This window comes from Hymenobacter sp. NBH84 (assembly GCF_014217645.1).
GTDB lineage: Bacteria > Bacteroidota > Bacteroidia > Cytophagales > Hymenobacteraceae > Hymenobacter > Hymenobacter profundi.
Genome location: NZ_CP043644.1, coordinates 2,350,276 through 2,407,946, shown reverse-complemented (window position 1 = coordinate 2,407,946; position 57,671 = coordinate 2,350,276). Strand labels below are relative to the sequence as shown.

Here is a 57,671-nt window from a genome sequence, read left to right as displayed (position 1 = left end):
AAATCCTGATCTTCAGGCTTATTTTATTTATCAGCGCCCCGATGGCGCCGTGGCTGATACGGCTACTGTAGGCTTTACCAAACTCCTGCTTCACCCATGACAACTGACTTCCTTCGCCGAGATTTTCTCAAGAAAACCGGGCTGCTCACCAGCGGCCTGCTGCTGCATAACCAAATGCTGAGCGCCTTTGCCGCACCCGCGGCGGCGGGCAAGCTCAAAGTGGGCGTAATTGGTTGCGGCGACCGGGGCACGGGCCTGCTCAAGATCATCAACGATCTGCCCGACAAGTACGAGGTAACGGCCGTGTGCGACGAGTTGCCCTTCCGCCTTACTAATGCCCTGAAGGTGAAATCGGCTGCAAAGGCCAAAACCTACCTCGACTACCGCGCTCTGCTGGACTCGCGCCAAGTGGAGGCCGTGATTATTGCCGTGCCGCTCTACTTGCATTTCGAGGTAGCCAAAGCGGCCCTGCTGGCTGGCAAGCAGGTGTACCTGGAGAAAACCATGACCTACGACATTCCGCAGGCGCTGGAGCTGGTGCAGCTGGCCCGGCAGCGGCCCAATCAGACGGTGCAGGTAGGGCACCAGTATCGCTACTCGCCGCTCTACTATAAGGTGAAGGAAATGATTGACAAGGGCTACCTGGGCAAGGTGACGCAGATTGACTGCCGCTGGGACCGGAACGGCAGCTGGCGCCGCCATGTGCCCGAGCCGGGGTTGGAGCGCAAAATCAACTGGCGTATGTACCGCGAGTATTCCGGCGGACTGGCCGCCGAGCTGCTTTCCCACCAGATCGACTTCATCAACTGGGCCTTCAACACCCACGCCGACGAACTGTTTGGCACCGGCGGCATCGACTACTACAAAGACGGCCGCGAAACCTACGACAACGTGCAGGTGATGGCCCGCTACGCCAAGGAGGGCATGGTTGGCAACTTCGGGGCCACCTGCGGCAACGCCTACGACGGCTACCTGTTCAAGCTGAAAGGCACCCGCGGCACCATCTCGCTACTCATTGATGAGGGCGTATACTACCCTGAAAAAGACACGCTGAAGGAGTACGGTACCGTAGATGGCGTGACCGGCGCCACGAAAATCACCTGGGACAAAAACGGCGGCATTCCCATCCAAACCGGCCCGCTGAAAGATGGCTCCTGGTACGCGCTCAACGATTTTCATCGCACCGTGCACGAAAAGAAGCTACCCGATTCCAACGTCTTCACCGGCGCCAAAGTGGCCTGCACGGTGCATATGGCCAATCAGGCCATCTACAACCGCACCATCGAGCGGTGGCAGCCTGAGTATAACGTGTAGGGTAGGGAGCGGTGTAGAGACGCATACTTGCGTCTCGTCGTTGCTGATGTTGTTCGCTATAACGATGCTGACACGTGTTGTTCGATGACAAGACGCAAATATGCGTCTCTACACTGTTCTAATGACTCTTTTAGTTAACGTAAACAGTTAATAGAGCATCATCATTTTAGCAGTTCTTGCATGACCGATTCATTTTCCCTGCGGGACAAAGTAATTGTAGTGACCGGCGGTACCGGCATTTTGGGTGAGGCCTTTATCAAAGGCATTGTGGCGGCGGGTGGCGCCGTGGGCATCTTGGGGCGCAACGCCGAGGTGGCCCAGACCCGCGCCGAAGCCATTCAGCAGCAAGGGGGTAGGGCCGTGGCCCTGGTGGCCGATGTGTTGGAAGAAACCGAGCTGCAAGCCGCCTGCCAGCAGGTGATGGATACGTTTGGACGAATTGATGGCTTGGTGAACGGCGCCGGCGGCAATGCCCCCGATGGTGTGCTGGACCCCGCCGAGGACGTATTCAAGATGAACCTGGCCGGCATGAAGCGCGTGATGGACCTGAACGTATGGGGCACCGTGCTGCCTACCCAGGTGTTTGGCCCGGCGCTGGCCGAGTCGGGCGCGGGCAGCATCGTCAACATTTCGTCCATGAACTCCAAGCGGGCCATCACTAAAGTGCTAGGCTACAACATGGGTAAAGCGGCCGTGGACTGCTACAACCAGTGGTTTGCGGTGGAAATGGCCAACCGCTACGGCGACCGGCTGCGCATGAACGCCTTGGCCCCCGGCTTCTTTCTTACCGAACAAAACCGCAGCCTGCTCACCAACCCCGACGGCAGCTTCACCGCCCGCGGCGAAAAAGTCATCCGCCAAACGCCATTCCAGCGCTTCGGCCACCCCGACGAGCTGCAAGGCGCGCTAGTGTGGCTGCTCAGCGACGCGTCCAAGTTCGTGACCGGCTCCATGATTTGCGTGGACGGCGGCTTCTCTATTTTTGGCGGCGTGTAGGGGCTGTTTGCACGGTGTAGAGACGCATAGTTGCGTCTCGTCGTCCGCGTCGATTGGCTGAAATCGTCCAACGACGAGACGCAACTATGCGTCTCTACACCGTGCAAACAGCTTCTTAGAAAAGAACTCGTCACTTCTCTTGCAGGGACGAATGACGGGCTTCACTTATAAAAATCCATACATTCAGTAATGCCCCAACAACCCTATTTCTTGGAGCAAACCATGCGCTGGTTTGGTCCTTCTGACCCCGTTTCTTTGGCTGATATCCGGCAGGCAGGCTGCACGGGCGTCGTCACGGCGCTGCATCACCTACCCAACGGCGTGGTGTGGCCGGTGGCTGAAATTCAGGAGCGGCAGGCCGAAATCGAGGCCGCCGGCCTGGTGTGGAGCGTGGTGGAAAGCGTGCCGGTACATGAAGCTATTAAAACCCAGGTCGCAGGATATCAGCAGTATATCGAAAATTACAAGGAGTCGCTGCGCAACCTGGGGGCGTGCGGGATTCGCACCGTCACCTACAACTTTATGCCGGTGCTGGACTGGACGCGCACCGACCTGAGCTACCCCATGCCCGACGGCTCGCGGGCGCTGCGCTTCGAGCGGGCCGCCTTTGTGGCATTCGACACGCTGCTGCTGAAGCGCCAAGGCGCCGAGCAGGACTATACGGCCGCGGAGCTGGAGGCTGCCCGCCAGCGCCTGGCAGGCATGAGCGAGGCCGAGCAACTGCAAGTACAGCGCAACATCATTGCGGGCCTACCTGGCAGCGAGGAAAGCTTCACCTTGGCGCAGTTTCAGGAGGCGCTAGACGCCTACCAGGGCATTGATGCGGCACGGCTGCGGCAGCACCTCATCCATTTTCTGAGCGAAGTAGCGCCGGTGGCCGAGGCAGCTGGCGTGCGCCTCGTCATTCACCCCGACGACCCGCCGTACGCCATCTTGGGCCTACCGCGGGTAGTAAGCACCGCTGCCGACGTAGCGGCACTATTCACCGCCGTGCCCTCGCCCAGCAACGGCCTGTGCTTCTGCACTGGTTCGTTTGGCGTCATCCCCGAAAACGACCTGCCTGCCATGGTGCGCCAGTTCGCCGACCGCATTCACTTCATCCACCTGCGCAGCACCCGCCGCAACGCCGCCGGCGACTTCTACGAGGACAACCACCTGGAAGGCGACGTGGATATGTATCAGGTAATGAAGGAGCTAGTAGAGGTGATGCAGCAGCGTGGGGTTACGCTCCCCATGCGCCCCGACCACGGCCACCAAATGCTCGACGACCTCGCCAAAAAAACCAACCCCGGCTACTCTGCCATCGGCCGCCTCCGCGGCCTAGCCGAGCTGCGCGGGTTGGAGCTGGGGGTACAGCGGGGAAGGATAGGGTAGGAGGGTAGGAGGGTGTGGGGGTAGCAGACAATAAGATGTCTGTCATCCTGAGTGCAGCGAAGGACCTTCTCACGTCTGAACGAGTCGTTGTTACACTTGTCGTTCTAGCGTGATAAGGTCCTTCGCTGCACTCAGGATGACATACTTCCTACCCTTACACTCTCTTGCCCTCCTATTCTTATTCCTCTCCCACCAGCCGCGTTTCCAGCGGCGCGAGCGTCACCAAGCCTTGCTTGTACAAGCTGCCTAAGGCCTTCTTGAATATCTTTTTGCTCATGCCCAGGCGGCGGTAAATGTCGTCTGGCTCGCTTTTGTCACCGAGGGGAATAGAGCCAGTTTTGCGGAGGGCGGCCAGCAGGTCGTCGGCGGCGGCTAGGGCTTCGTCGTAGCCGGGGCGCTGGATGGTGAGGTCGAGCTTGCCGTCGGGGCGCACTTGGCGCACGTAGCCGGTGTGCACGTCGCCGAGGCGCAGGGGCTTAAACACCTCGTTGTGGTAGAGCAGGCCCTGGTGGGTGCCATCCACAATGGCTTTGTAGCCCAGGTCGGTTTCGTCGGCAATGAGCAGCTCGGCGGTGTCGCCGGCTTTGCCGGGGTAGGGCTGGTCGCTGAGGAACCACTCCCACTTGGCCGAGGCCACAATGCGGTCGGTGGTTTCATCGAGGTAGACGAACACCGTGGTACGGTCGCCGGGACGCAGGGTGCGGCGCAGGTTGCTGTGCGGAATCAGCAGGTCCTTTTCGAGGCCCCAATCCAAGAAAGCGCCCACCGCCGACACGTCGCGCACGGTGAGGGTAGCAAACTGCCCGACCAGCGCGTAGGGTTCTAAGTTGGTGGCAATCAGGCGGTCCTCGGAGTCGCGGTACACAAATACGCGCACCGTGTCGCCTACCCTGGTGCCGGTTGGTATGTACTTGGCGGGTAGCAGAATATCGCCATCGTCGGAAATCAGGTACATGCCGAAGTCAACTTCGCGGGCTACTTCGAGTTCGTTATAATCACCTAAAAGCATGTAGTCAAGTAAGAATTAGAAATGAAGAATTAAAAAGGCAGAAGGCCTTTTCGAGGGTAGACTTACGCTGGTTGAACAGGTACAAGCGTGTGGTGTCCTACCGTGTTTTGAGCATCGGTGTCAGACTTTGGGAAGCAGGCCATCCTAGAGCGTTCTATTCCAAATAGCCCCGACGCTAGCAGACAAAGGTCAATTCTTAATTTTTAATTCTCAATTTTTAATTAAAAGCCTACTGATACGTAGTGATGCTAGGCTGGCCGATGCTGAAATCGTTGAAGCCGTAGTAGGAGCGCGAGGATTGGAAAATCCGGAATCCGTCGCCGCTGGCTTGGCCGCGGGGGTAGTAGCCTAGGAAGAACTGGAACGTGCGCAGGACCGTGTATTCGTTGCGGAAGCGCAGACCCAGGCCGAACCCCATGTAGGGTTTATCGGCAAACGGGATGGTCTGGCCCCCGCCGGAAAGCCAGGCGGCATCTGCAAAAGCCACCGCCGCTACTCGGAAGCCCAGGAATGAAAGGGGCGTAAACACGTTGGCTTCGTAGTTCAGAATAAAGCGACTTTGCCCACGCAGGGTTTGGTTGGAGTTGAAACCCCGCAGGCCCCGGCTACCATCAATAACCAAGGGGGCTTCTTCGGCTAACCGATTGAATCCTAAAGTGGAGCGGTTCCAGAAAAAGTGGCGCCACTGGAAGTTACCGGTGCGGTAGAGCGGCGTGAAATACAGCAACTCGGTGTTGAGCTGGCCTTGCTGCCAGTTGTTTTGGGGGCGGAGCAGGTAGCTGCTGAACTCGGCATTGAGGTAGAGGTAGCCCCGCAGCGGACTATAGCCCGCATATGCCGCCCGAATGCCGTAATAGTGCCGGTTTTGCTTGGCGTTCAGCTCATAGCCCGTCGTGAAGCTGTAGATAGAACCCGTGGGAATGTCCTCGGTGCGGCCGAAGCCAAACAGGTATTTGTCTTTGTAATAACGGCGCACGGTGTAGCCCAGTGTGCCGTAGAGCAGGGTGTTGGTGCGGTACTCGGGGTAGGGCGACTTGATAATGCGGGTGTTGATGGCCCGCGCCGCCACTACTAGGCGGCCGGGGTTGTCGTAGCCCAAATCGTAGCTGGGCAGGTGCAGGGAGCGGCCTACCCAGATATCCTGCCGGTAGAAGCGCAGCGCCCGGTACAGCGTATCGGGGTAGCGGGTGGCGTCTACGTTGTAGTGGTCGATGTTGAGGGCGTAGGCATAGCGCGTGTTCACGGAGTAGAAGCTCCGGTTTAGACTGAGGCTTTGTTCCTTGTTGCGGTACTCGTCGCGCACGCGCACCTGGCCGTACAGGAAGTCGCGGAACGGCACCAGGTAACTGCCCTTGTACGACCAGCTCTGGGGCGTGCTGCGGCCGTACTGGTAGGAGTTGCGAAACTGGTGGCCCATGCCCAGAAAGTTGATGTCGCGCAGGTCGACAACCGCCGCGTCCACGTCGCGCAGCTGAAAGCCCCCGCTGATGCTGAACACGTCTTTGGTAACGACCTCAATATCCACGCTGTCGGCCGAAGTGGTGGCCTCATTCACGAACACGCGAGCGTCTAGAATCTCCGAGGTCTGGCGCAGCAAGCGTTCCGATTCGGCCAGATCCAACGGGTCTAGCTCTTGGCCGGGCCGAAACAGCAGCACCTGCCGTACCCGCGAGCGGGCCGTTTTGATGTGGAAGCTGTTGCCGGCCTTCTCCAGAAAGTTGCGCGGCGTGCGGTTTACGTCGTTGATGTTATAGCCAAAGGCATCCAGCGACGTGATGTTGATGTTGCGCACAATCTTGAAGTTGTGCCTGGCAAACTGCCGGTCTACCAGTTGGGCATCGAGACCCGCCTTGTCTTCGCGGGGCGGTGTGAAGCGAAATAGCAGAGCCGCCGCCTTGCCGGCAATGGTTTTGCGCTTGGTATATGCCTTTAGGCCATTGAGCAGGCGCTCCTCATCAAAACCCCGCCGCAACGAGTCGGGCTGCGCTATTTCGGTGGTGTCGGGCGGGAGCACCCGCACCGGCTGTTGCGCCCGCGCGGGCATTGCCCACCACAGCCAGCATCCTACCACCAGCGCAAAGCGCCAGGGCAATGACAAGCTGAAAAAGGCAACGCAGAAACGCATAGAAGAAGAGAGCAGCCGGGTGGCAACTGGCAAGTTACGAGGATTGCGCACGGTGTGGATTAGCACAGCGGCCGCGTAACGGCAGTCCGCCCCCACTAATTGCGCGCTACGTGCAACGGCCCGCCCACATTTTAAATTCAGACCGTCATGCTTCGACCAGCGGACGCCAGATGGAGCACGACGGTCAACGACGCATGCGGATTCCTCTACCAGCTCGGAATGGCGGTCTACTTAGCACAAAATAGAAGTCTGTGTTACGAAACTATTTCTAAAAAAATTAGCTTAGCTATTATCTGGTTTATTGCAAATGAATCAATACTTTTGAGCCGAAAGGCAGACTTTTACATGAACGAGCGAATCCAGGAAAAACTAAGCATCTTGGCAGATGCGGCGAAGTACGATGTATCGTGCTCCAGCAGCGGTGGCAAGCGCAAAAACGTGGACAAAGGCCTGGGCAATGCCGAGGGCATGGGCATCTGCCACTCGTTCACGGAGGACGGCCGCTGTGTGTCGCTGCTCAAGATTCTACTTACCAACCACTGCATTTTCGATTGCGCCTACTGCGTGTCGCGCAAGAGCAACGACGTGAAGCGTGCCGCTTTTACGGTAGACGAGGTGGTAGACCTGACCATGAACTTCTACCGCCGCAACTACATCGAAGGCCTGTTTCTGAGTAGCGGCATTTTCTCCTCGCCCGACTATACCATGGAGCGCCTGGTGCGCATCATCAAGAAGCTGCGCACCGAGCACAAATTCAACGGCTACATCCACGTGAAGGCCATTCCGGGCGCTTCGGAGGAGCTGATTCAGGAGGCGGGCCTGTATGCCGACCGCCTCAGCGTGAACATTGAGCTGCCCTCGGAGATGAGCTTGCAGAACCTGGCGCCGGAGAAAAACTACCAAGAAATCCTGACGCCGATGGCCCAGATTCGGGACGGTATCGTGCAGAATAAGGAGGAAAAGGCGCTGTTCAAGAAAGTGCCGCAGTTTGCCTCGGCCGGCCAAAGCACCCAGCTCATTGTAGGCGCCTCGGCGGAAAACGACCACCAGATCATTCAGCTCACCGACTCGCTCTATAAAGGCTATGGACTGAAGCGCGTGTACTACTCCGGCTACATCCCCATCACCGATGATGCCCGCCTACCCCAGCTCACGCAGCCGCCCGTCATTCGGGAGCACCGCCTCTACCAAACCGACTGGCTGCTACGCTTCTACGGTTTCCAGGCCGACGAAATCCTGGACCCCGAACATCCCTACCTCGACCTTGAAATAGACCCCAAGCTGGCCTGGGCGCTGCGCAACCGCCATATGTTCCCGGTGGACGTGAATACGGCTGACTACCAACTGATTCTGCGTGTGCCCGGCATTGGGGCCAAGTCGGCCAAGCGCATTGTGGCGGCGCGGCGCTTCACCTCCCTTTCCCTCGACAACCTGCACAAGTTTGGGGTAGTGCTGAAGCGGGCCAAGTACTTCATCACCTGCAAAGGCATGGCCCTGGAAAAGCGTGAGTACGACGAGCAAAGCATCCGTCGGCAAATCCTGTTCGGCGCGGGCTCCGTCCGCTCGGCCCTTGTCACCCAGCAGCTCGACCTGTTCGCGCAGGCTGGTTAATGAGGTGATGTGCTGATAATTGAAAATCAACACATCAATTATCAGCACATCACCTTATTAGTCATCAGTACTTTACCTCATCAATAATCAGCACATCCATCACCAGCACATCAAAAACATGACCGTGTCACACCGTGCCCAAGTCCGACAGATGAAAGTAGCGCGCATGGCGTGCTGCTGCAAGTTGAGCGAGCTGCTGCCCCTGGTGCGCCAACTACACGAGCAAAGCCGGGCGGCATATTTGGCCAGTCAGACGCAGACTGGAAACCAGGAGCGTCCGGAGGCTGCGTAGGGTAGGGGCAGTGCAACCTGCCGCGGCCATTGCGGTATAGGGTCGTATGACCTACTTGCTGGAACACTACACCGTGCCTACCAACGGGCAACAGCTGCACGTGGTGCAGTGCGGACCAATGGAAGGGCCGCTCGTCGTGCTGCTGCACGGCTTCCCCGATTTCTGGTACGGCTGGCAGCAGCAACTACAGGCGCTGGCCGAGGCGGGCTACCGCGTGTGGGCACCCGATCAGCGTGGCTATAACCGCAGCAGTAAGCCGTCCCGCATTCGCGACTACCGCATAGAAGAACTGGCCGCCGATGTACTGGGTCTGCTGGCGGCAGCGGGTAAGGAGAAAGCCACCATCGTGGGCCACGACTGGGGCGCGGCCGTAGCCTGGTGGCTGGCTACCCACCGGCCTACCTTCGTGGAGCGAGTAGCGGTGCTGAATGTGCCCCACCCGGCCGTGCTGGCGCGGGCATTGCGGCACAACGGCCGGCAGCGCCGCAGAAGCTGGTATGTGTTTTTCTTTCAACTGCCCAGGCTGCCCGAGTGGTGGCTACGCCGTCGGCACTACAAAGCCTTGCGCCGGGCGCTGCAAGGCACCAGTCGGCCGGGCACTTTCGGGCACGACGATATGGCCGCGTATCAGGCTGCCTGGGCGCAGTCGCACGCGTTGCGCGGCATGGTGAACTGGTATCGGGCCGTGCGTTACCAGCGACACGGTGCAGCTTCCGCTACCCCGATTACGGTGCCGGTGCGCATTATTTGGGGTAGTAAAGATGCTTTTTTGCTACCCGAGCTTGCGCAGCAGAGCTTGGCGTATTGCGAGCAAGGTGAGCTGTTCTATTTGCCCGAGGCCAGCCACTGGGTGCAGCACGAAGAGCCCGCACGGGTGAACCAACTCCTACTAGAATTTTTAGAGCAGCCGAGCCGTACGTAAAGCTCGGTTAGGCATTGGGCGTACTAGCCACGGGTAACGTGTAATGAAAATGCGTTTGGAGTACGGTGTCTATCTTCTCGCGGGTCAGCGGCTTACTCAGGAAATCGGCTACGTGTAGCTGCTGGGCGCGGGCAATCTCCTGGGGCTGCAACGAGTTGGTGAGCATCACAATCACAAGGGCTTGCTGCTGGGCCGGTGGCAGTTGCCGGTATGCCTGCAAAAACTCCAAGCCGTTCATGACGGGCATGTTCACATCCAAGAGCACCAGGGCAGGGTAGGCCTCATGGTCTTCCGGCTGATGATGCTGTTGCAAAAGCGTAAAAGCTTCCTGTCCGTTCTGAGCGACCAGCAATTGGTCGGCTACTGCCAGATTTTCCAACAGATGCTGGTTCAGAAAGTTGTTTACCGGATCGTCGTCGACCAGTAGAATACACGGTAGTTTTTCCACAAATACAAAAGTAGCGTGCTGGAAGAAAATCTTTTGCTAAGCTGAACGGTAAAAGGAAGCCCGCCAGCCGTGCAGGATACGTAATAAAGTCGATAAGTAGCGCCTGTGAGTTTCTTATTCCTTCTGGTTCAGGCAGCTGAATAGTTGCTCATCAGATAGAATAGGGTGCTTTATGGTATTGTTATGAATGTTAAACAACGGATTATGAGCTTGGATTACGTGTATGACGGTTCATTTGACGGCCTGCTGACGGTGGTGCTGGAAATGTATGAGCGCCGGGCGGTGCCCAACAGCGTGCAGCCCACGGGGAGCGTGCAGGGTGGCCTGTTTACGTCTGCCATACCCATTGATACCAGTGAGGAAAAAGCCACGCGGGTGTGGAACGGTCTGCTAAAGTATATGAACGAAGAGGCCCGGCGCCGGCTCTACCACACGTTCTTGTCGGAGAGGCCCGACCGGGAGCTACTTATCTGCCGCTTCGTGCAGCAGGCCGTGGCGGCGCGGGGTAGGGTAGACGTGTCCGAGAACCTGGCCGACGATACCGTGCGCCTCATTGCCCACGTCAGTCAGCAATTGGGTAGGGAAAAGCACCGCATGGAAGCCTTCGTGCGCTTCGAGAAAACCCAAGACGAGCTGTTTCATGCCACCATTGAGCCGGATTTTGACGTGCTACCGCTTATTGCGCCCCACTTCACCAAGCGCTACGCCGACCAGCGCTGGCTAATCTTCGACCGGCGCCGCGGCTACGGCCTTTACTACGACCTGCACCGCACCGACATCGTGCAGTTTGAAGCGCCTACCCCCCAGCGCCGCACCGACGTGTCGGCCACGGTGCTGGATGAGCGGGAGCCGCTGTTTCGGCTGCTCTGGCAAACCTACTTCGACCACGCCAACATCCCGGAGCGCCGCAACCTGAAGCTGCACCGCCGCCACGTACCGCTGCGCTATTGGCGCTACCTCAGCGAAAAGCAACCCCGCGAAACCCGCTTCACGCCCATCGACAACAAGCGCCCCGTGCAGAAACCGTAGCTGCATCAGAACGATGGCGCGGGGCTGTGCCCCGTGTCTGTTATTCGCAGGCCTCTGGCCTGCAATTGTTCGCGCCTTTGGCATTGTTCGGGTGAAGGCAGGCCAGAGGCCTGCGAATAACAGACACGGGGCACAGCCCCGCGCCATTAATGTATCATCTATGTTGCCTCAAAACCTCTAATTTGCAGACCAACGGAGCTGCACTGGTGCAACTCTATTCGCTACGCTATTACTTCAGATGAGTACAACAGTAATTTTTGGTGCCTCCGGTCAGTTGGGGCAATGCTTGCAGCATGTAGCGCAGGAGCGCGGTCTTACCGGCATCGTTTTCTTACCCGAAGAACAAGCCGATATCCTGGATGTAGCTGGTTTGCAGGCTGTTTTTGCCGAGCATAAGCCGGCCTACTGCATCAACTGCGCCGCCTACACGGCCGTGGACAAGGCCGAGGATGAGGTAGACCTAGCCCGCCGCGTCAACCGCGACGGCGCCGAAAACCTGGCCCGCCTGTGCGCGCAGCACGGCACCACGCTGCTGCACGTTTCTACCGATTTTGTGTTTGCCGGCACCGGCAACGAGCCCCTAACCGAAACCGACCCAGCCGAGCCCATCAGCGTGTATGGCCTCACCAAGTTGGAAGGCGAGCAGGCCATTGCCGCCCACACCCAGCAATTTTTCATTCTGCGCACTAGCTGGTTGTATTCTGAATACGCCAACAACTTCGTGAAAACCATGCTGCGCCTGGGTCGCGAGCGGGACGAGTTGCGCGTGATTTGGGACCAGGCCGGCACTCCTACCTACGCCATCGATCTGGCCGGCTGCCTGCTCACCATCATCGAGCAGCAAAACCAGCAGTACGGCATCTACCACTACAGCAACGAGGGCCTCACCTCGTGGTACGATTTCGCCGTGGCTATCTTCGAGCTGGGCAAGGTAGACGTGCGCACGGTGCCCATCCGCACCGCCGAATATCCTACCAAAGCCACCCGCCCCGCCTACTCCGTGATGGACAAAAGCAGCGTAAAAAAGGCCTTGAACATCAGCATTCCGCACTGGCGCGAGAGCTTGCAAACGTGCATGGGGCGGTTGTAGGGTAGAGCCCCTTCTTTGCCGAGCAGCGCAGGTTTTCCGCGGCTGCAACTTCATTCTATAGATTACTTGCTGCGCAGTATAGCACGGAACAAATTTCCGCGCTATACTGCGCAGGTCGTTTCCTGTACCTCCAACTTCCCGCCCATGAAATTCCTTGTGCTCTTATCTTCTGCCGCTGCGTTACTGCTACCCTCTACTTCGTTTGACCAGCCGCAGAAAGGTTGGGAGCCGCTGCTCGATAAAAACCTGAGCAAGTGGCGCACCTACGAAAGCTACCGGCACCAAAACGGTTACAAAGGGCAGCAGCCCGTCGACGCGCAGGGAAAAGCCCTGACGCCCATTGGGTACGACAAGAACGAGGCGAACGTGTTTTCGGTGGTGATGGAGCAGGGGCAGCCGGTGCTGCGTATCAGCGGCGAAATTTATGGCTGCGTGTTCACCAAGCAGGATTTCAAGAATTACGACTTGAAGCTGAAAGTACGCTGGGGCAAGAAGAAGTGGGTGCCCCGCCTGAACGAGCCCCTCGATAGCGGCATCCTCTACAACAGCCAGGGTGAATGCGGGGTAGACTACTGGCGGAGTTGGATGCTGGCCCAGGAATTTCAGGTGTCGGAGTACCGGGATGGCAATGCCATGGGGGATTATTGGTGCATTGCCAACTCCTCGGCCGACATCCACGCGACTCACAATACCACCGAAAATACGCTGAAGTTCACGCCCGCTGCGCCGTTGCTCACCATGGGCAAAGAGGGACGCAACTTCTGCCAAGCCGCCGCCAACTACGAATCCCCCAACGGCGAGTGGACGGAGCTGGAACTGCTGAACGTGAACGGTCAGAGCGTACACCTCGTGAACGGGCATGTGGTACTGGCCGCCGAAAACTCCGGCTACCTCGCCAACGGCCAGCGCAACCCCTTGACGCACGGTAAAATACAGCTACAGAGCGAAGCTGCCGAGGTCTTCTATAAAGACATTATGATTAAGCCACTGGCTGCCATGCCGGCCGCTTATAGCAAGTATTTCAAGTAGGGTATTCGGCCGGGCCAAAAGCAGAAGCCCCTTCTCTAGTAAAGATCAAAGCACGTCCTTCCGACCAGCGAGATTTCTCCCGCTGGTCGGAAGGACGTGCTTGCGTTCTATTGTCTCAAAACCGGTCGTCGTTCACTTCCACCCAAAAGCCGTCGGGGTCTTTGAGGTAGACTTGCTTGATACCGTCGGGGCGGGGCGTGGTTTGGTTGGCCTCGCCGGTCCAGCTGCCGTAGGGGATGTGCAACTGCGTGAGACGAGCGGCAAACGCATCCAGGTCCTTCACATGGAAGGCCAGATGAGCATTTTTGTCGTGGTCGATGACGCTGGTGGCACCTTGTATCAGGTGCAGCTGTGCGTGCGGACCAAGGCGGAGCCACACGTGCTTGCCATCGTGAAACGGCTCTGGAATTTCGGGTAGTTGCAGCACGTCTTTGTAGAACGCCACGCTCTTGGAGAGGTCGTATACATAGACGGCGATGTGGTTGATAGTAGGCGTATTACGACTGGCGGTGCAGCCGCTGCCGAAGGCGGCTGCTACGAGGCTCAAGCCGCAACCGAGGCGCGTGAGGGTAGGGAGGGGCATACCAGAGAGAGGTAGGGTGGGAGAAAGAAATGAGTGCCGTGGATATGGTACGCAGTAAAGACACAAGATTTTGTGTCTCGTTGTCGAACGACTCACAATAGTCTCGTTCGGATAAATCATATCAGCAACAACAAGACACAAGATCTTGTGTCTCTACTACAAAACCTTTCTAAACATACGCATTTGCTGTTTGCCCGAGGCCGCATGAATACAAGGTCTGCGGTGCAACCATCAGCCCGGCCGGCGGTTCTTTAGCCGATCATTGGGCGGCGGCGCCCGAGTAACCCTGCGTGCGGTATGTGGATAGTTCGGTTGGCGCTGGCGCGCCCTTACACCTTTGTGGTCATGGCCCTGCTGATTTTGCTGGGCGGTATCATGACTATCCGCAGCATGGCGGTGGATATTTTCCCGGAGGTGAACATTCCGGTGGTGGGCGTGGTGTGGACCTACGCGGGCATGAGCCCCGAGGAAATGAACCGCCGCGTGGTGGTGATCAACCAGCGCGCCTACACTACCACCGTCAACAACATTGAGCACATGGAATCTCAATCCCTGAAGGGGGTAGGGATTATCAAGGTGTTTTTCCAGCCGGGCTCCGATCCGGCCGCCGGCGTGGCTCAGCTCACCGCCATTTGCCAAACGCTGCTGCGCATCATGCCGCCCGGCATCACGCCGCCCAACATCATCCGCTACTCGGCCTCCAACGTGCCCATTGCCCAGGCCAGCTTGTCGTCGGAAACGCTGGGCGAGTCGGACCTGTACGATGCCAACAACTCGTTTATCCGGCCGGGGCTGGCCATTGTGAAGGGTGCCTCGCTGCTCCTACCCAACGGCGGCAAGCCCAAGCAGGTGATGGTGGACCTCGACCCCGTGGCGCTGGCCGGTAAAGGACTGTCGGCCAACGATGTAGTGGCGGCCATTACCTCCCAGAATATCATCCTACCCGCCGGCACGGCCAAAATGGGCACCCGCGAGTACGACGTGCGCCTGAACAGCAGCCCCGAGGCCGTGGCCTCCCTCAACGACCTCCCCATCCGGCAGGTGAACGGTGCCACCGTATACGTGCGCGACGTGGCCTTCGTGCACGAGGGTGCGGCCGTGCAGCAAAACATTGTGCGCCAGAACGGCCGCCGTACGGCCTTCGTGCCCATCATGAAAAGCGGCGGGGCCAGCACTCTCGACGTAATCGAAGGCATCAAGGAAGCCCTACCCAAAGTGCTGGCTAACGCTCCCGAAGGCCTCGACCTGAAGCTGCTGTTCGACCAGTCGTTTTTCGTGCGTGCTAGCATCAAGGGCGTGGTGGTGGAGGCGTGCATTGCGGCGGCCCTCACCGGCCTGATGATTCTGCTATTCCTGGGTTCCTGGCGCTCTACCCTCATCATCGCGCTCAGCATTCCACTGTCGATTCTGGTCAGCATTATTGTGCTGAAGCTGCTGGGGCAAACGCTTAATATTATGACGTTGAGCGGCTTGTCGCTGGCCGTGGGGATGCTGGTGGACGACGCCACAGTGGAAATCGAGAACATTCACCGCAACATGGGCCTGCGCAAGGGGCTGAAACGCTCCATTCTCGATGGTGCCCAGCAGATTGCTACCCCCGCGCTGGTGGCTACCCTCTCGATCTGCATTGTGTTTGTGCCGGTGTTTTTCCTGGCGGGCGTGGCGTCCTACATCTTCACGCCGCTGGCGCTGGCCGTGATATTCGCCATGCTGGCTTCCTACCTGCTGTCGCGCACGCTGGTGCCTACTATGGTGCAGTTTCTGCTGCGCAAAGAACTCCCCATTTACCACGCCGAGGGCGGTGCCCACCTGCCCACCGAATCGGTGCGCAACCACCAGTCCGTGAGTGAAGCCGAGGTTCGCCTAGACCAGCTTCGCCGCGAGCAGGCCGAGCGCGAACATCCCAGCGGTACGGCCGAGGAAGAAGCCGAAGAGCCCATCACCGAAGCCGAGCGCAAGGCCGCTAAGAGCATAGAGGAAAGCTGGGTATGGCGCCTGCACAAAGCCTTCGACCACCGATTCGAGCAGTTTCGGGCACACTACCGCGACGCGCTGGACTGGTCGCTGGACAACCGGCGGGCGGTGGTGCTGTGCTTTGTGGTGCTGTTTGTGGGCTCGGGGTGCCTGTATCCGCTCATTGGCGAAAACTTCTTCCCGAAGGTAGATGCCGGCGAGCTGCGCCTGCACGTGCGCGCCCCCACTGGCACGCGCCTGGAGGAAACCGAGCGCCGCTTTGCGCAGGTGGAGCAGATCATCCGGTCGGTGATTCCGAAAGACGAGCTGGAGCTGATTCTGGATAATATCGGTCTACCCGTGGTGTCGCTGAATTTGCTGATGAGCGACAACCCCGTGATTGGGGCCGGCGACGGCGAAATTCTGGTATCGATGAAGGAGGAACACGGCCCCACGGCCGAGTATATCCGCGAAATCCGGCGCCGCATCAACAAAGAGCAGCCCGATCTAACGGTGTTTTTCCAGCCAGCCGACATCGTGAACCAGACACTCAACTTCGGCCTACCCGCGCCCATCGACATTCAGGTGACGGGCAAAAACGTGGAGGCCAACCAGAAGATTGCTGCCAAGATTAAGGCCGACATGAGCCGCGTGCCGGGTGTGGTGGATGCTTTCATCTACCAGGCCTTCGACCTACCCCAGATGCGCCTCGACGTGGACCGGGTGCGCGCCCAGCAGGCCGGCCTGGCTCAGCGCGATATTGCCAACAACGTATTGGTGAACCTGTCGTCGAGCACCCAAACCACGCCCAACCAGTGGCTGAACCCTCAAAATGGCGTGAACTACACGGTGGCCGTGCAAACGCCCCCGCGCGATCTGGCGTCGCTGGACGCGTTGAACACCATTGGGGTAACTGGCGCCGGGCAAGCGAATCCGCAGTTGCTGAGCAGCTTTACTACGAGCCGTCGCACCGCTACCTCGGCCCTCGCTTCGGATTACAACATCCAGCGGGTGGTAGACGTGTATGCCAGCGTGGAAGGCCGCGACCTGGGTAGTGTGAATACCGACATGACCAAAATCCTCGATAAATACCGCCAAGACCTACCCAAAGGCACCACCATCACGGTGCGCGGGCAGATCGACAGCATGCGCACCTCGTTTATCGGGCTGGGCATTGGGCTGATTGGCGCTATTCTGCTGGTGTACTTGCTGATGGTGGTAAACTTCCAATCGTGGCTCGACCCGTTCATCATCATTATGGCGCTGCCGGGGGCGTTGTCGGGCATTCTGTGGATGCTATTTGTGACGCAAACCACCTTCTCAGTGCCCTCGCTGATGGGCGCTATTATGTGCATCGGGGTAGCCACGGCCAACAGTATCCTGCTGGTGACGTTTGCCAACGAGCGGCGCGAGGAAGACCCCGACCTCTCGCCCCGCGACGCGGCCCTGGATGCCGGCTTTACGCGCCTGCGGCCGGTGCTGATGACGGCTCTGGCCATGATTATCGGCCTGCTACCCATGTCGCTAGGCATGGGCGAGGGCGGCGAGCAGAACGCTCCGCTGGGCCGCGCCGTGATTGGCGGCCTGCTGCTGGCCACGGTCACTACCCTGTTTTTCGTCCCGATTATGTTTAGCTACCTCAAGAAAAAAGAGCTGAATGCGGAGGCGGAAGCCGAAGTTGAACAGCAACAGGTAATCGCTTAATCTCGTCGTCCTTCCCAACTATTTCACCACGCGCCCTACCTTCTTGCGCTTCAGCCTACCCTATGGCTACTCCTCCCGAAGAACAAACGGATTTCATTACCGACGACGCCAACGCCCACCTCTCCAGCGAGGAGCGGGCGCGGCGTAAGCACGCGCACTTTGGCGAAAACCAGGTGGACCACCGTCCCGCCGCTACGCCACCAGCAGAGGCTGCCCCGGCCCGGCCGCGGAGCCGGCGCACGTTTTGGGTTGTGGTGCTGGTAGCCGTGGCCGTGTTTGCACTACTGCTGCTGATCGGGTGGCTACCCCGCCTCAAACAAAATAACGAGCGCAAAGAAGAAGCCCAAAGCGGAGCCAACGCCACGCCTACTGTGAGCGTGCTGCCCGCCGAGCAAGCCCCCGATACCATCCGCCTGGACCTGCCCGCCGACACCCGTTCCAACCGCGAAACCTACCTGTTTGCCCGCACCAACGGCTTCGTGCAGGCCTGGTACACCGATATTGGTACCAAGGTGAAGCGCGGCCAGTTGCTGGCCCTCATTGCCACGCCCGAACTGGACCAGCAGATTGCTCAGGCCCGCGCCAACCTCACGCTGGCCCAGAGCAACTACCGTCGCCTCACGGGCATCAGCATGCCCGGCGCCATTTCCAAGCAGGAGCTAGACCAGGCCAAGGCCCAGTTTTCGGCCGAACAGGCCGTGGTGAATGGCCTGCTGGCCCAGCAGGGTTTCCGGCGGGTGGTGGCGCCATTCAGCGGCATCGTCACGCAGCGCAATGTGGAGGTAGGGTCGTTGGTGTCGCCGAGCAATGCGGCGGGTAGCCAGCTGTTTAAGGTAGAGCAGACCGACACGCTACGCGCCTTCGTGAATGTGCCGCAGAACTACGCCACCGCCATCCGGCCGGGCCTTATCACCCAGCTCATCGTGCCCGAATTTCCCAACCGCACCTTTGCCGGCCGCGTCGCTCGCGACGCCGGTGCCCTGAGCGAGGGCACGCGCACGCTGGAAACCATCGTGAAAATCTCGAACCGTGAGCAGCAACTGCGGCCGGGCATCTTTGCCCAGGTGCGCTTCGAGCTGCCGCGCACCGCGCCCAGCGTCCTTATCTCCGCCAATACGCTGGTGCCGGGCGGCACCCAGCCCCGTGTGGTGGTCATTCAGGACGAGAAAGTGCACTACCAAGACATCACGCCCGGTCGCGACTTCGGCGCGCAGGTGGAGGTGATTGGTGGGTTGAAAGGCGGCGAACTGCTGGTGGTAAACCCCGCCGAAACGCTAACGGAGGGCGAAACCGTGACTGCCCGCCGTGCCAAGGTGGAGAAGAAAGCCGCTACGCCTACCCAGCCCGCCGCTCCCGAGCGGCTCTACGACCCCAATCGACCCATCGTGTCGTCGCCGGCTGGGAAGTAGGGGAGGAGGGAAGCGTCTGTCATCCTGAGCTTGCGAAGGACCTTCTCACGACAGAACAACTGGCGTAACAACGACTCGTTCTGGCGTGAGAAGGTCCTTCGCAAGCTCAGGATGACAGATGAAAAAAGACATACAGAGCAGCAGCTTCTGAAACAGCTCAGAGCTGACCGTCAACCAGTAGTATCCACCTGCATGAGTTTTTCGTTGCGATATTATTCTCTCTTGATACTGCTGCTGAGCACGCTGCTAACCAGTTGCGTGCGCGCACCGCGCTACCAGCCGCCCAGCGTAACGGCCCCCACAACCTGGAAAAACAGCACCGATACCACCTTTGCCGCGCCCCAAACCAACCCGGCACCCGCTAGTGCCGCCGCGGCCGAGCTACCCCGGCAGCCAACTGTGCCAGCGTGGTGGAGCATTTTTCAGGATGACGAGCTGGCACGGCTGGAGCAGCAAGTGCTGGCCGCCAACTACAGCCTGAAAGCTGCGGTGGCCCGCGTGGAGCAGGCCCGCGCCAACGTGACGGTGGTGAACTCCTACCGTTCGCCGGTGGTAGCGCTCAATCCGCAAGCCTACCGGCAGCGGCTGTCAGCCTACCGGCCGCTGCCCATTGCCAGCACCAATGGCCCGCAGGCTATCAACCAAACGCAATTTTACCTACCCTTGAATGTGAGCTACGAGGTGGACGTATGGGGCCGCTTGCGCCGCAACGTACAGGCTGCCGAGGCCGACGAGCAAGCCTCCGAGGAAGATCTGCGCACTGTGCAACTGTCGCTCACGGCCGATGCCGCCGGCTACTACTTCGACCTGCGCGGCCTCGATGCTGAGCTGCTGGTGCTGGACAGCGCCCGCCAGGCCCGGGTAGAAAGCCTGCAACTCACCCAAGCTCGCAACCAGGCCGGCGTCGACAACGAAATTGCCATGCGCCGCGCCGAAACGGAACTGGCCAACGTAGACGCGGGCATTGTGGAAGTGCGTCGCCAACGCGCCGGCTTAGAAGCAGCCCTGGCCACGCTCACGGGCCAGCCAGCCAGCCAGTTTGCCCTGGTGCCGCGTCCTGGCCCGCTGCTGATTCCGCGGGTACCGGCCGCCGTGCCCGCCTCCCTACTCGCCCGCCGCCCCGATTTGCGCCGCACCGAGCGCCAGCTAGCCGCCCTCAACGCCCGCGCCGATGCTGCCCGCCTAGCCCGCCTACCCACCGTGCAACTCAATGGTTTTGTAGGACCCTTGTCGAGTGCGTTGGGTGACCTGCCCAAGGTAGCCGACAGCTACGCCTACTACGTGGGCGGCGGCATCTCCATCCCGATTTTCAACGGCGGCCGCTTGCGGGCTAACCAGCAGATTGTAGAACGCCAGTACGACGAGCAAGCCGCGCAGTACCGCCAAACAGCGCTGGTGGCATTTCAGGAAGTGGAAACTTCGCTGGCGAATGTGCAGCAGAGTGCCGCCCAGCTCACGGTGCAGCAGCGCGCCCTGCGCTCGGCCCGGCTGGCCGGCCTGCTTACCAAGGAGCGCTACCGCGCCGGCCTCACCAGCTACTTTGAAGTAGTAGACGCCGACCGCCAAACGCTGGAAGCCGCCCGGCTGGTGGTGCAAAACCAGGCCAACGAGTTGAGCTACACCGTACAGCTGATTCGGGCGCTGGGCGGCGGTTGGGAGTAGGTAAGTAAAACGGATGGCGCGGGGATGTGCCCCGTGTCTATTACTTAGCAGGCCTCTGGCCTGCGCTGCCAGAACGAGCTTTGGCCTGAGCTACCTAAGCAACCTGCCGAAACTTCCCGAATGGCGCGAACGGTCGCAGGCCAGAGGCCTGCCAATACATGACACGGGGCACATCCCCGAGCCATCCGTATCTACTACATAACCCCAGGCCTGCGGAAACAGTAAGGGTAGGGCATCACCTATCCCTCCGCTCATGCCTACCCCCAAGCAGCCTACCCTTCCTAATTCTTCCGGTTTCGTGCGGGTGCGTGGGGCGCGGGAGCACAACCTGCGCCATGTAGACGTGGATATTCCGCGCGATGCGCTGGTGGTGTTTACGGGCGTGTCGGGGTCGGGGAAGTCGTCGCTGGCGTTTGGGACGCTGTACGCCGAGGCCCAGCGGCGCTACCTGGAATCGGTGTCGCCGTATGCGCGGCGGCTGTTTCACCAAATGGCCGTGCCCGCCGTTGATTCTATTGACGGGCTGCCGCCGGCAGTGGCCTTGCAGCAGCAGCGCGGCACGCCCACCACGCGTTCCTCGGTGGGCTCTGTTACTACGCTTTCCAACCTGGTGCGGATGCTCTACTCGCGGGCCGGCGACTACCCGGCGGGGCAGGGCATTGTGTACGCCGAAGGCTTCTCAGCCAATACGCCCGAGGGCGCGTGCCCTACCTGCCACGGCCTGGGCCGCATCTACGAGGCCACCGAAGAAACCATGGTGCCCGACCCCTCGCTCACCATTCGGGAGCGGGCCATTGCGGCCTGGCCCACGGCCTGGGGTGGCCAGAATCAGCGGGATATCTTGGTGTCGATGGGCTACGACGTGGACCGTCCCTGGCGCGAGCTACCCCAGCAAGACCGCGACTGGATTCTGTTTACCGACGAGCAGCCGGTGGTGCCCGTGTACCCCGGCTACACGCCCGAGCAAACCCAACGGGCCCTCAAGCGCAAGGAAGAGCCCAACTACATGGGCACCTTCACGAGCGCCCGACGGCACGTGTTTCACTCCTTCGCCAACACCCAGAGCGCCCAGATGAAGAAGCGGGCCTTGCAGTTTATGCGCGGCACCGAGTGCCCTACCTGCCACGGCAAGCGCCTGCGGCAAGAGGCCCTGGCCGTCACGTTTGCCGGGCTCGATATTGCCGATTTCTCGGCCCTACCTCTGCAACGGGTGGCCGCCCTGCTGCAACCCTACGCCGAGGGCACCGCTCCCGGCCGCGCTGCCCAAGACGCGGCCCACCCCGAGCAGGCAGTAGTGGCCCAGCGCATCACGCAGGATCTGGTGGCGCGCCTGCGCGTGCTGCTCGATCTGGGGCTGGGCTACCTGTCGCTGGAACGCAGCACGCCTACCCTATCGCCGGGGGAGCTGCAACGGCTGCGGTTGGCTACGCAGCTATATTCCAATCTGTTTGGGGTAGTGTATGTGCTCGATGAGCCTTCCGCCGGCCTACACCCCGCCGATACGGAAGCGCTGCTATCGGCGCTGGCTAGCCTGAAAAGCGCCGGCAACTCGCTGTTCGTGGTCGAGCATAATCTCGATGTGATTCGGCAGGCCGATTGGCTGGTGGACGTGGGGCCGGCTGCCGGCGAGCAGGGCGGGCAGGTGCTCTACAGCGGTCCGCCCGCTGGTCTGGCCGATGTGGCGGCGTCTCAAACGCGCCAATTTTTGTTTGCCGACGAGGCCACTGCGCCTACCGCCGCGCCGCGCCCGGCCCAGGGCTGGCTTCGGCTGGCGGGCGTCACGCGCAACAACCTGCGCGGGCTGGACGTGGCGTTTCCGCTGGGCGTGTTCACGACTGTTACGGGCGTGTCGGGGTCGGGCAAATCGAGCTTGGTGAGCCAGGCGCTGGTGGAACTGGTGGGGGCGGCACTGGGCCAGGCCCTACCCGCCGCCGAGGAAGAAGGCGACACGTTGGAGGCCGAGGCTTCGCCTGTGAGCGGCGGGCACATCACCGAAGGTATGGAGCACATCAACCGCTTGGTGCGCGTCGATCAGAAGCCCATCGGCCGCACGCCGCGCTCCAACATGGCTACCTACACCGGCCTGTTCGACCACGTGCGGAAGCTGTTTGCCGCCACGCCCGCCGCCCGCAAGCGTCGCTACGATGCCGGTCGGTTTTCCTTCAATGTGCCTAAAGGACGTTGCGAGAACTGCCACGGCGAGGGCTTCGTGATGGTGGAGCTGCTGTTTCTGCCCAGCGTGTATTCGCCTTGCCCCGTGTGTCACGGCACCCGCTACAATGCCCAAACGCTGGAAATTCAGTACAAAGACAAGAACATTGCCGAGGTACTGAACCTGACTGTGGACGACGCCTGGGCCTTTTTTGACGAAGAACCCGCCGTGCAGCGAGCCCTCACGGTGCTGCGCGAGGTAGGGCTGGGCTACCTGCGCCTCGGCCAGCCTGCCACCGAGTTATCGGGCGGCGAAGCCCAGCGCATCAAGCTCGCCACCGAGTTGCAACGCCCGCCCCGCGGCCACTCTCTGTACGTGCTGGATGAGCCCACCACCGGTCTGCACCCCGCCGACGTGGAGCGCCTGCTGGTGCAACTGCACGCGCTGGTAACCGCCGGTAACACGGTAGTAGTAGTGGAGCACACCATGCGCGTGGCCGCTGCCAGCGACTGGGTACTCGACATCGGTCCTGGTGCCGGGGACGAGGGTGGCCAGCTGGTAGCTGCTGGGGTGCCCGCCGAGGTAGCGAAAGCACGGGCCAGCAAGACCGCGCCCTACCTGCGGCGGGCGTTGGAGCGAGCGTAGAGACGCATATTTGCGTCTCGTCGTCCGCGCCGCGTGGCCGATGTCGTTCAACGGCGAGAAGCAAATATGCGTCTCTACATCGTTCGAGCAGCTTAGGCTAACCTTGTAACCGATGGCGTGTTTAGTAGCTATGGAAACCGCTCACCCCGACCTGCAATACCCCATCGGCCGCGCCCCCGCCCGGCCCGAAACGCCCCTGACGCCCGCCGAGCGCGCCGCCTATATCGAGCAGATTGCCGCGCTGCCGGCTCAGCTCACGGCCGCCGCCCGGCAGGCAGGGGGCGTGCGCCTGGAGCAACCCTACCGCCCCGGCGGCTGGACGGGCCGGCAGGTCATTCACCACGTGGCCGACGTGCACCTGAACTTCTACCTGCGCTACCGCCTGGCCCTCACCGAGGACAACCCCACTATCAAGCCCTTCGACCTGAACGCCTGGGCCGAGCTGCCCGATGTGGCGGCCACACCCGTTACGGTGTCGTTGGCGCTGCTGGAGGCATTGCATACGCGTTGGGTTACGCTGCTGTGGCATCTCACGGAGGAGCAATGGCAGCGCACATTCTACCATCCCGCCTACGACATCACTTACACCCTCGACCAGGCTTTGGTGCAGTATAGCTGGCACGGCCGGCACCACTTGGCCCACGTGGAGCTGCTGAGCCGGGAGGGGTAGGGCAGCCCGCAAGGCGGGGTATTCCCGTGGTGCAGCAAATTGGCAATGTGGGCGTTGTGTAACACAACGGTCCACGGCACGCGTATGCATAGGGTATATGACCGATACTACTTCCTCTTCTTTTACCAAAAAATGCCCCCACTGCCAGCAATGGTCGGCGTGGAACCAGCGCCCCAACGACCGGTGCGAGCACTGCGGCGGATTCCTGGACCCGCGGGCGCAACGCCGCGTTGCGGAAGAAAACCGAAAAGCCAACGAACCAAAGGAGCCATCCCTGTTGGAAATTCAGTCGGAGGACAACGTGATAGTGCGGTTTTTTAAGCGCATGGGCCGGGCCGGGCAGGTAGTATTTGGGGCTATTCTGGCCTTCTTTATTGCGGTTATCACCTTTGTAGCGGGCTAGGGTGGGCGCGTGGCCTGACCTACGCCGGCCCTTGCTGTTAGGTAGCATGTTGCTTTACGCGGCGCTGTACCTCAACCGCCACGCGTGGCACTACCCGATGCCGTCCTGGCTCTCGTCGCACGGCGCCGACCTGCTAGCTATGCCCATCCTGCTGAGCCTCACGCTGGCCGTACAGCGCTACCTGTTCCCGCAGTTCCGCCGGCTGGTGCTCCCCGACTCGTGGCTTCTAGGCGCCTGGCTGGCTGTGTCGGTGTGGTTTGAGGGCATATTACCATACTTCTCGGCAGTAGCCGTGGCCGATGCCCTGGACGTGGCAGCATACGGAGTAGGCACGCTGGCCTTCCGGCGCTGGCTCAACCGGCCCGACTAATGCCCTACCAGTTGCCCGGCAATATCGGATAGGGTAGGACCAGTGTAGGTGGGCGCGGGCGCCAGCGGGTACGTAGCCTGACCCGGCCGCGCAACGAAAGCCGCCTGCAAACCCGCCCGCAAGGCTCCGCCCGTGTCCCAGCCGTGGGCTGCCACCAGGAGTGCATCGGCGGGGACAACCCCCAGCTGCTGGCACGCAGTGAGGTAGGTATCAGGATGAGGCTTGTAGCGCTTCACGTCATCAATGCTCAAGAGCTGCTCGAAGAAGGACGTTAGGCCAGCATACGCTATCTGCTTGCGCAGGGTAGAGCCGGGTGAGTTGGTGAGCGTCACCATCCGAAAGCCTGCTTGTTGGAGCATGGTCAGACCTTCCACTACATCGGGGTGGGGTGGCAGCTCGGCGATGAGCGTGAGTAGCTCCTGCTTGCGAGTAGCCGGGCGAGCAGGCTGCCCCAGGCTTTGGGCCAGCATATCCAGGGCCGCATCGCCAATCTGCTTGAAATCGTGGTAGGCTTGCGTCACAGTGTCTACCAATGAGTATTGAAGCAGCAGCGAAAACCACTGTTTGAACGCAAATTCAGAGTTGAATTCCTGATTGACGGCCTGTTGTAGCTTGCTCATATCGAGCAAGGTTTCGTTGACGTCGAACAACAGCAGCTTAGGGCGGGCAGGAGGGGTAGGCATGAAAAGAAGTTGGTAGTTGTCAGTTAGGAGTTGTCAATAACGTACGTGTGGGGCTGCGGAGCGGCCATAGGTTTGTAGCAGGTATAGCGTAAAACCGACTGCGCCGCGTAGCGGTGCAAGGATGTATAAGATACTCTTGCACTGCTACGCGGCACTTGGTTCTGACCACATCAGACAATACTACAAACCTGTAGCCGCTCCGCGGCCCCACACGTACCGTTACTGACAACTACCAGAGCCCCGCCTGCCGAATCTGCTGGGCCAGCGCCGCAGTGCGGGGCGCCGGGCTGGCCAGCAAATCGGCGTAGACCACCAGCGGCGGGGCGCACTGCTCTGGATCAGGCAAGAGCGGGGAAAAATACGGATTCAGCAATTCTACGGGTCCCCGCTGGCAGGGTACCAGTTGTAGGTGATGCGCCAGTTGAGCACGGGGTAGCGTGCTGTAAATTGTGAGCAAAGGCGGTGGATCGGCGGAGATGCCCAGCAGCCGTTGAGCGGCGGCCTCGCCGCTCCAGACGCACCCTGGGGGTAGGGGGTAGGGCCAGTCGGGCGGGGCGGCCGTCAGCCACCGGTAGCGTTGCGGGTTCAGACGGTTGCGCAGGGTAGAGGCATAGTACCCTACCCAGTGCTCTACCACCGCCGGCCGCAGGGCTACCCACCCGGCAGGATCGGCCGACCACAGGGCATGCTCCTCCAAGTAGGCCAGGGTGCGCACCACCACCGAGGGCGAAAAGCGGGTGGTTTTGGCAATTTCCCGCACCGGACAAGCCACCAGTGCCGGCGTACGCAACAGATGAAATACCAGGCGCATACCGGCCACGTTCAGCCGGGCCGGGGGCGCGGTGGTAGGTGCTGTTGGCGTGGGGACTGCTGCCGGCGCTGGGGCTGCCTGCTGGTAGCCGCGCAGGGCCACGAGTAGGCCTGCCGCGTGCCGCAGCCAGGCGTTGCCGGCCGCATCGGCGTAGCAGATACCCCGCGCCCGCAGATGCGTACGGGCCTGTTGCGATATGCGCTCGGCCACTACCAACAAGGGCGGGCCAGACTGTGTGAGGCGGTCGAGGGCGCCGGTCCAGGTGGTGTCGGCTACCAGGGGTAGGGCCACTACGCTAAAGCAGGCGCTAGCGCCCAACTGCCAGGTTTGCTGGGCTGCGCCGGCAGCCGGCCCCGCGCTGATACGGGTAGCCAATGCCTGCTGCAACCCCAACCGAACCTGCTCCAGCAGCACGGAGGCAGAGAATAGGGATGACAAAATACGGTACCGGCCCTACGTAGCCGGAATAATCAGTGGTAGAGGAAAGGAGAGAAAGTAGGTGCGGGAGTGGCCCTAAACAGCAAGACCGGCGCTGGTAGCCAGCCCCGGTCTTGCGTGTGCGTCGGCGCGGCAAAAGCCGTGCTTGCAGTAGGCTAGTAATCCGTGTTTTGCGGGTCGAAGTTGGTCCAGCCAGTCAGCCAGTTATCGGCAGTGGTGCCCGTGCCCGAGAAGGCGCCGATGTAGCTCACTTTCGTGAAAAAGCTGTCCGTCACTTTGCTATCCGAGAAATCAGCGGCACTGCCGGCGGCAGTGGCGGCCGTAGCGGGCGAAGCGCTACGAGGGATAAAGCTTGGCGCCGTTAGGTTGAAAGGATTGAGCAACTGCACGTTATCAGAAGTAGTATAACGCTTGTTGCCGCCGGCCTTCAGCCAGGTGAGCGGCCCTACTGCCGCGCCCCAAGCCGAGGAGTCGGAGGCCATAACGTTGTTTACCGTTAAGCTGCCGGCGCCACCGCTACCCCCAACGAATATAATGCTACGCTGGCCAGCCGTGGAGTTGGAGCCCGTTAGGCTACCCGCCACAAGGTTATTCTTGAACTTAAGGTTGCCCGCGGCGGCGTTACCGGCCGTCAGGTTGTGGTCGATGAGTACGTTGGTCGGATAGCCCATAATAATCGAGTTCATAATGCTGATGCTCGAATTACGACGGATGTGCGCACCGGCCGTGTACTGGGGGCTGTAGTTGGCTCCGTTGGCATTGATGATGGGACCAACCGCCGTCACGTTGGAGAATACCGCCGAGGTCTGGGGAGTAGCCGGAGTGGCCTTGCTGTCGTTGTCCGACTCAAACGCCTTAGAGCCCGATTGGTCAGCCTGCAGCGGGTCGCGCAGCGACACGGCAAACTGCACCTTGCCAGCGAAACCGTTGTCAGTGTCAAAGTCGTCGTCAAACGTACGGTGCGACACCAGGTATTTGGCATTCACCGTGCCACCAAACCACTCAAACGCGTCGTCGCCACTGAACGAAATCTGCACGTGGTCGATGGTAGTGCCGCTGCCTACGCCGGCCAGCGTCAGGCCGTTCACCTCGTTGTCGGGCGAGAAGGCTACGCCGCCAAACTCGATGCGCACGTATTGCAGAGTACCAGAGTTGTCAGCTTTCTGGTCTCCGCCATATTTCGTGCGAGGGCCACCCTCAATCTGGGGCTGTGAGGTACCGGTGAGCGTATTCACCGGGGCATTGCCAGCAATGATGAGGCCGCCCCAGTCGCCGTAGTTGCGGGCGCCTTTGGGCTGGTTGGAAGTGAAGATAATGGGCTTCTCAGCGGTGCCCATCGCCATAATCTTCGCGCCGGGCTCAATAATCAGAGCGCCTTTGGTGTCTTTGTCGCCTTTGATGATGGTGCCGGGCTCAATGGTGAGCGTCACGCCCGACTGCACGTACACATAGCCTTTCAGCAAGTACTTGTTGCTAGCCGTCCAGGTGGTGTTGGTCGTGATGGGCGCATCTACCGATACCGATTGCCCAGTGCTGGGCGTGGTGGGGGTGGTAGGGGTAGTGGTGCCTCCGCCTGTTTGGTTGGGGGCGGGGGTGGTGTCCTCCTTGCTGCAAGATGCGAGGCTAGCAAGTAAGGCGGCCGCCAGGGCCAGGGAACGAGTATGCTTTTTCATATGGGGTGAAATGAAAATGGGCAATAGGGAGTAGGGGAAGGCAGAGGTTGGTTACGGCACTGGGGTGAGCGGACGCGTGCGGGGCTCCAGGTTGAAGCGCAGACCCAGCGTGTAGTAGGTGCCGCGGCGGTAGCCCGTCAGCGACGGATCAGCGCTGGAGTACTTCTTGTCGCGGTTGAAGTCCTGCACCAGGTTCACCTTCTGGTTCAGCAGGTCCTGAATACCGGCGTTCAGGGTCAGGCGGTCGGTAATCGTTTTGGTGAGCGACAAATCCACGGTGTGGCGGGGCAACTCAATCACGTCGGGGTAGTCGATGCTGCCGGCAAACAGGATGCGCGGGCCAAACACGTTGTACAGCGCCGACACCTGCCAGCTGTTGTCGGGCGTCTGGTAGTACAGGCCACCGTTGAACACGTAGGGCGACTGGCCTTGCAGGGCGCGGTTCCTATCCCAAGCCACAATGTTTTGGCCCAGCGATACTTCACTTTTGATCAGCGAAGCGTTGAACACGGCCGACAGGTTGCGCAGGCCCGTGGTGCCAAAGGCGTCGTCCAGGAAATTCAGGCTCTTTTTAATGTCTACTTCCACCCCGTAGGCGTAGGCGCTGGGCGCGTTGGCAAAGGTGTACGCCAGGTTGGTGGTCAGCACGGCCACGTTCTCGATGGGGTTCGTGAAGTGCTTGTAGAAGGCGCCCACGTGGATCAGCTCGCCGCTGCTGGGGTACAGCTCATAGCGCATATCGAAGTTGTCGATGGTGGCTACCTTCAAGGGCGAGTCGGGGTTCAGGTACAACGAGCCGTAGTTCAGCACGTTGAAGTCGAAATCGTAGAAGAAGAACGGCGCGGCTTCGCGGAACTCGGGGCGGTTCAGGCTACGACCGTAGGCCAGGCGCACCAGGTTTTTCTCGTTGAAGTTGTAGCTGAAGTTGGCCGAGGGCAGCACGAAGTTGGTGGTCACGTCCTGCTCTACCGGCTGCCCGTTGATGCCCGTGGCAATGGATTGCACGTTGCGCTCGTAGCGGGCGCCAGTCACCACTTTCAGCTTGGTAGTGAGTGGGATGTTGAACGACACATAGCCGGCTTCCAGCTCGTTGGAGGCATTGTAGCGGTAGGTCGAGTTCAAGTCCTCATCCATGCGGAACCCGTCCGAGCCAATGTTCTGCGGGTTGAAGATGTTGCCCACGGCCTCGTTGCGCAGGCCCTGAATACCGCTGGTGTTCAGCGAGTAGCCAAAAGCGCGGGCGTTGAAGTCACGCTTGCGGTACTCCAGGTAGGTGCCGGCGCCGATTTCCACGGTGCGGTCGGCCACTACCACGTTGTGCTTCAGGTTGGCGTTGAGGGTGTAGCTATGCTCGCTGAGCTTCTGGTAGAGACGGCCAGCGTTGTTCACGTCCACCTGGCCGGTAGCCGGCGTTAGCACGGTTTCGGTCGGCGCGCCGCCATCGGTCGTAGCCGGAATCGACTGGTAGGACACGCGGCGCAGGTCGGGCTCGTTGCGGCTGGAGTAGCCGTAGCCGCCTACCCAGTCCAGCTTCGTTTTTTCCTTGTTGAAGGAGTGCTGACCGGCCAGCTGACCCGTGTAGGTGGTGCGACCCTGGTAGCCCAGCAGGTAGTTGTTGCGCACCTGCTGCCCGTTGTTGTCGAAGCCCTGGCGGGTGGTCACCTGGTTGCGGCCCTGTTGGTTGAATAGGTTGCGGAACTCCAGCCGGTCGCCGTTGTCCAGCACCACGTTGAAGTTCTGGATAGCGCCCAGACGGATGCTGTTGGTGGACTGGTTGTCCTTGAACTGGTCGGTGCGCTCACCCGATACGTCGTACAGGTTGCGGTCAATCTGGAAGTTGGTAAAGGTGTTGGTGTAGTTCACCGACGTGATGCTACCAATCTTCAGGTTGCTCAGGTTGATCTGGTCCATGTAGGCCGCGTTGAAGCGGATGTCCGGCATGGCCTTCATCTTATAGATAGGGAAGGTGTTTTCGAGCTGGCGGGCGTAGAAATCACGCTCGTATTGCTGGTAGGCCGTGCCCAGGGTAGGGAAGCCGCCGGGCAGGCTGCGCTTCACTGCGCCAAAGCCAAAGGCGTCGCCGGCCTGGGTTTTGTCGCTGTAGAAGTTCTTGCCCGTGGTGCCGTCGCGGTAGCCCGAAGAGTAGTTCACCGTGAGCAGGCGCTCGTTGAAATTGGGCTTGCGCAGGTACACTTTCACTAGGCCACCGGCAAAATCGCCCGGCAGCTCCGGCGAGGGGTCTTTGAACACCAGCACGCGGTCAAGCAGCGAGCTAGGCACCACATCAAAGGAAAACGACTTGCGGTCAGTTTCCGAGCTGGGGGCCGTCACGTCGTTCAGCCACACCGTATTATATCGGTCGCTCAGGCCCCGAATCTGGATGAAGCGGTTGTCGACAATCGTCACGCCCGGAATGCGGCGTACTACCTCGGCCGCGTCGCGGTCCTGGGTTTTTACAATCTGCTCCGACGAAATACCGCTTACCACCACGTTGGCCTGGCGGATTTCCGTAATCACGGCCATTTCGGTGTTGGTGCGGCGCACGCCCGTCACCACTACCTCGCTGAGCTGCTTGTTGTCCGACTCCAACGTGGTAGTAATCACCGTCGTTTTGTCGGCTACCACTGCCACTTTCTGTACCGTGGTGGGCTTATAGGAAACCGAGGTTACTACCAGGGTATACTCCCCAACAGGTACTTTCTCCAAGATAAAATCACCGTCTACCCCGGTTGGGCCGCCTAGGGTAGTGCCTTCCAGGTGTACCGTGCCCCCAATCAGAGGTTCTTGGGTGGTAGCGTCCTTCACAGTGCCCCGAACGGTGCCCGTTTGGGCCAGGGCTGCGAGGCTGCTCAGGTTGAGCAGCAGAAAAAATAGTAGAGTAAGAGGGTGCCGCATAGGTTTGAATTATGCTGCAAAGCTCCCCCGGCTAGATTGCCCTATTTTGTCCCGATTGTTAAGTGATTGTTATGGAATGCGCAGGTATATGACGCCTGTATTATCTACTGAATAAGTCAGATTAATCGAAGATGATGGTTTTGTTGCGGTGCACGAACACATGCTCGTTGAAGACCAGTTGCAGGGAGCGGGCCAGCACGATTTTCTCCACGTCGCGGCCGGCTTGGGCCATGTCCTGGGCGCTGCGCGTGTGGTCGATGGGGATGACGCTTTGGGCAATGATGGGCCCTTGGTCGAGCTGCTCGTTGACGAAGTGCGCCGTGGCCCCAATGATTTTCACGCCCCGCTCGTAGGCCTGCGCATAGGGACTGGCCCCCACGAAAGCGGGCAGGAACGAATGGTGAATGTTGATGAGGCGGTTGGGGTAGGCCGCCACAAAGTCCGACGACAAAATCCGCATGTACTTGGCCAGTACTACAAAATCGGGTTGGTAGCCGGCCAGTACGGCCAGCACTTCGACCTCGTGGGCCTCGCGGGTGCGGTCGGTGTGAGGCAGGTGATGGAAGGGAATGCCGAACTGCTGCGTGAGGGTGCCCAGCACCTCGTGGTTGCTCACCACGGCCAGAATCTCGGCATTCAGCTCCCCGAAGGCGTGGCGCACTAGCAGCTCGCCCAGGCAGTGGTACTCGCGGGTAGCCAGCAGCACAATGCGCTTAGGGCAATTATCAGAAAGGCGCAACACCGCCGTGGGCGGCAGCACGGCCCGCAGCTCCTGTTGCAGCGCCTCGGCTTCGAAAGTGCCGGCAAACTCTGTGCGCATGAAGAAGTGGTTGTCGTGGCGCTCCACAAACTCGCCGTTGCGCAGGATGTTGAGGCCGTGCCTAAACAGCACGCCAGTAATCTTATAGACGAGGCCCGGCGCGTCCGGGCAATGAATCAGCAGGGTATTAGCCATAGAAGGGTAGGGTAGCGCCACAAGAATACAGAATGACGGCCACAAAAAAGCCACAGTAGAAGTTAGGGCTACAGAGCTGCCTACCTGTTACCGAACAATCAGCCAACGCAGCCTACCAGTACGCCCCTCTCATGCTGAGCAAGCCGTATTGTTCGGCCAAAGCGCTCAGCAGCACACTCGGTAGGGTGGAAAAGGCCGAAAGTTACACTCTTCGTGGCCTAACCCAAAGGCGCTGGTGCCCGTTTGAAGGGCTATGAACGAAGAAAATAAACTGAGTCGTCGTCAGATAATCAGTGGGTTAGGCGCCAGTCTGGCCGTAGCTGCCGCGGCGCCGATGCTGTCGGCCGAAGCAGCAACCGCTACCGATAAGGCTGCTCCCGTTGTCCTCAAAGATCCTACTACCGCCTACCCCAAACCGCCTTTCAAGGCGCAAGAGCAACCCTGGCCAGCCTTGGCTAGCAAAATGGAGCCGCGCCCCGACCACGGCGAAACCAGCTATAAAGGTTCGGGCCGCCTGAAAGGCCTCAAAGCCCTCATCACGGGCGGCGACTCTGGCATGGGCCGCGCCGCCGCCATTGCCTACGCTCGCGAAGGGGCCGATGTGGCCATCAACTACCTACCCGCCGAGGAAGCCGACGCCAAGGAAGTTATCGACCTGATCAAGAAAGCGGGCCAGAAAGGCGTAGCTATTCCCGGCGACCTGCGCGACGAGGCCTTTTGCAAGAAGCTGGTAGACGACGCCGTGCGCCAGCTCGGCGGCCTGGATATCCTGGTGAGCAACGCGGCCCGGCAACAGTCGCACGAGTCGATTGCCGACATCAGCACCGAGCAGTTCGACTGGACCATCAAGACCAACATCTACGCGCCGTTCTGGCTGATGAAGGCGGCTCTACCTCACCTCAAGCCCGGCGCCAGCATCATCGGCACTACCTCCGTGCAAGCCACCGACCCCTCGGCCAACCTGTTCGACTACGCCCTGACCAAGGCGGCCACCACCAACTTTGTCCGCTCGTTGGCCAAGCAGCTCGGGCCGAAGGGCATCCGCGTGAACGGCGTAGCGCCTGGCCCCATCTGGACGCCCTTGCAGGTAGCCAAAGGTGGCTCTACGCCCGAGAAACAGAAAACCTTCGGCGAAGATACGCCCCTGGGCCGCCCCGGCCAGCCGGCGGAGCTGGGCTCTATCTACGTGCAGCTCGCCGATCCATTGGCCAGCTATTCTACAGGCCAGATTTTTGGTGCGGCCGGCGGCAACGGGTTGCCATAGCCGTATAGCATATAGTTGTAATGAAAACGCCCCAGCGGATGCTGGGGCGTTTTCATTACAACGGGTTGTTCACTTTTAGTGCCTGAAATAGTCGCCCTGCTCCAGGTCGGCCAGAAGGGATTTGTGGGTAGGCTGCCAGCCCAGGCGCTGCTGCGTGAGGGCGCTGGAAGCAGCCAAGTCGAGGCCCGCGAAGCCCGCCATCCAGCCGAAATGTGCGCCAGCTTCTTCCGGCGACTTACTCACAACGGGCACGCTCAAGTGGCGGCCGATTACTTCAGCAATGGTCCGTATCGGAATATCTTCGTCGGCTACGCCGTGGTAGCGGGCGCCTGCCACGCCTTTTTCCAGCGCCAGCCGGTAGAGCCGGGCCGCATCGAGGCGGTGCACGGCGGGCCAGCGGTTGTGGCCGTCGCCCACGTAAGCCGCCTCGCCCTTTTCGCGGGCAATGCTGATGAGGGTAGGCACAAAGCCGTGGTCGCCGGCATCGTGCACCGAGGCGGCCAGGCGTACCACCATCGCCCGCACACCCTGGGGCACCAGCGCTAGCGCCGCGTCTTCTGAGTGGCGCATGGCGGGCACCTTGGCGTTACGGGCATCCTCTTCGGTCAGCAACTCACCGTTCTGTGTGAGGCCAGCGAAGCCAGACGTAGCAATAAAGGGCCGGTTTGAGCCCGTCAGGGCAGCGCCCATGGCTTCTATGGCACAGCGGTCTGCTTCGGCCGCGGCGGCGTACTGCGTAAAGTCATGAATAAACGCGCAGTGAATGACCCCATCGGTTTCGGCGACGGCGCGTTGCAGGCTGTCGAGGTCGTTGAGAGAGCCGCGGTGTGCCTGAGCACCGGCAGCAGTTAAGGCTTGAACGGCTTCTTCGGAGCGGGCGAGGCCGAGCACCTGGTGGCCCGCGCCGAGTAATTCCTGTACAACGGCCGAGCCTACGAAGCCCGTAGCGCCGGTAACGAAAATGCGCATATGTGTGGTTGTGTGAAGTGTGATGCTGATGACTCCACAAAAGTCCGGCAAGCAGAGCGTAGCACGTCTGCGCGGATCAAACCATCTACTGAAGAATTCAAACAAAGGAGAAAGGCGTTCTAAGAAAAAGCAGCCCGTCACGTCGAACTGGTCGAGACGTGACGGGCTGCTTTTTGATGGGCCTCTTTCTTCCTACCCTTCTACCCCCGAAAGGCCCCTGGCACTAGCCCGGTCTGGCGCTTGAAGAAGTTGCAGAAGTGCGCCACATCGGCGAAGCCCAGGCTGTCGGCAATTTCCGAGACGGTCCAGGTGGTTTGTTTTAGCAGCATCCGGGCTTCTTGGGCTACCCGGTTGCTGATGAGGGTGGTCGTGGTGTGGCCGGTGGTATCCTTAAGTGCCCGGTTGAGGTGGTTGACGTGCACGGCCAGCGCGTCGGCGTAGTCTTTGGCTGTGCGCAGGGGTAGCTGCTGCTGCGGGGTAGCCAGCGGAAACTGCCGCTCCAGCAGGTCAGTGAACAGCGCTGCTACTCGCGCCGAGGCGTTGTGGGCCGGCGTTTGGATAGGAACCGGCTGAAGTTTCTGTCCCGCATGAATCAGCTCCAATAAGTAAGCGCGCAGCAGATCATACTTGTAGGTATACGTGGAAGCCATCTCACGCTCCATTTTCTCGAAAATAGGAGCCAACGCAGCATGTTCGTCGGGGCTGAGGGGTAGCAACGGGCAACCGCCCGGTTGAAAAACGGGCAGTTCCTCCACAGCCAGCGCACCTTTCACGGGAAGTAGAAATTCTTCGGTGAAGATGCAGAAATGCCCCGTTTGGTCCTGGTCGTGGGGAAGCCAGCGGTAGGGCACTCGCGAGGTAGCAAACCACAGAGCCGGCCCCGCCACCTCCACGGCTTGATCGGCATATTCGATGCGGCTGCGGCCCTGAATCAGGCTGATTTTGTAGAAGGCACGCCGGTCAAAGGTCATCGGCGGCCGCTCGTGACGCCGCCGCATTAGCACGGCCACGTTGAACACATTGAAATGGCCGATTTCCCGTTGCAAATCCGCTGGCGGCATCACGCCCGCGTCCCCATTATCCTGCTCCGCAATCTTGGTATAAAAGGCTTCGAGAGAGTTGGGGTCCATAACCAATGGTTGTAAAAATCAAAGGTAATGGTTTAGGCTGTACGAGTGGGTAGTAGCGACGAAGCGATAGATATAGTAGCAGGACGAATAGGTTCCCTAGGTTTTATCAGGCGGCGTAGTATCGGTTTGTCACTGGCGCGGCAGCGAAGACTCTAAGAATCTGTTTGCGTTAGTTGTTGCACGATGTAGAGACACATAGTTGCGTCTCGTCGTTGAACGGTTTCGGCCACGAGGCGCAGACAACGAGACGCACATATGCGTCTCTACATCCTCTAAACGATTATTCAAACGCAACTAACGTCTTAAATATCTTCAATAGGTAAGTGTTGATTATCTGATGCTTACTTAAAATAAGGACACTTACAGCGCTAGTAGCGCCAGCTTACCATCGGCGCTGCTAACGAGCACGCCGCGGCCCGGCACGAGGCGGGGCGTGTTCACCATATCTGCGCCCAGAGCATACCGCCAGCGTACCTGCCGCGTGGTTTTGTCTACGGCAACTACCTGCCCAAACGTGGTACCGAATACCACCAACTCGCCACTCACCACCGGCATGGAAGCTGAAAAGTCCTGCCCGAAGCCTGCATTCAGGCTCCAGGCCGGCTGGGGTGCCGCGCCGGGGCGGGTGTGCCAGGCCACCACACTGTCCTGCATGGTCTTGGCAACGAGTAGGCCGCCTTGCGCATCACCGCCCAGCGACTCACGCACGCGCCAGCGGCCATCAGCGGCTACCGGTTGGCCGGTGTGCAGGTCGAAGCCGTGTAGCTGCTCGTCGGGGGCTACGGTGTAGACGACGCCTTGCTGGATAACGGGCGTGCACATGGCCGGCGAGTAGTAGTGGCTGTGCTGCTCGTTGCGCCACTGCCAGGCCAGGGTGCCATCGGTGGTGTTCAGAGCGTAGAGCGTTTTATTCCAGTTGCCAAATACGATTTTTCCATCGGCCAGCGCCGGGGCAGCTGGCGGAAAGCCCGCCAGCTGGGTGTGCGCCCAGCGCACCTTACCGGTAGCCAGATCAAGGGCACGGAAGGTCAAGTCGCTACTGCCGATATAGACTGTGTTGTGGTCGATGAGGGGCGAAGCCAGCACGGCCCCGCCGGTTTTCACCCGCCACAGTACCCGGCCGGTGCGGGCGTGCAAGCAGTAGATCGTGCTATCGGCCGAGCCGAATACTACACGCTGACCTGCTACGGCCGGTGAAGAGTAAATGGACTGCCGACTTTTAAACGTCCAGTTGGGGGTAGCATCACGCAAGGAAAGCGACTTGAACTCGCCTAACAAGTTGCCGATCAACACCGAGTTCTTCCACACGGCGGGCGTGGCCACCAAGTTGCCGCGGTCCTGGTAGTGCCAAATGGCTTTGCCCGAAGGGTAGGCTGGGGTAGGCAGTACGGGCGCTGCCGCTTGAGTTGCTACTCTGGGCGGCCGGCCCGCGGCAAACCGTGCCCATGGGGCCAGCGCCGGCTGCCCCGGCTGCACCATGCGCAGATGCACGGAGTCGGGCGTGACGGCTACCACGTTGTAAGCCACGTTGCCTTCGCGCTGCTGCGCCGTGCGGGTCATGGCGCCGGGCAGGCCGCCGAAGTCAAACACCTGGTTCACGTGCCCGTGGCCGCAGAAAATAGCCTGCGTTCGGAAGTGGTGGAGCTGCGCCAGCACGGCGGGCGCATTACTCAGTTGGTCGTTGAGGGGGTAGTGCGCGAAGAACAGCACCGGCTGGGTAGGCGGCGTGGCGCGGGCCAGGCTATCGAGCCAACGCAGCTGGTCCTGGGGCACGTAGCCCCGGCTCATGCGGCCATACGGGCCGGTGCTCACGCCCACGAGGCGCACGCCCTGCACATCGGCCACAAACTTCTGGTCGTGCCACAACTGGTTGAAGGCCAGTCCGCCGCTGGCCGACCAGCCGGTGTCGTGGTTGCCGGGCAGGCAGTAATAGGGCTTGTTGAGCTGATCGAGCAGGGCTTTGGCTTGTTGGAGTTGATCGGTGAGGCCGAAGTCGCTCACATCGCCCGTCACTACCACAAAGCGGATGCGCGGGTTGCGGTTGATATCGGCCACAATGCGCGCCAGGCTCTTGTCGTTGCCAGCCTTGCCGATGTGGGTATCGGTAATCAGGGCAAAGCGGAGGGTGTCAGCCGGGTTGGATTGCGCCAGCGCGCCGGCACTCGGCCAAAGCAGGCAGATAGTCAGCAGGCGAAACAGGAAACGAATAGACATAGGTAGGAGCGAGTCGTAAACAGAAGGGCTGCCGAACCGTGGCAGCCCTTTGTCAGCGTGAGTGGTTGAAGAGCAGGTATTTCAGTAGCTGATACCTACTTCGAAAAGCGCAGCTCGGCTACCACCGGGCGGTGGTCCGACGCGTAGGTTTCGGCCACTACCTGGTGGCTCACCACCTGAAAGCGGGCCTGCGGAGCGAACGTGATGAAGTCGATAGCCTTGGTGGGCGTCACCACCGGGATGGTAGGCGCGCACGACTGGCAGGTAGGCTTGAGAGCGGTAACCACCTGCTGCATCACCGGCGAACTGGCCTCCGCGTTGAAGTCGCCGGCTACCACGAACGGCAGCTTCTCCGCCTGCGCCAACCGCACCAGTTCCGCCGCTTGCAGCTGGCGGTTCTGGTCGGTGCGCTGGGCGTCGAAGTGGGTGCAGCCGAGGCGGATTTTCTGGCCCGAGGGTAGGGAAATGGTGGCCGCAGCCAGTACGCGCGGCTCACCGTTGGTGCCGTCCTGGGTAGGCAGGCGGTGCACCATGGTGTCTTGCAATGGGTAGCGCGACAGCAGCGCCACGCCATAGGCGCCGCCGTCGTGCGGAATGGCCCTGCCGAAGTAGGCGTGCATGTGCAGTTGCTCGGCCAGCTCGCGGGCCTGTTGGCTGCCGGCGCCCGAGCGGCCGGTGTGCACGTCTATTTCCTGAAGCATCACCACATCGGGGTGTTGGGCCTCAATGGTGCGCGCAATGGCCGGCAGGTCGATGACGCCGGGGCGGCTGGGCGGGCTGCAATGGTGCACATTGTAGCTCATCACGCGCAGGGTAGGGGCCGGCGCCACGGGCGCGGGGGCCAGTGGGGTAGGTGTTGGGTCGGCCGATTTGGTGGCGCTGCACGCCAGCAGTAGCGGCAGGAGGCAGGAAAATAGGTTCTTCATACTACCAGCCAGGATTCTGGCCCAGGTTTGGGTTGCGCTCCAGCTGCACCAGCGGCATGGGCCACAGGTAGTTGCGCGGCGCCGTGAAGGTTCGGTTGCGGTTGACGATGATGAAGCCGTTGGCGTCGGTGGGCTGGTTGGCAACGTCAGCGGCCGAGCGTGCCCAGGCTTTCTTCATGCCCTTCACGTCTTCGGCCAGCAGGTTGCCTTGCTGCCAGCGCAGGATGTCGAAGTAGCGCTGGCCTTCGAGGGCCAACTCCACGCGCCGCTCGCGGCGCAGCTCGGTGCGCACGTCCAGGCCGTTAGTGGTCAGCTCCGCGAGGTTCATGTTGCGCATGCCCACGCGCTGGCGAAGCTTGTTGATGGTCAGGTCCACGTCGGCTTGCGTGAGCTTGCCTTGCTCCAGGCGGGCTTCGGCGTAGATCAGCAGCACCTCGGCCAGGCGAATCAGGTGGATGTCGTTGGCGTCGCGGCTAACCTGCCCTACCGTGCTCAGCTCCACGTACTTGGTGAAGTAGTAGCCAGTGATGGTGACCGAGCCGCGGCGGTCGGAGCGGAACTTGGGCGTGGTATACACGGCCGGGTTGGTGTTCTGCGGGTTGCCGTCGAAGCGGCCGCCCCAGGCCGCGCCGGGCTGCAAGATGGTTTGCACCATGCGCGGGTCGCGGTTCTTGAACACGTCGGCATACGTGGTATCCTTATACAGCGGCGACTTCTCGATGGGTAGGCCATCACTACACAAATAGCTATCCACCAACGATTTAGTGGGGTTCCAGCGGGCGTTCTGGTCGGGCACCTGAATCTCGCGGCTCAGGTTGTGCATGGAAATATCGGCCAGGTGGGTGCGGGCCAGGATGGTTTCTTTGTTGGCGCCGGCCGCCAGCTTGCCGGCGTAGGTGAACAAGTTGCGGTAGGCGTTGGCGGTGCCGCCAGCAGTGTAGAGCTGGTACACGCCCAGGTCCATCACGGCTTTGGCGGCCTGCTCGGCCGCGGCGTAGCGCTGGTTTTGCAGGGCCACGCGGGCCTTCAGGGCCAATGCCGCGCCCCGGCTAATGCGGCCCAGATTGGCTCCCGTAGGAATGGCGGCGGGTAGGGCGGCCGCGGCTTCGTCCAGCTCTTTCAGCATGAAGTCAACCACCTCGGCGCGGGGCGTGCGGGTGCCGTACACCAGCGGATCATCGATTTCCAGCGGGGTCGTCACCAACTGCGCGTCGCCGTAGAAGGCCGTGAGGTAGCTGTAGAGGTAGGCCCGAATCACGCGTACTTCGGCGGCCAGGGCTTCCTTGCGGGCGGGGTCGGTCACCTCGGCGCGCTGGTAATTGGCCAGAAAGGCGTTGCAGCGGCGAATACCGTCGTAGCTACCCGTCCACTCGTTGTTGAGGGCGCCAATGTCGTTGGTGAAGTTGCCGCTGGCAATGCGCTGGTAGTCCGTGACAGAAGGCCAGATGGTGTTATCGCCCAGATTCTCCATGTCTACCGTGTTCTTGGCTTTCAGGTAGGCGTAGCAGGCGTCGGTGGCCAGGCGTAGCTGTTCTTCGTTTTCCCAGTAGGTTTCGTCCACCAGCTCATCCAGCGGCACGCGGTCCAGAAAATCATCCTGGCAGGCGCTGGTTAATAAGCTCAGGCCCAGTAGGCTGTATACTACAAAACGTTTCATATCAAGAAGAAGGAAAAGACTATTGAAGCGTGACGTTGAGGCCGAACACCACCGTTTTCACCTGGGGGTAGAAGCCGCCCTGGCTCACCGGCGACTCGGGGTCGTAGCCGTAGAAGAAATCCGAGCGCGTGAAGAGGTTATCGGCCGAGGCGTAGAGGCGTAGGCGGCTGACGCGCACCCGCTGCGTGAGGGAGGCGGGTAGGGTGTAGCCCACCTGCACGTTTTTCAGGCGCAGGTAGCTGGCATCTTCCAGCCAGTAGGTAGACAGGCGCTGGTTGTGCGACTGCTGATAAGTGAGGCGCGGGTAGGAGCTGCCGGTGTTCTCGGGCGTCCAGCGGTCCAGGTGAATCTCCTGGGGTAAACTTCCCTCGCTGATGTAAGCGTGGCGGGCAGGCCCGTAGATGTACCCATCGGCCTGGCCTACCCCCTGAAAGAAGATGGTGGCGTCTATCCCGTGCCAGGCGGCGTTGGCCCGCACGCCATAGGTGTAGCGCGGAATGGCGCTGCCAATCACCTTCCGGTCTTGGTCAAGGGAAATCACACCGTCGCCGTTCAAGTCCTTGTAAATCAGGTCGCCGGGCTGCACTGGGTCGCCGGCAAGTACCGGGAAGCGCGGCGTGTAGCGGTTGGTGCCGGCGTCGAGGTCGAAGTCGGAGGTCTGCGCAATGCGGTCGGCCACCAGACCGTAGAAGGCGTCGATGGGCTCATCCAGAAAGCGCACCCGGTCGCCGAAGGTAGGCGGCGTGCCGCCCAGGCTCACTACTTTGTTGCGCACGTCGGAGAGGTTGCCCGACAGGCCGTAGGAGAACTCGCCTACCTGGTCGCGCCAGCTGGCCTGCACTTCCCAGCCTTTGTTTTCCACCTTACCGGCATTCTGCGACGGCTCGGTGGCGCCCAGCACGTCGGGCAGCGCCACGCGCAAGAGAATATCGTTGGTGCGGTTGATGAAATAGTCCCCGCTCACTGTCAAACGGTTGCGCAGCAGGCCCAGGTCAATACCTACATCGGTTTTCTGCACCGATTCCCAGGTGAGGCGCGTGTTGGGTAGGCCGGTTTGAGCGTAGCCCAGCGTTTGCTGGTTGCCGATAGGCATGGTGCTCACTGGCCCAATGGTAGCCAGGTAGGGATAGTCGCTTCCTACCAAGTCGTTGCCCTGGGTGCCGTACGACGCCCGGATTTTAGCCAGCGGCACCACGTCCCGCAGCCCCGCGAAGAAGGCCTCCTCCGAGAAAATCCAGCCCACAGAGCCCGAACCGAACAGGTTCCAGCGCACATCGGGCGAAAAGCGTGAGGAGCCATCGTAGCGGAAGTTGCCTTCCAGCAGGTAGCGGTCCTTGAAAATGTAGTTGGCCCGGCCAAACACCGAACGCAGCGCGTTCTGGTAGGCCTGTCCGTTATTCAGCTGATTTTCAGTACCCAAATTAATGGCACCCACGCTTTGCGTCGGCAACGATTGGCGGCTGGCCGTTAGGTCTTCCCCTACCGTCGATTCCTGCGAGGCAGCCAGCAGCAGCTTCACGTCGTGCTGATCGGCAAAGCGCTTCTCGTACTCGGCCATCCCGATAAAGGTCTGGTAGGTACGCATGTAATTGGCCCCGCTGATGGTGTTTTTGGCGTTAGTCTGATAAATCAGCGAGTTATCGAGGGGGCTGTAGTAGTTGATGGTCTTGGAAAAAATATTGCGCTTGGAGCTGTACGTCACCAGCCCGTACTGCCCACGCAGCCGGAAGCCGTCGAACAAACGCAGGGTGCCGCGCATGTTGGCCGTTAGCTCCTGGGAGCGGAAGTTGTTGGTGCCGCCGTCGGTGGTCACAGCCACGGGGTTGCGCTGCCCACCTATATAGCCCCAGCCCCCAGTGGTGAAGCGCACCGGCACCAGCGGCAGAATCTGCAACGTGGCGTATAGCGGCCCCGAGTTCGACCCTACACCCTCCGACGAGCCCTGCACTTCGCGGTTGATATAGCCCAGGTTGGCGTCCAGGTCCAGGCGGTCGGCCAGGGTGGCGCTCAGGCGCACGCGCACGTTGTTGCGCCGGGCCTGGTAGTTGTCGCCGGTGATGAGGCCGCCCTCTTTGAGGTTGCCGTAGGACAGGTAGTAAGTCAGGTTTTTGGCCCCGCCGTTCAGGCTCACGTTGTGGTTTTGCTGGGGGGCGCTTTTCTTATATATCTCGTCAATCCAGTTGGTGTTGGCGAAGTAGTTGGGGTCGGAGCCATTGCGGGCCGTTTCTATTTCGGCGTCGGTGTAGGTAGGCACCCGGCCCACGTTGCGCTGGGCCTCGTTCAGCAGGGTCATGTAGTCCACCGAGCCCAGGGTCTTGGGGAGGGCGGTGGGCGTCTGGAAGCCGAAGTAGTTGGTGTAGGTAAGGGCCGGGGCCGCGCCTTCTTTGCCGCGCTTGGTGGTCACCAAAATCACTCCGTTGGCCCCACGCACCCCGTAGATAGACGACGAAGCCGCATCCTTCAGCACCGAAATCGACTCGATGTCATTGGGATTCAGAATGTCCAGGTCGCCGCCCGGCACGCCGTCAATCACCACCAACGGGTTGGCATTGCCCAGCGTGCCTATCCCCCGAATACGAATGGAATTGCCGTTACTACCCGGTAGGGCCGAGGAGTTGACCACCGTCACGCCCGGCATCAGGCCTTGCAGGGCCGAGGTAGGGTTGGTGATGGGGCGGTCGGCAATGTCAGTGGCGCTGATGTTGCTCACGGCCCCGGTCAGGTTCACCTTTTTCTGGGTGCCGTAGCCGATCACCACCACCTCCTCCAAGGACTTGGTATCGGGCGCCAGCCGGATGTTGACGGTGGCGCGGTTGTCCAGCGCCACTTCCTGCGTCAGATAGCCAATGAAGGAATACACCAGCGTGGTCGCGCCGTCGGGCACCGTCAGCTGGTAGCGGCCCTGGGCATCCGTCACGGTGCCGGTGGTGGTGCCTTTCACCAGCACGTTCACGCCGGGAAGGCCGCCGCCCGCCTGGGCATCCAGCACGGTACCTTCTACCACGCTGGCCGGGGCGGCGCTGGTGGGTTTGGTGATGGGTAAGGGCTCCACCAGGATGCGCTCGGCCACCACGCGGTAGCGCAACTGCAAGGGTTGTAACACCCGGTTCAGCACGTCGTCGAGCTGCTCGTTGGTGGCCTCCACCGTCACTTTGCGGTCCAGGGGTAGGGTGTTGGCGTAGGCAATGGGCACGTGGGCCACAGTGCTGAGCTTCTGCAAGGTCTGGCGCAGCGTCTTGCCTTGTAGCTGCACGCTAACCCGCTGATGAATATTGAGTTGTGCCTGCTCGGGCGAGGTCCACGCTACCAGCGACAGACTCAGCAGGCCCAGGCAAACCGGTCGCGTCAGGACGCACCGAGCCGCCCCCATGCGGGAGTAGAAATTTTTCAGCATACTTTTGAAAGGTTTGTTTTTAGATGATTCCGCGGCGGCTATGTCCAGTAGCTGCCGGGGCAGGCCAGGGGCCGGGCGTGTTTGCCGCACGTCCGGCTCTTTTTTTAGGGGTAGGGAAAAGGTTGAAGCGAGTAAGCAGGTGAGAAAAACAAATCAACAGCCCGCACCCTGTAGAATAACGTGCTGTTCTTGAAGTGTATAAGTGCTGCCCGTAAGGGCGGAGAGAATTTCCAACGCATCGGTCAACGGCTCCTGGCCAAACTCCACCGTGAGCCGGCACCGCAGCAGTTGCTCCGAGTTCAGCGTGATGCGGACGCCGTAGCGCTGCCCCAGCTTGTCCACGATTTCGGGCAGCGCAGCTTGGTCGAACACCAAACGGCCTTGCTGCCAGGCAATGCTTTGGGCGGGGGTAGGGGCCGGCTCCACCGTCAGCGCCGACGCGGCCAGCACCGCTTTTTGCGCGGGGCGCAGCGTCACGGCCCGTGTACTGGCTGAGTCCTGTACTACCACTTTGCCCGTCAGCACCGTCACTTCTTGCTGCCGGGCGTGGGGGTAGGCATACACGTTGAAGCTGGTACCCACCACACGGGTGCGCAGCCGGCCACTGTGAATAATGAAGGGATGCGCCGGGTCTTTGGCCACTTCGAAATACGCCTCGCCGCGCAGCTGCACCTCCCGGGTGTTTCCCGCGAAAGTGGCAGGGTAGGACAAAGTGCTGTTGCCGTTGAGATGCACCACGCTGCCATCGGCCAGCACCAGGCGGGCTCTCTGGCCAGCGGCCGTGTGCTGCTGCCGGTAGGCCACAGCAGGCCTTGGGCGGGCGCTCCGCAGCCAGTATGCCGCGCCGGCCACCAGCAGCAAGGCCACCATAGCCGCTACCGATAGCCACCGCATCGGGCGGCGCGCTACGGCAGGTGCCGGGGTAGGGGCCAGCGCATTCAGGCGGGCCTCTAAGGCGGCTACGGCCGCCGGCGCCGGATGCTGGGGTAGGCGGTGGCGCTGCAACGCGGCGTAGTGGTCCAGCACTTCCTCTAGCTGCGCCGGAGTGGCGTGCAGCAGCCACTGCCGAAAGACCAGGTGCTCGGCCTCCGTGTGCCGGCCCGCCGCGTATTTTTCCAGGAAGGCGTGATAGTGGTGCGCGTCCATACAGCTGATTTCGCCCTTAAGACGAACAACTGCGGCCCGCGGCCCCTTTGATCACAAAAAGGTAATATGCCGTGTGGGCTGGTTTAAAGCGTATACAACGCCCACCAGAACGACAACGACTGCCAGGAGACTGTTTGCCTTAGCTAAAAGGCCGCTGGAACGGTGTAGAGACGCATAGCGTCTCGTCGTTGAACTACACGGCGCGGACGGCAAGACGCGAATACGCGTCTCTACACCGTGCAATCACTAACGCAAACAGCTTCTTAAAAAACGCTCGGCAGTAGCCCGCAGATAGCCAGCTGCACCACGGCATCGCTGTGCAGCAGTAGGTTTTTCTTCACGTAGTCGATGGCGGCGTACAGCTGCTTCTTCACCACCGATTTAGAGATATCCAGCCGCTGCGCAATTTCGTCCAGCGACAGTTCTTCCTGGGTACGCAACAGGAAAATCTGCCGGCGCTTGGTGGGCAATTGCCGGATCAGGGCCTGAGCCTGCTCGTGGTATTGCTGGTTGATGAGTGCCTGATCGGCGGGCTGCCCGCAGGGGGTAGCGGCCGCGTGCACCTCGGCGTAGGCACTGAGCTGCCGCTGCTGCTGTCGCACCTCGTCGTACACCAAATTCTTGGCGGCGCGGTACAGATACTGCCGAAAGCTGGCAATGGCTGGCAGCTGCGCCCGCCGCTCCCAGATGGCAATAAATACCTGCTGCGCCAACTCCTGCGCCGTTTCCTCGGAGCGCGTGAAGAGAAAAATATAGCGCTGCAACCCATGCAGATACGTGCTGTAGAGCTGCGTAAAGGCCCGTCGGTCACCGGTGGCTACGGCCGCGAGCAGCCTACTCTCTTCGTGTGGAAAGTTCATGCCCGTAGTTTTTACGAAGATACTCGACAGGGTAGGGTAGGAGTGGTTACTGAATCGTTACCAGATTGTTATTCCTTATCGGAGTGGGCGTTGCCCGGCAGGATAGCACTATGCAGCTTGCGCCTGCGAGGTAGGGAGGAAATCCTACCGTATTGGTTGCTTAACCGTCCTGCCGCTCTCTCCTCGGCGCGGCGGGCTGGTGCGCGCCTTCTGGTCGGAGCTGCCTCGGCACAGCCGCGCGAGTGCGTGCGTTCTATCGCTGTAAGAAATTCTATAATACTCTACTAATCATTTGATAATACGCCGCTTCTACTTTTGGCTTTCCGTGCTAATTCTTCAGCTGCTATGGCCAAAAAAACTACTTCTACAACGATTACCCGCCGGGAGTTTATCAGACATACCGCTGTGGTTTCAGGCGGGGTGGCGCTGTTGCCAACCCTACTCAGCAGCTGCAACGACGACAACGAGGACCTGCTAAACTATACCGGCGACTTTGGTTTCCGGGAAGGCGTGGCCAGCTTCGACCCCAGCCAGAGCAACGTCATCATCTGGACCCGCTACACCCCGGCCGACAATGAAACCGGCGACGCGACCATCCGCTGGGAAGTGGCCGAAGACGGCGGCTTTGCCACGGTGAAAGCCTCGGGCAACCTCACCGCCACGGCCGCCAACGACTACACCGTGTGGACCGATGTGCCGGCGCTGACGGCGTATAAGAAGTATTACTACCGCTTCCGCAACGACCAAACCCGCGCCGAATCGGTGGTGGGTGAGACCCGCACGCTACCCGGCAACGGGCAAGCCAGCAGCGTGAAGCTGGCGGTGGTGTCGTGCGCCAACTACCAGGCTGGACTATTTAACGTGTATGGCGCAGTGGCCGAGTCGGATGCCGATGCGGTAGTGCACCTGGGCGACTACATATACGAGTATGGCGCGGGCGGCTACGGCACCAACGGCAGCACGGCTACGCTCAACCGCGCCCACCTGCCGGCCACCGAAATCCTGTCGCTCAGCGACTACCGCACGCGCTACCGGCAATATCGCTCCGACAAACAGTTGCAGCGCGTGCATCAGCTCAAGCCTTTTATTGCGGTCTGGGACGACCACGAGGTAACCAACGATGCCTACACCGACGGGGCCGAAAACCACCAGGCCAACGAGGGCAGCTTTGCGCAGCGCAAGCAGTTTGCCCAGCAAGTGTGGCACGAGTACCTGCCGGCCCGCGTGAGCGACAAAACCAAAATCTACCGCCGTTTCGACCTGGGCGGCTTGGCCAACCTACTGATGCTCGACACCCGCCTGGTAGGCCGCAACCAGCAGCTGAACCTGGGTAGCTACTTTAGCAGCACCGGCGCCTTCAACGCGGCAGCCTTCGGGTCGGCGTGGCTGAACCCGACCCGCACGATGTTGGGTACGGAACAACGCAGCTGGCTGACGGCAGCTCTAGCCGGCAGCACAGCCAAATGGCAGGTGCTAGGCTCGCAGGTGCTGATGGGTAAGATGTATATTCCGGCCGAGCTGCTGCCGCTGGTGGCCCAGCTCACGAGCGGTGCTACCCCCGCCCTGCTGACGCAATACGCCACCGTAGCGGCCCAGCTGCTCGCCATCAAAAGGCGCATCGCGGCCAGCGACCCTACCGTAACGGCCACCGAGCGGGCCCGCGTAGAAACAGTGCTGCCCTACAACCTTGATGCCTGGGACGGCTACCCCGCCGAGCGGGAAGCCATTCTGGGGGCCGTGGGCAGCGGCAAGAAGCTGGTATCGCTGGCCGGCGACACGCACAACGCTTGGCACAGCGACCTGCGCACTAGCAGCGGCACGGTGGTAGGGATGGAGTTTGCTTGCTCGTCGGTATCGTCGCCGGGGTTTGAGGCATTCCTGGGCTCCGATCCGGCTACCATTGGCGCCTTCGAGCAGCTGAACACGGCCCTCATCAACGACTTGCACTACCTCGACGCCTCGCACAGGGGCTTCGTGGAAGTAAGCTTCACGGCCACCAACGCCACCTCGACGTGGAAATACGTGGGCAGCCTCGCCACCGAAAGCACGGCCACCACCGTAGGGCGTACCGTTACGGTGTCGTAACAAACCGAGGGGCCGGGGGGGGAGGCCCCATCTGGTGCGAGTTTAGCTCCTCCACTGGTTCCACTGGCGCGAGTAGAGCCAGTGGAAGCATCTTCTATGGCGGCGCTCCAATTTCAACAGGTAGTATGTTAGGGTTGCTGAAACAACTGAATTGTGTAGTCGAATAGGGTTCGGTCCCCAACGTTGCCATGCCCCGGCACGACAACCTTCACGTGCGGATACTTTTTCTTAAGGGTTTGTACCGTTGTTGGCCATGCCAGCACATTGGCGTCGGCGAGGTTGCCTTTGCCTGCCTGCAATTCCTTGATCAAGCACCCGCCAAACAAGACCTCATCGTCCGGAAAATAGCCTACGATGTTGTCTTTGGTGTGGCCTTCTCCCCAAAAAGCGGCGTATACTTTGGTGGTGCCAATGGGTAGCGCCAGACGCTTGCTGAAGCTGCGTTGCGGAACAGCAGACTGCTGCTGCTGGGCATAAGTAATTGTCTTCTCGTAGGCATAAGAGAGAATGTTGTTTCGCTCAAACTCCTTCAACCCTCCCAGGCAGTCATCGTGAAAATGCGTGGGGATGACGGCCTTTATCTGGCAGTGAAGATCCTTTTTTATCCACGCAATCAGTTCTTTCGACTCCTGCTCATTGGCCGGCGTGTCAAAGACAACGGTTTCGTTGCCATCTTTTACAATGAGGCCGTTGCACGCAACCTTTCCAAAACTCTCTGTACTCAAAAACGAGGTGTGAACAAAGGTGTGCTGAGAGACTTGCACAATGCGTAAGTCAGCGGAGTGATACACTACGTTGCCCGCTTCAGGGCTTTTTTCCTGGTTGTAGGGGTTTGCGGCAACGGCAGCTAACAACCAAAGAGCAACGGAAAACTTCATGTTGTAGAAGTTAAAAAAACGGAGCGCGAGTCCCGTATGAGGGCGGAGCGACAAACTTAGCCGTTGTGTAATAAAAAAGACGCTCTGTCTACTGCTAACCGATTTGCTCAACAAAGAAGCGTATAAGTGGTTAGCCATAAGTAATCGTAATAGAAACAGACCATCATGCTTCGACAAGCGGACGCCAGATGAAGCATGACGTTAAAACGAACCGCGCCGCCCGGAGCTTTCCAGGCGGCGCGGTAGTGGCTGACCGTTGCGGCGGCTATAGAGGCGCAGCCTCCACGTCATGACTGGTTACGAGTTATGCTGCGCTAAACTCGCGTTAAGTGGGCCAACGCTGGTCACGAGTTACGAGTTCGCGCCGGTCGGGGAGTAACCAGTGGCACCAGTGCGTTACTGCGCCTGCTGAGGTAACGAGGTGCTGGCTGCTGTGAGCACCTCGCCGAGCTGACGTAGCAAGTCGCTGACTTCTTCCGTAACGTCTTCTTCTGCTGCTTTGGTGGTGAGTAAACCCAATTGCTGAAGCGTGTGGCTGATGTTGGCGCTGTCGCTACTGGCGATGTACTTCTGCAGGTTTTGCAGCTCCAGAAAAATATCCCCTTGCGCACCGGGGCCACCGATGTTGATCATTTGGGTCCAACTCTCAAGCTGGCTGAGGGCTGCGGGAGCCGTCAGGTCGCCGCCTCGGAGGACCTGGAGAGTATCAATGAGCGAAGAGTTAGCGGAAGTAGGATTGGAGGTTGACATAGCTGGGTTTGGAAGTGAAACGATACAAAGGTTTACTACTGAGCAGGCCGAAAGGTTGGGCTGAACCCAAATGCCAAAAGCGGCTCCGGTAGTAGCCAGGGCCGCTTTCGTTTTTAGTAATAGCGTAATCAGCTCTTGTTGGCGGAGGTCCTTTTGGTCGGCGCAGAACGGGCCTTTTTGGTCGTTACCGGAAAGCCGCAGGCTTTCATAAGCGCGTCTACCTTGGGGCGTGGCCGCGAAAGTTGCGGCAGGCTTGGGCAGGGGCGATGGTGTTGCTGGCGGAGAAGCCGTTGCCGCTTCAGCTAGGGCACGCGGTTGGCATCGAACACGCGCAAGGTATCCTGGCCCTTGGGCGAGATATTGACGCGACCATCCGCGGCGGCCGTGCCCACGAAGAACACGTGCTGCTGCTCGATAAAGGCCCGAATGCCGTCATCAATGGTGGGGTATTGCTTGCCCATGGGGAAGGGTAGTAAGGTAGACCCTTTAATATTGGGGCCAAAATCCATGCCCTTTAACACTGTGCTAAACTCGTGTTAAAGGGGATGGATTTTGATTTAGTTGAGACAAAAGCCAATTTAGTAATGTATGAGCATTACTAATTACATCATTGAATGTTAGTACTTTGATGCCATCGCCATGGCTATATAAAGAATTAATATTTGACTTTCCACCCAGTACTATAATATCGATAGCTGAGCCAGTTAAAAAGGGTGTTATTTCCTGCCGGTAATCAGCTGCTTGTGCGATGTCATTCCTACTTAGCGTATGAGAAGGCCTTTTGAATTCTATTAATAGATAATGCCCTAAAACGTTTTGGGTTAATAGAAGATCAGGGCGATTTTGAGCATACTGACCATTATACTGATTCTTGCCTGTAATTCTTTTAATTACAGTTTTCAGTGTAACATTAGAAGCCATGATAGAATACTCTGGGCCTAGAATCCAAAGATTATTCTCAATCGCCTTATGAATTTCTTTCTCTTCTGTTTTAGGGTCATTTACTAGTTTTTGCAGCATTAATAGGAAGCTTATTCTAGATGCCGTCTGTTTAGACATCATTGCCATTTCAACTAAGCCAAAGAGATTCAGTGCGTCAGCAAAACTTGAAACATCGGCATGTTGAGCTTCATCAAGAGCTTTTATGACTTCCCAATATTCATCTTTCTCGATAGTATCTAAAAGCACGCTTATTAATGATCTTAGCTTATTTTCTGGAAGCGTATAAAAGTTGTTTATTACTTTATCTAATGCCTTCTTCGCATATTCTCTCTTGTATTCTGGAAGCTTCTGTAGTTCTATATGTATCTGTTTTTGTATTCTTGCTTTGGCTAGAGATATTTCATTTTTAAATTCATGTCTGATAGCCTGTTCTATTTTGTCGCTAACAAATGTATGCAGAGCCACAAAGGCACGGCTATTTTCAATTACTGCACCCCAATCAGCTGTTACGTAATTCAATAAATCATTAGCCTCTACTTCACCATATAATCTTTTTAAAAGCTTTCCAGGTATATCAGGATTGTTCTTATCAACATCAAAGAAAATAGGCTTTCCTACAGCCTTCCCGCCAACGCGTATAGAAATGCCTGGTTGTCGTAATTTGTGACTAGTATCACTGATTACAAATCTTAGATTGACTGGTCCTAGATCAGATAAAATATCTCTATATTCAAATGATTGACCTTTAACATCAGTAACGTCAAGCCTTTCATTGTTTACATATATATTGAAATGGTCCTGACGACCATACTCCATAATTAATATTAATTTTAACCTTTCTGAATTAGGGTATAATAGATTTTGATTTATATTATATATAGTAATAGTTGTTCCGTCCTCTTCATCACAGTTAACTTCTTCTATAGGCAAATCAATATCCTCAATATCCCTTTTGGCTCTTGATAACTCTTCTTTTTCAATAGTCAGAATGGTTTTTTTGCCTCTTGCTACTGTTTCTAAACGCATTGTAGAACCGACGAATAGACCAGCAAATTTCCCAATGCCTTTACGGCCTTTCACAAGCCTACCATTAGATGTGTTCTCTCCTTTTCGCTCACGACGATTCCGAGCAATAGTCATGTATTCACTCCTTACTTCTTCTGGAGTCATACCTGTGCCATCGTCCATGAAGATGATTTTGAAATCATCAGTAATTGGCGTTAGGAAGGGGGGCAAAGAAATCCAGACATTCTTCGCATCAGCATCCCATGAGTTATCTACTAATTCACGAAGCGCGTGTTCTGATGAACGATAATTCTCGCCTAGTAATCCTGCTATTTTCGCATCTACTTTAAATCTGTTCGAAGCCATTGAGCTTGATTGGTAAAGTTTATAAGAGTATAGAGTTGATTGGCTAAGCTAATATTATTCTCTCTTCAACACCTCACGAATTCCACTCAACCCGCCAGCAATGCTTTCCAATTTATCCAGCATCTGCAGAAGCTGGCCGGCGCCGGAGTTGCGGAGGTTGTCGCGGAAGGTGGTTTTGATTTGCTGCCAGCGGGTTTGCTCGGCGGGGGTGAGCCAGCCCAGCAGCTCGCGCAGCTTGAGTAGGTTGGCTTCGGTGGCGCTGGTCAGGGTCTGGGCTTCGCTGGCGTAGTGGGCGGCCAGTAGGTCCGTTATTTCCTGGTCGTTCATCACGGGGCGCACTTTCTCGGCCAGCTTGTTCATGTTGCGGTAGGAGCCTTGCAGCTTGAAGGGCGGCTCGGTGCGGTAGGCGTCGGCCTGGGCGGCGCTGGCAATGTAGGCGGCATTCACCTGGGCCACCACGTCGCGCAGGCGTAGCAGCTTTTGCAGCACCGCCACGTATTCGTTCAGCTCCTCGGGCGAGTGGTTGCCCTCCAGGCTCAGGCCGTCTTGCTGCCCGGTTTCGGCGAGGCGGATGAGGGCGGGCACGTCCTGGGGGCTTTGGGTGGCGAGGCGGCTGAGGGCGGCGTTGCTGGTGAGGGCGTTTTCGAGGTAGGAGAGGCGGAAGGCTTCCTCGGAGCCCGCGGTCAGGATGTCGCCGAGGTTGTAAATGTCGGCGCGGTTGGCCAGCATGTCGGGCAGCTGAAATACGTCGCCGCTTTCGGTGTAGGGGTTGCCGGCCATCACCACCGCCACCTTGCGGCCGCGGAAGTCGTAGGTGCGGGCGCGGCCCTCGTACACGCCCTCAATCTTGCGCTGGGCGTCGCAGAGCGAGATAAACTTCTGCAAAAACTCGGGGTGGCAGTGCTGAATGTCGTCCACGTAAATCATCACGTTGTCGCCCATCTCGAAGGCCAGGTTCAGCTTTTCCAGCTCCTGCCGCGCTCCGGCGTTGGGCGCCTGGGCGGGGTCTACGCTCGTCACGGCATGCCCAATGGCCGGCCCGTTGATCTTCATGAAGATGAGGCCCAACCGATTGGCCACGTACTCCATGAGGGTAGTCTTGCCGTAGCCGGGCGGTGAAATCAGCAGCAGCAGGCCCATCAGGTCGGTGCGCTTGCCCTCGCCCGCCGTCCCGATCTGCTTGGCCAGGTTGGCCCCAATAAGGGGTAGGTACACTTTATCAATCAGCTGATTGCGCACAAACGACGTGAGTACCCGCGGGCGGAAGTCTTCCAGACGCATGTCCTGGGCGGCCCGCACCAGGAGCTGCTTCTTCAGTTCCTGAAACTGCTCGAACTGCGGCACCAGCACCCGGTCGTAGTGCAGCAGCCGGCGACGGAAGTTGGGGAAGTTGAGGAGGTAGGTACGGTCGTCGGAGAGGCGCGGGTGCGTGCCCTGGAAGCCTTCGAGGGTTTCGAGGGTAGGCGTGTGGATGACGCGAGTGGGGTCGTAGGTGCTGGTGAGTAGGAGGACGGTGGCTTCGAGGACCCCACCCCCCGGCCCCCTCCCCTCCGGGAGAGGGGGAGCCTGACGCGAGTCGTTTGCCGAGCTTTGTTGTGATACACCAGTACCGTCCGCTGACGTCTGGCTCCCCCCTCTCCCCGAGGAGAGGGGGGCTGGGGGGGTGAGGTCCACTGCCTGTACCCACTGCCGCACCAGCTGGAACTGCGCTACCGGCTGGTCCTGGAGCTGGTCGATGGACTGCTGAAACAGCTCCGTGGCCTGGCGCTCCTGTAGCTGCTTCTGAAACTGCTGGTACAGCTCGGCGGCTTCCTGGGAGATGATGAAGTGGTTTTTGGTTGTTGGTTCTTGGTTTTTAGTCAGTTCTGACGTTGAAGAAGCACTACTTACCTGCGTCAGCGAAGCAAACAGGTAGTCGCCGGCTTCGGCTACCTGGTCTGGCGTAAACAGGCCGCTTTCGCGGGCGAAGGTTTCCACGGCGGCTTGCAGCTCGGCTTTCAACTGGTCGAACTCCTGCGAATCGGGGAAGACTTGCAGCAGCACGCCGATGCCCTGCAACTGCCGCTCCCAGTGGGCGCGCTGGTCGGGGTCGGCGAAGCGCAGCCAGTAGAAAGCCGCGGCGGCGCGGGTGTCGGCGGGGTAGCGGAGCAGGCCGGCTGTGCGGGCGAGGCGCACCAGGGCCGTGAGCAGCAGGGCCGCATCGTGGTCGTGCACGCCTTTGAGGTAGCCTTCCTGGTAGCGCGCAGCCATAAACTGCTGCACGTAGGCCAATAGCTCCGCGTTGCTGAGGCGGCCTAGCTCAGTTACCGACAGCACGGCCGGGCGACCGGCTTCGGGGTTGGCGGGGGTAGGGCGCTGAGCCGCTTGCAGAATGCGCCAGGCCAGAAACTCGGCCCGGTACACGTCCTGATTTTCCGATACCACCGTTTGCTCCCACACGGGCTTGGCCGCCAGCAGGGTAGGGTCGGTGATTTTCTGGAAAAAGTTGGTGCCCGTGAGGTGGTAGTGCAGGGCGTCGTCGCGCAGCACTACGGTCAGTTCCAGGGGCTGAGTGTTGACAGTGAAGGCGTGGGGGCCGAACTTGAGGGTCTGGCCGCCATCGGCGAACAGGTCGGCCCGGTCGCGGAGCTGGCGTACGGCGTCTTCGCGCAGGGTTTTCAGCCGGCTCTGTACGTCGTCGGCCTTCACCGAATCGCCGAGGGTAAGCAGCTCCTGGGCGGTCTGGCGCACCTTCTCCACCATCACATCGGCGGCAAAGTACCCATTAATGTCCGCCACCGATTCCAGGCGGGCGAGGCGGCTTTGCACCGCTTTCAGCAGCCGCTCCGCACTTTGCAGCAGGGCAGTGGCGCGCTGGTTACGAGCGGCTACCAGGGCCGTTTTCTTCGCCTCGAAAGCTTCCACTACCTGCTCGCGCCGGGTGGTGAGCTGCTCGATAAACTGGTCGAAGTCGGGGAAACGACCTTCCAATTCTTCGAGTTGCACCATGAGCTTGGTCAGGTACTCGTCGCATTTGGCGGGCGTGTCGGCCAGGTCGAGGTAGTTGGTGAGGGCCTGTTCCAACAGCTTGAGCTGGGCCGTGAATTCGGCCTGGGCCTCAGTGCCGGCCAGGGCCTGCCGCCGCCGTTTCAGGGCAGCCCGAATCTGGTTGAAGCGGGCGTACACCGTCGAGATGTTGTCGATGATGGCCGTGGTCTGGGTAGGGTCGGGGATGGGCAGGTTGCTCACTACCTCAATCAGCAGTTCCAGCTCCTGGGCCACGGCGGTGGCTTCCTGCTCGCGCTGGTCGGCCTCCACGGTTTTCTGCACCAGCTCCACGCCGTCGGCAATAGCCTGCACGCGCTGGGCGTAGGGTAGGAGGGCATCAGGCCGGAGCAGGAAGTCCACGGTTTGGGTGGCCACTTCCTTGCTCAACTCTTCCAGCTCGGCGGCGTGTTGTTCCACGGCCGGCAGCTCCACGTAGCGCAGCTCTTTCAACGAAATCACCGCACCCCGCACCCCGCGCAGTTCACCCAGCAGCTGCACGAATTCCGTGACGGTATCGGGCGACGAGCGGCGGATGCGGCTGGTTAGCTCGTCTGCCTTTTGGAAGACGGTTTGGGTTTGCTGGGCGGTGTTTTTGCGGATGCTCTGCACCTTCTCAAACTCCTCCACCGCCGCCGTGGCCGTCTGGCGAATGTCGCCCAACGGCTCAGCCAAGGCCTGGGCCGCAGGCTCGCGCAGCCAGTGGTAGGCGTCGGTGAGGGCCGTGGTCTGGCGGATCAGGTCGAGGTAGAGGCCGGCGTAGGAGTCGTCCTTGCCGGTTAGCGTCAACACCTCCTGCACCTCGCTCATGGCCCGCACTATTTCCTTGTTGCCCAGCTTGTAGAGGTAGGAATCGGAGGTGACGGGTAGCTCGAAATCCGGGGCCGTGTAGGGCGTCTGCCAGATCTGCACCGCGTGGTGCTTCTTGGGCTCGTCGTCGGCCCGGAAGTAGCACAGCTCCCCATTCTCGAACAGGGCGTAGCCGTGGCACACAATGGGGTTATCCACGCGCTGGGCAATGCGGTTGTAGCTCAGCAGCAGGTAGGTGCCGTGGTCTTTGTTGTAGAACACGTACAGGAAATCTTCACCGTTTGGCGACACCACGCGCTTCTCAAACAGCATCTCCCGCAAGCCGTTGTCGAACAGCTTGTTGTCGCCGGTTTGCAGGTAGAAGCCGTGCGGAAAAATCAGGCCTTGCCCGTCGGGTAGCAGCACGCAGGCATCGGCGAGGGCATCGAGGCGCTGGGCGGTTTTGAGCCTATGATTGAAAATGAAGTAGCGGTACTGCTGCTCCTGGTAGGGCCTAATTTTCAACAGAATCAGGTTGCCCACCACGGCAAAGTAGATTTCCGAGTCGTCAAGCGTCTGGTCTTTGTCGTCTACTGGCTCGCTCAAGATACCCTGCCCGGTGGCAGTGTTATCTTCTACCTTGATGGTCAAGTCGCCGCCGATGGTTTCCACGAACACCTTGTCCTCAATGCTCACGTGCGGGTGCTTGCCCGTGCGCTGCATATCGCGGGTGGCGCGCTGCCACTGGAACTCGTGCTGGGGCGGGAAGGTGTACTCGTGGTCGGAGCGGTTGTCGAGGTAGGTGAGGGTGTCGCCCTGCATCAGCCACTTAAACGTCTTCACATCGGAGGCGCTTTTCCCTACCCGAAACACCATAAACAGATGCACGCCTAGCACCGCAAACTTCACAAACTGGGTGTTCTTGTAGTAGCGGTACAGGTTACGGAACTCCTCCAGAAACTGCGGATTCTGCAACAAGTCCGTCCCCAGCGGCCGGAACTCGTGGTCCTGGTAGGCATACACGCCGAATACATCGGCCAGGTCAGGCTCCGTTTTGAGGCCCAGCGTCACGTTGTAGCCAAAAATAAACCGCCGCCCCACCGGCACCATGTCCCAGGGCACGCAGTTGTTTTCCGTGGTGATGCGGCCGGTACCCAGCAGGCGCGTATCCACCGCCCCGAATACCTGCTTGCGCTCGGTGTTGAGCGCGTCGAGGCGCTGGCGCAGGTCAGTGCTGCTTTTTTGCAAGCGGTTGCGCAGAATTTCGTAGGTGCCGGTTTCGAGTTGGGTAATCTGTTCCACTAGAGCTAAGGCTAGAAACTAGTTCCCCTCCTCAGATGAGGAGGGGCTAGGGGTGGTTGATGATGGTAGAACGATACTCTAAAAGGCTGCTTCAATAGCTGCTAGGATGCTGTCAATATCCTGCACCACCAGCTTATTCTCGAACCGCAACACTTTCAAGCCTAGGCTCCCTAAATAAATATCTCGCTCCATATCCTGCGCTTCGCCGCTAGCCGTGAAATGACCGGCGCCATCTAATTCTACCACCAGCTTTTCAGCTGGACAGTAGAAGTCCACGACATAATGCCCGATACCGTGCTGGCGGCGAAACTTGCGGCCAGCTAGCTGGCTGCGCTGAAGACCTTTCCAGAGTAGCGCTTCGGCGGGGGTAAGGTTGCTGCGGAGTGTGCGGCGAATAGATTTTTGATAGGCTAGATTATGGATATGGTTCGTATCAGGCATAGTTGTATACAACTCTGAAGCTAGTTCCCCTCCTTTAAATAAGGAGAGGTTAGGGGTGGTTGAAAAGCTAGAATTATAAACTAAAACTAATAGGCGTTCAGACGCGTGGGTCAACCACCCCCAACCCCTCCTCATCTGAGGAGGGGAGCTAGATTTTAGTTTTAGTTTCTAGCTGGGGTAGCATTCCTTACTTCAACTCCAGCATCTTCGCCGGCTTATCACTAATCCCCAGCGCGGTAGCCGTGCCCGCCAGCTGCGTAATCGTCGCCCGCGTGGCATCATCA

Annotated in this window: 43 protein-coding genes (2 of these 43 only partly in view); 19 read left to right on the top strand and 24 right to left on the bottom strand. The window is 59.7% G+C overall.

All coding sequences use genetic code 11. The features are described from left to right. From F1C16_RS10055 to uxuA, 4 genes are all read left to right on the top strand, one after another. On the top strand, window positions 1–100 hold the end of the coding sequence (locus F1C16_RS10055) for an FAD:protein FMN transferase (protein ID WP_185280532.1). Its footprint begins 905 nt before the window's first position; only the last 100 of its 1,005 coding nucleotides appear in the window; its start codon lies off the left edge, out of view; its stop codon occupies window positions 98–100. Then, complete coding sequence (locus F1C16_RS10050) at window positions 97–1,314, top strand: Gfo/Idh/MocA family protein (RefSeq protein ID WP_185280531.1); 1,218 nt, start codon at window positions 97–99, stop codon at window positions 1,312–1,314. Before F1C16_RS10055 ends, F1C16_RS10050 begins: the two co-directional genes overlap by 4 nt. A 180-nt stretch (window positions 1,315–1,494) precedes the next feature. Continuing rightward, the gene (locus F1C16_RS10045) at window positions 1,495–2,310 is read left to right on the top strand and encodes an SDR family oxidoreductase (RefSeq protein ID WP_185280530.1); all 816 of its coding nucleotides are present in this window, start codon (window positions 1,495–1,497) and stop codon (window positions 2,308–2,310) included. 189 nt (window positions 2,311–2,499) lie between these two features. Further along, window positions 2,500–3,684, top strand: coding sequence for a mannonate dehydratase (uxuA, locus tag F1C16_RS10040; protein ID WP_219733324.1), 1,185 nt, complete (start codon window positions 2,500–2,502; stop codon window positions 3,682–3,684). Window positions 3,685–3,862: 178 nt separating this feature from the next. On the opposite strand, the gene F1C16_RS10035 is transcribed toward uxuA, so the two are convergent. Further along, window positions 3,863–4,693, bottom strand: coding sequence for a S1 RNA-binding domain-containing protein (locus tag F1C16_RS10035; RefSeq protein WP_185280529.1), 831 nt, complete (start codon window positions 4,691–4,693; stop codon window positions 3,863–3,865). A gap of 229 nt (window positions 4,694–4,922) precedes the next feature. Beyond that, complete coding sequence (locus F1C16_RS10030; RefSeq protein ID WP_185280528.1) at window positions 4,923–6,818, bottom strand: hypothetical protein; 1,896 nt, start codon at window positions 6,816–6,818, stop codon at window positions 4,923–4,925. Between the two features lie 345 nt (window positions 6,819–7,163). Here F1C16_RS10030 and F1C16_RS10025 point away from each other — a divergent pair, with 345 nt between their 5' ends. From F1C16_RS10025 to F1C16_RS10015, 3 genes are all read left to right on the top strand, one after another. Further along, window positions 7,164–8,429, top strand: a complete 1,266-nt coding sequence (locus F1C16_RS10025; protein WP_185280527.1) for a putative DNA modification/repair radical SAM protein — start codon at window positions 7,164–7,166, stop codon at window positions 8,427–8,429. Between the two features lie 118 nt (window positions 8,430–8,547). After that, the gene (locus F1C16_RS10020; protein ID WP_185280526.1) at window positions 8,548–8,721 is read left to right on the top strand and encodes a hypothetical protein; all 174 of its coding nucleotides are present in this window, start codon (window positions 8,548–8,550) and stop codon (window positions 8,719–8,721) included. Between the two features lie 46 nt (window positions 8,722–8,767). Further along, window positions 8,768–9,643 carry an alpha/beta fold hydrolase gene (locus F1C16_RS10015; RefSeq protein ID WP_185280525.1) on the top strand — a complete coding sequence of 292 codons (876 nt, stop codon included), beginning with the start codon at window positions 8,768–8,770 and terminating at the stop codon, window positions 9,641–9,643. Between the two features lie 7 nt (window positions 9,644–9,650). On the opposite strand, the gene F1C16_RS10010 is transcribed toward F1C16_RS10015, so the two are convergent. Beyond that, entirely contained in the window at window positions 9,651–10,091 is a 441-nt protein-coding gene (locus F1C16_RS10010) for a response regulator (protein WP_185280524.1), read from the bottom strand. A 204-nt stretch (window positions 10,092–10,295) separates the two neighbouring features. Here F1C16_RS10010 and F1C16_RS10005 point away from each other — a divergent pair, with 204 nt between their 5' ends. The 3 genes from F1C16_RS10005 (at window position 10,296) to F1C16_RS09995 (ending at window position 13,239) form a co-directional block, all read left to right on the top strand. Beyond that, a complete protein-coding gene (locus F1C16_RS10005) occupies window positions 10,296–11,120 on the top strand; it encodes a TIGR03915 family putative DNA repair protein (RefSeq protein WP_185280523.1) in 825 nt (274 codons plus the stop codon). A gap of 238 nt (window positions 11,121–11,358) precedes the next feature. After that, entirely contained in the window at window positions 11,359–12,210 is an 852-nt protein-coding gene (gene rfbD / locus F1C16_RS10000) for a dTDP-4-dehydrorhamnose reductase (protein ID WP_185280522.1), read from the top strand. 144 nt (window positions 12,211–12,354) lie between these two features. After that, window positions 12,355–13,239 carry a DUF1080 domain-containing protein gene (locus tag F1C16_RS09995; RefSeq protein ID WP_185280521.1) on the top strand — a complete coding sequence of 295 codons (885 nt, stop codon included), beginning with the start codon at window positions 12,355–12,357 and terminating at the stop codon, window positions 13,237–13,239. A 115-nt stretch (window positions 13,240–13,354) separates the two neighbouring features. Here the strand turns inward: F1C16_RS09995 and F1C16_RS09990 are convergent, their stop codons facing one another. Next, entirely contained in the window at window positions 13,355–13,822 is a 468-nt protein-coding gene (locus F1C16_RS09990) for a VOC family protein (protein ID WP_185280520.1), read from the bottom strand. A gap of 297 nt (window positions 13,823–14,119) precedes the next feature. On the opposite strand from F1C16_RS09990, the gene F1C16_RS09985 reads away from it, so the two are divergent. The 7 genes from F1C16_RS09985 (at window position 14,120) to F1C16_RS09955 (ending at window position 24,790) form a co-directional block, all read left to right on the top strand. Next, entirely contained in the window at window positions 14,120–17,479 is a 3,360-nt protein-coding gene (locus tag F1C16_RS09985) for an efflux RND transporter permease subunit (RefSeq protein ID WP_185280519.1), read from the top strand. A gap of 62 nt (window positions 17,480–17,541) precedes the next feature. After that, window positions 17,542–18,888: an efflux RND transporter periplasmic adaptor subunit gene (locus F1C16_RS09980; protein WP_185284167.1), complete on the top strand. Its 1,347-nt coding sequence runs from the start codon at window positions 17,542–17,544 to the stop codon at window positions 18,886–18,888. A 222-nt stretch (window positions 18,889–19,110) separates the two neighbouring features. After that, window positions 19,111–20,550, top strand: coding sequence for an efflux transporter outer membrane subunit (locus F1C16_RS09975; RefSeq protein WP_185284166.1), 1,440 nt, complete (start codon window positions 19,111–19,113; stop codon window positions 20,548–20,550). 253 nt (window positions 20,551–20,803) lie between these two features. After that, window positions 20,804–23,347 (top strand): excinuclease ABC subunit UvrA, encoded by a 2,544-nt coding sequence (gene uvrA / locus F1C16_RS09970; RefSeq protein WP_185284165.1) that lies wholly within the window; start codon window positions 20,804–20,806, stop codon window positions 23,345–23,347. A gap of 112 nt (window positions 23,348–23,459) precedes the next feature. Further along, window positions 23,460–24,017, top strand: a complete 558-nt coding sequence (locus F1C16_RS09965) for a YfiT family bacillithiol transferase (protein WP_258049098.1) — start codon at window positions 23,460–23,462, stop codon at window positions 24,015–24,017. Window positions 24,018–24,114: 97 nt separating this feature from the next. Further along, the gene (locus F1C16_RS09960; RefSeq protein ID WP_185284164.1) at window positions 24,115–24,420 is read left to right on the top strand and encodes a hypothetical protein; all 306 of its coding nucleotides are present in this window, start codon (window positions 24,115–24,117) and stop codon (window positions 24,418–24,420) included. 46 nt (window positions 24,421–24,466) lie between these two features. Further along, complete coding sequence (locus F1C16_RS09955) at window positions 24,467–24,790, top strand: hypothetical protein (protein ID WP_185284163.1); 324 nt, start codon at window positions 24,467–24,469, stop codon at window positions 24,788–24,790. Here F1C16_RS09955 and F1C16_RS09950 read toward each other — a convergent pair. The 5 genes from F1C16_RS09950 to purU form a co-directional block, all read right to left on the bottom strand. Next, entirely contained in the window at window positions 24,787–25,473 is a 687-nt protein-coding gene (locus F1C16_RS09950) for a haloacid dehalogenase type II (RefSeq protein ID WP_185284162.1), read from the bottom strand. The two genes, F1C16_RS09955 and F1C16_RS09950, sit on opposite strands and share 4 nt — an antisense overlap. Window positions 25,474–25,702: 229 nt before the next feature. After that, on the bottom strand, window positions 25,703–26,722 hold the full coding sequence (locus F1C16_RS09945; RefSeq protein ID WP_185284161.1) for a type IV toxin-antitoxin system AbiEi family antitoxin: 1,020 nt from the start codon (window positions 26,720–26,722) through the stop codon (window positions 25,703–25,705). A 155-nt stretch (window positions 26,723–26,877) separates the two neighbouring features. Continuing rightward, on the bottom strand, window positions 26,878–28,395 hold the full coding sequence (locus tag F1C16_RS09940; protein WP_185284160.1) for a T9SS C-terminal target domain-containing protein: 1,518 nt from the start codon (window positions 28,393–28,395) through the stop codon (window positions 26,878–26,880). 51 nt (window positions 28,396–28,446) lie between these two features. Continuing rightward, window positions 28,447–31,290, bottom strand: coding sequence for a TonB-dependent receptor (locus F1C16_RS09935; protein ID WP_185284159.1), 2,844 nt, complete (start codon window positions 31,288–31,290; stop codon window positions 28,447–28,449). Between the two features lie 121 nt (window positions 31,291–31,411). Next, a complete protein-coding gene (purU, locus tag F1C16_RS09930) occupies window positions 31,412–32,245 on the bottom strand; it encodes a formyltetrahydrofolate deformylase (protein WP_185284158.1) in 834 nt (277 codons plus the stop codon). Between the two features lie 253 nt (window positions 32,246–32,498). Between purU and F1C16_RS09925 the strand changes: the two genes are divergently transcribed. After that, window positions 32,499–33,509, top strand: a complete 1,011-nt coding sequence (locus F1C16_RS09925; RefSeq protein ID WP_185284157.1) for an SDR family oxidoreductase — start codon at window positions 32,499–32,501, stop codon at window positions 33,507–33,509. 75 nt (window positions 33,510–33,584) lie between these two features. Here F1C16_RS09925 and F1C16_RS09920 read toward each other — a convergent pair whose 3' ends face one another. From F1C16_RS09920 to F1C16_RS09885, 8 genes are all read right to left on the bottom strand, one after another. Then, entirely contained in the window at window positions 33,585–34,478 is an 894-nt protein-coding gene (locus F1C16_RS09920) for an SDR family oxidoreductase (protein WP_185284156.1), read from the bottom strand. 200 nt (window positions 34,479–34,678) lie between these two features. Then, window positions 34,679–35,608, bottom strand: a complete 930-nt coding sequence (locus tag F1C16_RS09915; protein WP_185284155.1) for an AraC family transcriptional regulator — start codon at window positions 35,606–35,608, stop codon at window positions 34,679–34,681. Between the two features lie 360 nt (window positions 35,609–35,968). Beyond that, window positions 35,969–37,822, bottom strand: coding sequence for a PQQ-binding-like beta-propeller repeat protein (locus F1C16_RS09910; protein WP_185284154.1), 1,854 nt, complete (start codon window positions 37,820–37,822; stop codon window positions 35,969–35,971). A gap of 95 nt (window positions 37,823–37,917) precedes the next feature. Continuing rightward, a complete protein-coding gene (locus F1C16_RS09905; RefSeq protein ID WP_185284153.1) occupies window positions 37,918–38,748 on the bottom strand; it encodes an endonuclease/exonuclease/phosphatase family protein in 831 nt (276 codons plus the stop codon). Between the two features lies 1 nt (window position 38,749). Further along, complete coding sequence (locus tag F1C16_RS09900) at window positions 38,750–40,405, bottom strand: RagB/SusD family nutrient uptake outer membrane protein (protein ID WP_185284152.1); 1,656 nt, start codon at window positions 40,403–40,405, stop codon at window positions 38,750–38,752. Window positions 40,406–40,424: 19 nt separating this feature from the next. Beyond that, complete coding sequence (locus tag F1C16_RS09895; RefSeq protein ID WP_219733475.1) at window positions 40,425–43,799, bottom strand: TonB-dependent receptor; 3,375 nt, start codon at window positions 43,797–43,799, stop codon at window positions 40,425–40,427. 153 nt (window positions 43,800–43,952) lie between these two features. Beyond that, the gene (locus tag F1C16_RS09890; RefSeq protein ID WP_185284151.1) at window positions 43,953–44,945 is read right to left on the bottom strand and encodes a FecR family protein; all 993 of its coding nucleotides are present in this window, start codon (window positions 44,943–44,945) and stop codon (window positions 43,953–43,955) included. Window positions 44,946–45,208: 263 nt separating this feature from the next. After that, window positions 45,209–45,805: an RNA polymerase sigma factor gene (locus F1C16_RS09885; protein WP_185284150.1), complete on the bottom strand. Its 597-nt coding sequence runs from the start codon at window positions 45,803–45,805 to the stop codon at window positions 45,209–45,211. A gap of 345 nt (window positions 45,806–46,150) precedes the next feature. On the opposite strand from F1C16_RS09885, the gene F1C16_RS09880 reads away from it, so the two are divergent. Further along, window positions 46,151–47,890 (top strand): alkaline phosphatase, encoded by a 1,740-nt coding sequence (locus tag F1C16_RS09880; protein ID WP_185284149.1) that lies wholly within the window; start codon window positions 46,151–46,153, stop codon window positions 47,888–47,890. A gap of 128 nt (window positions 47,891–48,018) precedes the next feature. Here the strand turns inward: F1C16_RS09880 and bla are convergent, their stop codons facing one another. The 7 genes from bla to F1C16_RS09845 all read right to left on the bottom strand — a co-directional run. Then, window positions 48,019–48,768, bottom strand: coding sequence for a subclass B1 metallo-beta-lactamase (bla, locus tag F1C16_RS09875; RefSeq protein ID WP_185284148.1), 750 nt, complete (start codon window positions 48,766–48,768; stop codon window positions 48,019–48,021). 396 nt (window positions 48,769–49,164) lie between these two features. Further along, window positions 49,165–49,518, bottom strand: coding sequence for a hypothetical protein (locus F1C16_RS09870; protein ID WP_185284147.1), 354 nt, complete (start codon window positions 49,516–49,518; stop codon window positions 49,165–49,167). A gap of 302 nt (window positions 49,519–49,820) precedes the next feature. After that, a complete protein-coding gene (locus tag F1C16_RS09865; protein WP_185284146.1) occupies window positions 49,821–49,979 on the bottom strand; it encodes a pyridoxamine 5'-phosphate oxidase family protein in 159 nt (52 codons plus the stop codon). A 64-nt stretch (window positions 49,980–50,043) separates the two neighbouring features. Further along, a complete protein-coding gene (locus F1C16_RS09860; RefSeq protein WP_185284145.1) occupies window positions 50,044–51,831 on the bottom strand; it encodes a Shedu anti-phage system protein SduA domain-containing protein in 1,788 nt (595 codons plus the stop codon). A 54-nt stretch (window positions 51,832–51,885) separates the two neighbouring features. Further along, a complete protein-coding gene (locus tag F1C16_RS09855) occupies window positions 51,886–56,946 on the bottom strand; it encodes a DNA repair ATPase (RefSeq protein ID WP_258049096.1) in 5,061 nt (1,686 codons plus the stop codon). 78 nt (window positions 56,947–57,024) lie between these two features. Then, window positions 57,025–57,387: an endonuclease domain-containing protein gene (locus tag F1C16_RS09850; protein ID WP_185284144.1), complete on the bottom strand. Its 363-nt coding sequence runs from the start codon at window positions 57,385–57,387 to the stop codon at window positions 57,025–57,027. 187 nt (window positions 57,388–57,574) lie between these two features. Beyond that, window positions 57,575–57,671, bottom strand: the 3' end of a protein-coding gene (locus F1C16_RS09845) for a flotillin family protein (RefSeq protein ID WP_185284143.1). 2,078 nt of this gene lie beyond the right edge of the window; 97 of the gene's 2,175 nt are visible here — the last part of the coding sequence; its start codon lies beyond the right edge, outside the window; the stop codon is at window positions 57,575–57,577.

Coding starts and splice junctions, on each gene's coding strand:
- F1C16_RS09915 (WP_185284155.1), bottom strand. CDS start 35,608: ATGGACCCCAACTCTCTCGAAGCCTTTTATACCAAGATTGCGGAGCAG.
- F1C16_RS09910 (WP_185284154.1), bottom strand. CDS start 37,822: ATGTCTATTCGTTTCCTGTTTCGCCTGCTGACTATCTGCCTGCTTTGG.
- uvrA (WP_185284165.1), top strand. CDS start 20,804: ATGCCTACCCCCAAGCAGCCTACCCTTCCTAATTCTTCCGGTTTCGTG.
- rfbD (WP_185280522.1), top strand. CDS start 11,359: ATGAGTACAACAGTAATTTTTGGTGCCTCCGGTCAGTTGGGGCAATGC.
- F1C16_RS09920 (WP_185284156.1), bottom strand. CDS start 34,478: ATGCGCATTTTCGTTACCGGCGCTACGGGCTTCGTAGGCTCGGCCGTT.
- F1C16_RS09980 (WP_185284167.1), top strand. CDS start 17,542: ATGGCTACTCCTCCCGAAGAACAAACGGATTTCATTACCGACGACGCC.
- F1C16_RS09885 (WP_185284150.1), bottom strand. CDS start 45,805: ATGAACTTTCCACACGAAGAGAGTAGGCTGCTCGCGGCCGTAGCCACC.
- F1C16_RS09965 (WP_258049098.1), top strand. CDS start 23,460: ATGGCGTGTTTAGTAGCTATGGAAACCGCTCACCCCGACCTGCAATAC.
- F1C16_RS09865 (WP_185284146.1), bottom strand. CDS start 49,979: ATGGGCAAGCAATACCCCACCATTGATGACGGCATTCGGGCCTTTATC.
- F1C16_RS09850 (WP_185284144.1), bottom strand. CDS start 57,387: ATGCCTGATACGAACCATATCCATAATCTAGCCTATCAAAAATCTATT.
- F1C16_RS09940 (WP_185284160.1), bottom strand. CDS start 28,395: ATGAAAAAGCATACTCGTTCCCTGGCCCTGGCGGCCGCCTTACTTGCT.
- F1C16_RS10030 (WP_185280528.1), bottom strand. CDS start 6,818: ATGCGTTTCTGCGTTGCCTTTTTCAGCTTGTCATTGCCCTGGCGCTTT.
- F1C16_RS10050 (WP_185280531.1), top strand. CDS start 97: ATGACAACTGACTTCCTTCGCCGAGATTTTCTCAAGAAAACCGGGCTG.
- F1C16_RS09895 (WP_219733475.1), bottom strand. CDS start 43,799: ATGCTGAAAAATTTCTACTCCCGCATGGGGGCGGCTCGGTGCGTCCTG.
- F1C16_RS09990 (WP_185280520.1), bottom strand. CDS start 13,822: ATGCCCCTCCCTACCCTCACGCGCCTCGGTTGCGGCTTGAGCCTCGTA.
- F1C16_RS09870 (WP_185284147.1), bottom strand. CDS start 49,518: ATGTCAACCTCCAATCCTACTTCCGCTAACTCTTCGCTCATTGATACT.
- F1C16_RS10005 (WP_185280523.1), top strand. CDS start 10,296: ATGAGCTTGGATTACGTGTATGACGGTTCATTTGACGGCCTGCTGACG.
- F1C16_RS09890 (WP_185284151.1), bottom strand. CDS start 44,945: ATGGACGCGCACCACTATCACGCCTTCCTGGAAAAATACGCGGCGGGC.
- purU (WP_185284158.1), bottom strand. CDS start 32,245: ATGGCTAATACCCTGCTGATTCATTGCCCGGACGCGCCGGGCCTCGTC.
- F1C16_RS09860 (WP_185284145.1), bottom strand. CDS start 51,831: ATGGCTTCGAACAGATTTAAAGTAGATGCGAAAATAGCAGGATTACTA.
- F1C16_RS09985 (WP_185280519.1), top strand. CDS start 14,120: ATGTGGATAGTTCGGTTGGCGCTGGCGCGCCCTTACACCTTTGTGGTC.
- F1C16_RS09955 (WP_185284163.1), top strand. CDS start 24,467: ATGTTGCTTTACGCGGCGCTGTACCTCAACCGCCACGCGTGGCACTAC.
- F1C16_RS10035 (WP_185280529.1), bottom strand. CDS start 4,693: ATGCTTTTAGGTGATTATAACGAACTCGAAGTAGCCCGCGAAGTTGAC.
- F1C16_RS09960 (WP_185284164.1), top strand. CDS start 24,115: ATGACCGATACTACTTCCTCTTCTTTTACCAAAAAATGCCCCCACTGC.
- F1C16_RS09950 (WP_185284162.1), bottom strand. CDS start 25,473: ATGCCTACCCCTCCTGCCCGCCCTAAGCTGCTGTTGTTCGACGTCAAC.
- F1C16_RS10015 (WP_185280525.1), top strand. CDS start 8,768: ATGACCTACTTGCTGGAACACTACACCGTGCCTACCAACGGGCAACAG.
- F1C16_RS10045 (WP_185280530.1), top strand. CDS start 1,495: ATGACCGATTCATTTTCCCTGCGGGACAAAGTAATTGTAGTGACCGGC.
- uxuA (WP_219733324.1), top strand. CDS start 2,500: ATGCCCCAACAACCCTATTTCTTGGAGCAAACCATGCGCTGGTTTGGT.
- F1C16_RS09905 (WP_185284153.1), bottom strand. CDS start 38,748: ATGAAGAACCTATTTTCCTGCCTCCTGCCGCTACTGCTGGCGTGCAGC.
- bla (WP_185284148.1), bottom strand. CDS start 48,768: ATGAAGTTTTCCGTTGCTCTTTGGTTGTTAGCTGCCGTTGCCGCAAAC.
- F1C16_RS09880 (WP_185284149.1), top strand. CDS start 46,151: ATGGCCAAAAAAACTACTTCTACAACGATTACCCGCCGGGAGTTTATC.
- F1C16_RS09935 (WP_185284159.1), bottom strand. CDS start 31,290: ATGCGGCACCCTCTTACTCTACTATTTTTTCTGCTGCTCAACCTGAGC.
- F1C16_RS10025 (WP_185280527.1), top strand. CDS start 7,164: ATGAACGAGCGAATCCAGGAAAAACTAAGCATCTTGGCAGATGCGGCG.
- F1C16_RS09995 (WP_185280521.1), top strand. CDS start 12,355: ATGAAATTCCTTGTGCTCTTATCTTCTGCCGCTGCGTTACTGCTACCC.
- F1C16_RS09900 (WP_185284152.1), bottom strand. CDS start 40,405: ATGAAACGTTTTGTAGTATACAGCCTACTGGGCCTGAGCTTATTAACC.
- F1C16_RS09925 (WP_185284157.1), top strand. CDS start 32,499: ATGAACGAAGAAAATAAACTGAGTCGTCGTCAGATAATCAGTGGGTTA.
- F1C16_RS10020 (WP_185280526.1), top strand. CDS start 8,548: ATGACCGTGTCACACCGTGCCCAAGTCCGACAGATGAAAGTAGCGCGC.